The following is a 56,989-nucleotide window of genomic DNA, read 5'->3' on the forward strand; positions in this document are numbered from 1 at the left end:
CTAAGACCTACTTTCGTACCTGCTCGACGTGTCTGTCTCGCAGTCAAGCGCGCTTTTGCCTTTATACTCTACGACCGATTTCCGACCGGTCTGAGCGCACCTTCGTACTCCTCCGTTACTCTTTAGGAGGAGACCGCCCCAGTCAAACTACCCACCATACACTGTCCTCGATCCGGATAACGGACCTGAGTTAGAACCTCAAAGTTGCCAGGGTGGTATTTCAAGGATGGCTCCACGCGAACTGGCGTCCACGCTTCAAAGCCTCCCACCTATCCTACACAAGCAAATTCAAAGTCCAGTGCAAAGCTATAGTAAAGGTTCACGGGGTCTTTCCGTCTAGCCGCGGATACACTGCATCTTCACAGCGATTTCAATTTCACTGAGTCTCGGGTGGAGACAGCGCCGCCATCGTTACGCCATTCGTGCAGGTCGGAACTTACCCGACAAGGAATTTCGCTACCTTAGGACCGTTATAGTTACGGCCGCCGTTTACCGGGGCTTCGATCAAGAGCTTCGCGTTAGCTAACCCCATCAATTAACCTTCCGGCACCGGGCAGGCGTCACACCCTATACGTCCACTTTCGTGTTTGCAGAGTGCTGTGTTTTTAATAAACAGTCGCAGCGGCCTGGTATCTTCGACCGGCATGAGCTTACGGAGCAAGTCCTTCACCCTCACCGGCGCACCTTCTCCCGAAGTTACGGTGCCATTTTGCCTAGTTCCTTCACCCGAGTTCTCTCAAGCGCCTTGGTATTCTCTACCCAACCACCTGTGTCGGTTTGGGGTACGGTTCCTGGTTATCTGAAGCTTAGAAGCTTTTCTTGGAAGCATGGCATCAACCACTTCGTGTTCTAAAAGAACACTCGTCATCAGCTCTCGGCCTTAAGATCCCGGATTTACCTAAGATCTCAGCCTACCACCTTAAACTTGGACAACCAACGCCAAGCTGGCCTAGCCTTCTCCGTCCCTCCATCGCAATAACCAGAAGTACAGGAATATTAACCTGTTTTCCATCGACTACGCTTTTCAGCCTCGCCTTAGGGACCGACTAACCCTGCGTCGATTAACGTTGCGCAGGAAACCTTGGTCTTTCGGCGTGGGTGTTTTTCACACCCATTGTCGTTACTCATGTCAGCATTCGCACTTCTGATACCTCCAGCAAGCTTCTCAACTCACCTTCACAGGCTTACAGAACGCTCCTCTACCGCATCACTTACGTGATACCCGTAGCTTCGGTGTATGGTTTGAGCCCCGTTACATCTTCCGCGCAGGCCGACTCGACTAGTGAGCTATTACGCTTTCTTTAAAGGGTGGCTGCTTCTAAGCCAACCTCCTAGCTGTCTAAGCCTTCCCACATCGTTTCCCACTTAACCATAACTTTGGGACCTTAGCTGACGGTCTGGGTTGTTTCCCTTTTCACGACGGACGTTAGCACCCGCCGTGTGTCTCCCATGCTCGGCACTTGTAGGTATTCGGAGTTTGCATCGGTTTGGTAAGTCGGGATGACCCCTAGCCGAAACAGTGCTCTACCCCTACAGTGATACATGAGGCGCTACCTAAATAGCTTTCGAGGAGAACCAGCTATCTCCGAGCTTGATTAGCCTTTCACTCCGATCCACAGGTCATCCGCTAACTTTTCAACGGTAGTCGGTTCGGTCCTCCAGTCAGTGTTACCTAACCTTCAACCTGCCCATGGATAGATCGCCCGGTTTCGGGTCTATTCCCAGCGACTAGACGCCCTATTAAGACTCGCTTTCGCTACGCCTCCCCTATTCGGTTAAGCTCGCCACTGAAAATAAGTCGCTGACCCATTATACAAAAGGTACGCAGTCACAGAACAAAGTCTGCTCCCACTGCTTGTACGCATACGGTTTCAGGATCTATTTCACTCCCCTCTCCGGGGTTCTTTTCGCCTTTCCCTCACGGTACTAGTTCACTATCGGTCAGTCAGTAGTATTTAGCCTTGGAGGATGGTCCCCCCCATATTCAGACAAAGTTTCTCGTGCTCCGTCCTACTCGATTTCATGACCAAGAGATTTTCGCGTACAGGGCTATCACCCACTATGGCCGCACTTTCCAGAGCGTTCCGCTAATCTCAAAGCCACTTAAGGGCTAGTCCCCGTTCGCTCGCCACTACTAAGGGAATCTCGGTTGATTTCTTTTCCTCAGGGTACTTAGATGTTTCAGTTCCCCTGGTTCGCCTCTTGCACCTATGTATTCAGTACAAGATAACCATCTTGTGATGGCTGGGTTCCCCCATTCAGACATCTCCGGATCAAAGTCTGTTTGCCGACTCCCCGAAGCTTTTCGCAGGCTACCACGTCTTTCATCGCCTCTGACTGCCAAGGCATCCACCGTATGCGCTTCTTCACTTGACCATATAACCCCAAGCAATCTGGTTATACTGTGAAGACGACATTCGCCGAAAATTCGAACTTCTCAATTAAGAGAACTCACAAATTTTACCTTAGCCTGATCCGTTACCAGTGAAAGTAACGTTCAGTCTATCTTTCTATCACATACCCAAATTTTTAAAGAACGATCCAGTCAAAGACTAGAAATCAACATTCATCATCACACTGATGGAATGCTCATTTCTAAGCTTTCAAACTTCAGAAGCAGTAGTGGTGGAGCCAAGCGGGATCGAACCGCTGACCTCCTGCGTGCAAGGCAGGCGCTCTCCCAGCTGAGCTATGGCCCCGTATTTCTACAGGCGTTTCCCACACAAAATTGGTGGGTCTGGGCAGATTCGAACTGCCGACCTCACCCTTATCAGGGGTGCGCTCTAACCAACTGAGCTACAGACCCAATTTCGGGCTGCTTCTATCGTCTTCTTCAATGAATCAAGCAATTCGTGTGGGAGCTTATGGAGCAGCTGATGTCGTCGATTAAGGAGGTGATCCAGCCGCAGGTTCCCCTACGGCTACCTTGTTACGACTTCACCCCAGTCATGAATCACACCGTGGTAACCGTCCCCCCGAAGGTTAGACTAGCTACTTCTGGTGCAACCCACTCCCATGGTGTGACGGGCGGTGTGTACAAGGCCCGGGAACGTATTCACCGCGACATTCTGATTCGCGATTACTAGCGATTCCGACTTCACGCAGTCGAGTTGCAGACTGCGATCCGGACTACGATCGGTTTTATGGGATTAGCTCCACCTCGCGGCTTGGCAACCCTTTGTACCGACCATTGTAGCACGTGTGTAGCCCAGGCCGTAAGGGCCATGATGACTTGACGTCATCCCCACCTTCCTCCGGTTTGTCACCGGCAGTCTCCTTAGAGTGCCCACCATTACGTGCTGGTAACTAAGGACAAGGGTTGCGCTCGTTACGGGACTTAACCCAACATCTCACGACACGAGCTGACGACAGCCATGCAGCACCTGTCTCAATGTTCCCGAAGGCACCAATCCATCTCTGGAAAGTTCATTGGATGTCAAGGCCTGGTAAGGTTCTTCGCGTTGCTTCGAATTAAACCACATGCTCCACCGCTTGTGCGGGCCCCCGTCAATTCATTTGAGTTTTAACCTTGCGGCCGTACTCCCCAGGCGGTCAACTTAATGCGTTAGCTGCGCCACTAAGAGCTCAAGGCTCCCAACGGCTAGTTGACATCGTTTACGGCGTGGACTACCAGGGTATCTAATCCTGTTTGCTCCCCACGCTTTCGCACCTCAGTGTCAGTATCAGTCCGGTGGTCGCCTTCGCCACTGGTGTTCCTTCCTATATCTACGCATTTCACCGCTACACAGGAAATTCCACCACCCTCTACCATACTCTAGCTCGCCAGTTTTGGATGCAGTTCCCAGGTTGAGCCCGGGGATTTCACATCCAACTTAACGAACCACCTACGCGCGCTTTACGCCCAGTAATTCCGATTAACGCTTGCACCCTCTGTATTACCGCGGCTGCTGGCACAGAGTTAGCCGGTGCTTATTCTGTCGGTAACGTCAAAATTGCAGAGTATTAATCTACAACCCTTCCTCCCAACTTAAAGTGCTTTACAATCCGAAGACCTTCTTCACACACGCGGCATGGCTGGATCAGGCTTTCGCCCATTGTCCAATATTCCCCACTGCTGCCTCCCGTAGGAGTCTGGACCGTGTCTCAGTTCCAGTGTGACTGATCATCCTCTCAGACCAGTTACGGATCGTCGCCTTGGTGAGCCATTACCTCACCAACTAGCTAATCCGACCTAGGCTCATCTGATAGCGCAAGGCCCGAAGGTCCCCTGCTTTCTCCCGTAGGACGTATGCGGTATTAGCGTTCCTTTCGAAACGTTGTCCCCCACTACCAGGCAGATTCCTAGGCATTACTCACCCGTCCGCCGCTGAATCCAGGAGCAAGCTCCCTTCATCCGCTCGACTTGCATGTGTTAGGCCTGCCGCCAGCGTTCAATCTGAGCCATGATCAAACTCTTCAGTTCAAACATCTTTGGGTTTTTAAGAAACCCTAAACTTGGCTCAGCAATCGTTGGTTACATCTTTGATTTCTCGCGGAGTAACTTGTGATGCTGATAATCTTGCTGACTATCAGTCTGACTCCACAAGCACCCACACGAATTGCTTGATTCAGTTGTTAAAGAGCGGTTGGTTAAGAGCTTTCGTCTCAACCGAGGCGCGCATTCTACAGCAGCCTCATTTGCTGTCAAGTGATTATTTTCAGAAGTTTTCGAAGATTTCCTCAACAACTTCAACCACTTGCGCTTCCGATCTCTCGTCAGCGGGAGGCGAATTCTACAGCGTTACACGCTGCTGTCAACACCTCTTTTTCTCCGCTTTCGACCGAGAAGATCGAACCGTTGAAAGCGCCAGAAGAACCGGCATTTTCAACTCCCTCCAGGCTTCGATGATCTGAAGCAAACCGCTATCGAAAACCGTGTAACTCATTGAATCTCAAGGAGTTTTCCGTTTCGACTGCGCCGGAAGTGGGGCGAATTATAGACCTCCAGAATCTGCCGTCAACACTTAATTTCGTTTTTCTTGCAGAACCTGTCGTTTACCCAGCAAACGCGGGATTCGACGGCCTACCGGCGGGAGGCGCAACATGAGAAGCAGTCCACCTATAAAGGCATAGACCGCCCACTCCTTAAGATCAGCACGCACAATCCACAGCATATGCAGCAACCCAAGCCCCAGAATCAAATAAGCCAATCGATGCAACTTCTTCCAGCGAACACCCAAACGACGCTGGCTATAACGATTGGACGTCACCGCCAATGCCAGCAATCCCAGAAACCCGAGCGTACCCACGATAATGTAAGGGCGCTTGCGCAACTCCACACCCAATTGCGACCAGTCGAATCCAAGGATGAACGCCATATAGCTGCATAAATGCAAAACCACATACGCGAAACACCACAACCCCAGCTGTCGGCGCACAGCAATCCACCCCGCCCACCCGGTGAGCTTCTGCAAAGGCGTCATGCTCAACGTGATCAGCAACAATACCAAGGTCCCAAGCCCAAGCCGATCGACCAGAACCTTTCCCGGATCCGGCCCGAGCAGATCCTCAAAGGCCTGATAGAACCACCACAACGGCCAGATGGCCGTTGCAATAAAAACGCCCACACGCCAGAACGGATATCGCATCAGTAATTCTTCCGCAGATCGAGCCCTGTATATAAAGAAGCGACTTCATCCGAGTAGCCGTTGAACATTTGTGTATCACGCACATTCGGCTTGAACAGGCTATTAGGAAGACGTCGCTCCCGAGCCTGAGTCCAGCGAGGATGATCCACCGTCGGGTTCACATTCGCATAGAACCCGTACTCATTTGCCGCAATGCTTTGCCAGGTCGTCTTGGGCTGCTCACTCACCAGACTGATCCGTACGATGGATTTGACACTTTTGAAGCCATACTTCCACGGCACTACCAGACGCAAGGGCGCGCCGTTCTGATTCGGCAGTTCACGGCCATACATGCCCACAGCCAGGATCGCCAACGGATTCATCGCCTCATCCAGGCGCAAACCTTCTACATAGGGCCAGTCGATCAGAGCAAATCCTGAACGCTGTCCGGGCATACTCTTGGGATCCTGCAAGGTTTCAAAACGAATGTATTTGGCATTGGACGTTGGCTCCACCTGCTTGAGCAGCGCCGATATGGGAAAGCCGATCCAGGGGATGACCATCGACCAGGCCTCGACACAGCGCAGGCGATAGATACGCTCCTCCAACTGATAAGGCTTCATGAAGTCCTCCAGCGCATAGCGCCCCGGCTTCCCCACCTCCCCGTCCACCACCACACTCCAGGGTTCGGTTTTCAGCAATCCGGCATTAGCTGCCGGATCACCCTTGTCGGTACCGAACTCATAGAAGTTGTTGTAATGGGTGGCGTCCTTGAAGGGCGTGATGGCCTCATCCTTGACGTTCACGGCGCCCCATTTAATAGAAGGCAGCTTTTCGGAAAACCAGACAGGCATCTTTCCGGGCTCGACATCGGCATAACGGACGGCCTCTTCGGCACTGGCCCAACGCGGCAGGCTGCCCACAGCCAGGCCGGCCGCTGTAGCACCGAGCAATTGCCGCCGAGAGAGATAAATGGATTCAGGCGTGACGTCCGACTCATGGCAGTCGGACGCTTTGGGGATTTTGATCAGCATGACAACTCCGCAGTTTTGGAGGACAGATGCACCCATAGACTGCGGAGTATGAGGGAAATTACATCACTCGACGTTTTTGTGGCGACGAAGATGCAACAGGTACTGCACAGGCCCCGAAGCCGCATAGGCAAGGAACACCAGCAGCAGAATGCGCGGCGGATCGCTGAACACCACGGCGAACACCAGCACCACCGCCAGGATCGCAACGAATGGCACGCGTCCCTTCAGGTCCAGCTCCTTGAAGCTGTTGTACTTGATGTTGCTGACCATCAGCATGCCGGCAGCCGCGACCATCAACGCAACCAGGAACGACATCTTCGATCCCTGTATTCCGTAGTCGCTGAATGCCCAGACAATCCCCGCCACCACACCGGCAGCAGCCGGGCTGGCCAGTCCGATGAAGTAGCGTTTGTCAGCAGTGCCGACCTGAGTGTTGAAACGTGCCAGACGCAGCGCCGCACCCGCCACATAGATAAAGGCTACCATCCAGCCGACCTTGCCCATGTCACCCAGCGCCCAGCCGAATGCCAGCAATGCCGGCGCGACACCAAAGGCAACCATGTCCGACAGCGAGTCGTACTCGGCACCGAATGCACTTTGTGTATTGGTCATGCGCGCCACACGGCCGTCGAGACCGTCGAGCACCATGGCGACAAAAATCGCGATGGCTGCGAACGCGAAGTACTTGCTCGCATTCGCCGCGTCCCCGGCGCTCAAGGCCGCCTGGGCACTCATCGAGTTGATAATGGAATAAAACCCTGCGAACAGGTTCGCAGTGGTGAACAGATTCGGCAGAAGATAGATACCACGATGCCGGACTTTACGACCTTCTGCGTCATGCCCTTCTTCGACATGTTCATCGATGGGCAGCAGGCTTTCGGCGTCTGAAGCCTGGTTCGGCTCTTCGGGGCGTTCGCTCATGGACATTACCTTGCAACGGATTGGACATTTTCGACAGGTGTCTGGGACGACGGTTCGGCCACAAACGATGCAGCTTTATACCAGAACCGTCCGCCCATACGAAAAAACGCGGCCGAAGCCGCGTTTTTTTTCACACAAGGGTCGACGACTTAGTTTTTGGCTTTGTCGACGATCTTGTTGGCACCGATCCACGGCATCATGGAGCGCAGTTGCTCGCCGATGATTTCGATACCGTGAGCGGCGTTGTTACGACGCTTGGCGGTCATCGAAGGGTAGCCGGTTGCGCCTTCGCTGATGAACATTTTGGCGTATTCGCCGTCCTGAATACGTTTCAGGGCGTTGCGCATGGCCTGACGGGATTCGGCGTTGATCACTTCCGGACCGGTCACGTACTCGCCGTACTCAGCGTTGTTGGAGATCGAGTAGTTCATGTTGGCGATACCGCCTTCGTACATGAGGTCAACGATCAGTTTCAGTTCGTGCAGGCACTCGAAGTAAGCCATTTCCGGCGCGTAGCCAGCTTCTACCAGGGTTTCGAAACCGGCTTTAACCAGTTCAACGGTACCGCCGCACAGAACGGCTTGTTCGCCGAACAGGTCGGTTTCGGTCTCGTCCTTGAAAGTGGTTTCGATGATGCCGGTGCGGCCACCGCCAACGCCTGCAGCGTAGGACAGTGCAACGTTCTTGGCGTTGCCCGAGGCGTCCTGGTAGATCGCGATCAGGTCAGGGATGCCGCCGCCTTTCACGAACTCGGAACGTACGGTGTGACCCGGGGCTTTCGGCGCGATCATGATCACGTCAAGGTCGGCACGCGGAACAACCTGGTTGTAGTGGATCGCGAAGCCGTGGGAGAAGGCCAGGGTGGCGCCTTTCTTGATGTTCGGCTCGATTTCGTTCTTGTACAGCTGGGACTGGAACTCGTCCGGGGTCAGGATCATGACCAGGTCGGCGCCGGCAACAGCGGCAGCCACGTCGGTCACTTTCAGGCCGTGGGCTTCTGCCTTGGCAACGGTGGCCGAACCTTTACGCAGACCGACAGTAACGTCGACACCGGAGTCTTTCAGGTTGCATGCTTGAGCGTGGCCCTGGGAGCCGTAACCGATGATGGCAACTTTCTTGCCCTGGATGATCGACAGGTCGCAGTCTTTATCGTAGAAAACTTTCATGAATTTCCCCTTTATATCCAGGCCGTTCAGGCCATTCGCTAATTTGGTTTAGATGCTGAGTACTTTGTCGCCGCGGGCAATACCGGTGACGCCACTACGGACGGTTTCCAGAATCGATGCGGTGCCGATGGACTGAATGAAGCTGTCGAGCTTGTCGCTGGTACCGGTCAGTTGAACGGTATACACGCTGGCGCTGACGTCGACGATCTGTCCACGGTAGATATCGGTGGTGCGTTTGATCTCGGCGCGCTGGGCGCCAGTGGCCTTGACCTTGACCAGCATCAGTTCACGCTCGATATGAGCGCTTTCCGACAGGTCCACCAGCTTGACCACTTCGATCAGCTTGTTCAGGTTCTTGGTGATTTGCTCGATGATTTCATCGTGGCCAACAGTGGTCAGCGTCAGACGCGACAGGGTCGGGTCTTCGGTGGGCGCCACGGTCAGGCTTTCGATGTTGTAGTTGCGCTGCGAGAACAGGCCGACTACGCGAGACAAAGCACCAGGTTCGTTTTCCAGAAGCAAGGAAATAATGTGCCGCATGATTAGGTACGCTCCGTCTTGCTCAGCCACATATCGCGCATGGAGCCGTCTTTGATCTGCATCGGATAGACGTGCTCGCTGGTGTCGACCGAAATGTCGATCACCACCAGGCGATCTTTCATGGCGAACGCCTCTTCCATCTTCGATTTCAAATCTTTCGATTCGGTGATGCGCACGCCGACGTGGCCATAGGCCTCGGCCAGCTTGACGAAGTCAGGCAAGGATTCCATGTAGGAGTGCGAGTGACGGCTGCCGTAACTCATGTCCTGCCACTGACGAACCATGCCCAGAACACCGTTGTTCAGGATGACGATCTTGACCGGCAAACCATATTGCAGGCAGGTCGACAGCTCCTGGATGTTCATCTGGATACTGCCTTCACCGGTGACGCACGCAACATCGGTGTCAGGGAAGCTCAGCGCGATACCCATCGCGGCCGGCAGACCAAAGCCCATCGTGCCCAGACCACCGGAGTTGATCCAGCGGTTCGGCTTGTTGAACTTGTAGTACTGCGCAGCAAACATCTGGTGCTGGCCCACGTCGGAGGTCACAAAGGCGTCGCCCTTGGTCACTTCGCACAGGGTTTCGATCACGGTCTGTGGCTTGATCTTGCTGCCGTCACCCTTGTCGTAAGGGAACAGGCCGCGATCACCGCGCCACTCATCAACCTGCTTCCACCAACTGGTGATCGCTTCCTTGTTCGGGGTTTCGCCGATTTCCTTGAGGATCGCGACCATTTCGGTCAGGACGCTCTCCACCGGGCCAACGATTGGCACGTCAGCCTTGATGGTCTTGGAAATCGAAGCCGGGTCGATGTCGATGTGAATGATCTTGGCGTTCGGGCAGAACTTCGGCGCGCCGTTGATCACGCGATCGTCGAAACGCGCACCGACAGCCAGGATCACGTCGGCATGGTGCATCGCCAGGTTGGCGGTGTAGCTGCCGTGCATGCCGAGCATGCCGATGAACTGACGGTCAGTGCCAGGGTAGCCACCCAGGCCCATCAAGGTATTGGTCACTGGCAAGTTGAGCATTTGCGCCAGTTCGGTCAGCGGCGCGGAGCCGTTGCCGAGAATCACGCCACCGCCGGAGTACAGCACAGGACGCTTGGCCGCCAGGAGCATTTCTGCCGCCTTGCGGATTTGCCCGGAGTGACCGCGAACGGCCGGGCTGTAGGAACGCAGTTTGGCTTTCTTCGGGAAGATGTATTCGAACTTCTCGGCCGGGTTGGTCATGTCTTTCGGGATATCGACCACGACCGGGCCCGGACGACCGGATTGCGCCAGGTAGAAGGCTTTCTTCATGACTTCCGGGATTTCGGACGCGTGCTTGATCATGAAGCTGTGCTTCACGATCGGCCGGGAGATACCGATCATGTCGGTTTCCTGGAACGCGTCGGTGCCGACCATGGTGCTTGGCACCTGACCGGAAATGATCACCATCGGAATCGAGTCCATGTAGGCCGTGGCAATACCGGTGATGGCGTTTGTGGCGCCTGGACCGGAAGTCACCAATACCACGCCGGCCTTACCGGTGGCACGGGCGTAGCCGTCAGCCATATGGGTAGCCGCTTGTTCGTGACGAACCAGGATGTGGGTCACTTCCGGTTCTTTGAACAGGGCATCGTAAACATGAAGGAGAGCACCACCCGGGTACCCGTAGATATATTTGACGCCTTCGTCACGCAAGAAGCGGACGAGCATCTCACCGCCAGATAAAAGCTCCACGTTGTTCACCTCTAAAACGCCAGAATACCGTCCACAGAAAAGCGAACGGGTCTTAATAGGTTTACTTCTCGGCAGAGCATGAGCGACGGTGGTCGCCGACTACGTCAGCACTGACTGAGCAAGTATTGGGATCGTCCCAAGTGTTGCGGGCCTTTCCCACCCAGCGCGAGGTAACGCGTTGCGGGTGTAACAGGTCGACGCGGATATGCGCCTCATGATCTGCCGAGAGGGTCTGCTTCTGGCAGTCCCTGTACAGCGGACTTTGGATTCTTCTGTTTCGCCCTCTCCAAGTCAAGCCGTCTTTAGGCCTAATTGTGGGTAAGCACATGAGAACGCAAGAAAAAACCTGAAAAGCGCTACTCTGTTAGCGTCAATTGCGCAATTTTGCCAAGGAATCAGCATGCGAACGCTCCTCGTCACTCTGCTGATCGGCCTCAGCCCCTGGTGCATGGCCGGTCAGATCTACAAGTGGGTCGATGCCCAAGGTGTCACGCACTTCGATGCGCAACCACCACAAGGTCAGTCTGCAACGACAGTACAAACGCCGCCCTCGTCTTCCCCGCGTCCGGCAGCCATGCCAGGCAGCGGCCCGCTGGGGGATCAGAAAGCCATCGATGACAAGGTCAAAAAACAGGTCGCCGAGCAACAGGACCAGCTCAAGGTCTTTTGCGAACAGGCGCGTACGAACCTGGCGCAGTTGCAGAACAATCCGCGCCTGAGGGAGGAAACCGAGGGAGAGTTGCGTCGACTGAGCGATACGCAACGTCAGGAGCGAATCGCAGAGACGCAGAAACAGATTGCCGAAAACTGCCAGTGATCACTGGCAGCCGGCCGCTCAGCGTGAAGCAGTGATCAGCAGGTCGAACTCTTTGAGCAAGACCTGCAACTGCCGGTCCTTGCCCTGCAGATTACGCTGGGCGAAGACCATTTCGGCCATTTCCTGAATGCCCGAGGCATTGGGCAATGGCAGGTTCTGCTCGAGGATGATCTTCATCCGGGGCAGGAAGATCCATTGCAGCCACTGCTCGAAATCGAGCGTGTCGACCGAGAATGGCTCGACGCTGCTCAAGGCTTCGACCGAAGGCTGGACGTCATCCCACCAGCCCTGGGCGCGCAATTCACGCTCGATCAACAACAGTTGATCGGCGACTTTCGAGAAACGCGCGTCCATCACAGCGAAACCCTGGCCTTCTGACGGGCCAGAGCGGCGCCGGCGGAATCACCCTGTTTTTCGCGAGCTTGAGCAATAAGCTCCCACAGGCTGGCCTGCAAGTCCGGACGGCCGTTGGCCATGGTCAGCGCGCGGCGGGCGGTCTGCTCGGCTTGCGGAGCGTCGCCTTGGGCCATACGCACTTGCGCCAGGCGGTAGAGCACCTGCGGCTCACGCGGCGCAACGCGTTGAGCGCGCTCGAGGCTGGAGGATGCGCCATTCAAGTCGCCGCCGGCCTGCTGTTGCTGCGCAGTGGTCAGCAAAGCGAGTACCGGGCCGTCCAGTTGCTCATCGGCAGACAGACCGCCGCTGCTGCCGGCTGAAGGAATGCCACTCGGCGTCGAAGGCATGCTGTAGCTGCCGGAGCTGATCGGCGCAGACTCGACCGGCGAAGGATTGTATGGCCCCGGCGTGATACCTCCGGAGGCAGGGCCCGGAACGATCGGCGACGTGCTGATCGGCGCCGATGTCGTGGCGCCGCCGCCCGGCACCATCACCACCACGCCGGTATCGCCTTGCGGAATGGCCTGGGATTGCGCCTGACCTTGTACCGGGCGCTTGACCGTCGTCTTGCGGAAACCGCCGTTGGCCGACAGACGCTCACTGTTGGACACGGTCGTCCCCGCATCCACCACCGGGATCGAACCACGCTGTACGGTGGAGCAGCCGCTGAGCAAAGCCACGGCGGTCACCGCTGGAATCAACCACTTGTTCACTTGAAACCCTCTTCGCTTAATTCATCCAGCCCTTGACCCAATCCATCACCGACTCGCCCGACGCAGGGCTTTCGCCCGCACAGGAAGCGCCGGGTGGCGGTTCGCTGCCGCGAATATACGGCATCTGCACGGCGCCCGGACAGTTGGCATCAGAGCCCTGACCGGTACGCGAATCGACCCACGCCTGTACCACGTTGTCCGGCTGTGGCATGTCCAGCGGCAGCGGATCGGCCTTGCGCATGAAGCTGGTCCAGACCTGCAGGGCACCGGTAGCACCGGTGAACGGCGTCTTGCCGTTATCGTCACGTCCGAGCCAGACCACGGCCAGCAGATCCTGACTGAAACCGGCAAACCAGCTGTCGCGCGAATCGTTACTGGTACCGGTCTTGCCGGCCAGCGTCAGCGTCTTGGGCAACACGTTGTAGACCGAGCTGCCGGTACCTTCGCGCATCACACGCTGCATGGCGTTCTGAATCAGGTAGATCGACGCCGGATCGAAACGCTGTTCGATCTGGAACGGATAACGCTTGAGCGGCTCGCCCTCGGCGGTCAGCACACTGCGGATTCCGCGCATCGGCGTATTGAAGCCACCGTTGGCGAGGGTCTGGTACATGGTCGCCACTTCGATCGGCGTCATGCCCCCGGCACCCAGCAGCATCGACGGGAACGCCGGGAACTCGCGGGTCACACCCAGGCGCCCGATGGTCTTGAGGACATTCGGAACACCCACCGCCAGCCCTAGACGCGAAGTCGACAGGTTGTAGGAATGCGCCAGCCCTTGATAGAGGAACACCGTACCGTGTGAGCGACGATCATAGTTCTGCGGTTTCCAGACCTGGCCATCAGCACCCTTGATGGAAAGCGGGTCGTCCGACAGCCAACTGGTGAGCGTGTACTGACTCGGCTTTTCCAACGCCGTCAGATAAACCGCAGGTTTGACCAGAGAGCCAATCGGGCGCACTGCATCCAGGGCTCGGTTGAACCCGGCGTAACTGGCCTGGCGGCTGCCGATCATCGCCTGGACTTCGCCGGTTTCCGGGTTGGTCACGACCATCGCCGCTTCCACGTCATCGGCCCCCTTGCGGCCGGAAAGACGTTTGAACGTGTCATTGACCGAGGCTTCAGCCTTCATCTGCAGGATCGGGTCGAAACTGGTGAAGATCCGCAGGCCTTCTTCGGTCAAGTCCTCGTCACGGTAGTCTTCACGCAACTGGCGTTTGACCAGATCGATGAACCCCGGGAACGAGCTGTCGGCCAGCTTGCCGCGCGAGGTCACGCCCAGCGGCATTTTCTTTGCGGCCTCCACCTGTTCGGCAGACGCAACACCCTGCTGCTCAAGCACGTCGAGCACCAGGTTACGCCGCTCCAGCGCCCGCTCCGGGTTGCGCCGCGGGTTGTAATAGGACGGGCCCTTGACCATGCCGACCAACAGCGCGACCTGATGCAGTTTCAGCTCGGACAATGGCTGGCCGAAGAAGAACTGACTGGCCAGACCGAAACCGTGCACTGCACGCTGTCCGTCCTGACCGACGAAGACTTCATTGAGGTACGCCTCAAGAATTTCCTTCTTGTCGTAATGCAGCTCAAGCAGCATCGCCATCATCGCTTCGGTGAGCTTGCGGGTCAGGCTGCGTTCGTTGGTGAGGTAGAAGTTCTTGACCAGTTGCTGAGTCAGCGTACTGCCGCCCTGGGTCATCTTGCCGCCGGATGTGTTGACCCAGATCGCCCGGGCAATCGACTTCGGCGAGACGCCCCAGTGACTGTAGTAATCCCGGTCTTCCACGGCGACCAGGGTTTCCAGCAGGTACGGCGGCACCTGATCGAGCTTGATCAGAATCCGGTCTTCAAGGTTTTTCGGGTAGATCCCGCCGATCAGCAGCGGCTCCAGACGCACCACCGACAGCTTCGATCCGTTCGTCGCCGACAGTTCGGCCACGTAATCACCGGAAAAACGCACGCGCACCGGTTGCGGTTTCTCGAGGCCTTCGTAGAACTGGAAGCCACGGGTATTCAAATCGACGGTGTTGCCGTTGACCGCCGCAGCGCCGGGGCCATTGCTCACGGCTTCGCGGCGATAGCCCAGGGCATCGAGTTCGGTGAGGAAATCGTCCTTGCTCAACTTCTGTCCGACGAACAGCTCGAGCGGGCGCGCGTACACCTTGGCCGGGATGGTCCAGCGCTTGCCGGAGAACTTCTCCTGCACCACGGCATCGAGGTAAACGGCGAAGCCGGCCAGCACCACAAGGCCGACCAGACTGAGTTTAAGGGCCCAGCCCAACCATGGGCGCAGGCCCCGGGAAGGTGGTTTTTTAGGGGTACGGGGGGATCGAGTACGAGTCATGGCGGCGGATTATACGCACTTTATTCATACTCAACAGGAGCGCTCCGAGGTTTGCGTCGGGCGGGCGAGCGGCCATAATGGCGACCTCGAATTTCCCCAGTCTCTGAAGGATCGCCCGTGAGCCAGTCCCTGATCGCTGCCCTGCAAAACCCGGCCCTATACCCGCACCCTGTCGAAGGGTTTCAGGTCATCGAAACCCATATTTCGTGGGTTCTGCTCACCGGTCCTTACGCTTATAAAGTGAAGAAACCGGTGAATTTCGGTTTTCTCGATTTCACCAGCCTCGAATCACGCGAGCATTTCTGTGGCGAGGAGCTGCGACTGAATCAGCGCCTGACCGACGATTTGTATCTGGAAGTGTTGTCAGTGACCGGCAGTGCCGAAGCACCACAACTGGGCGGCGAAGGCCCGGCCATCGAATACGTGCTGAAAATGCGCCAGTTCCCGCAAACCGGCCTTTTGAGCACCCTGCAAGCCAATGGCGAACTGACCACCACACACATCGACGAAATGGCCGAGCAGATCGCTCGTTTCCACCTCAATGCGCCAAAGGTTCCGGCCGAGCATGAAGCCGGTACCCCGGATGCTGTCATGGCGCCGGTCTCGCAGAACTTCGAACAGATCCTGCCGTTCCTCAGCGACAAGAACGATCTGCTGCAACTCGAAGCGCTGAAAGCCTGGGCCGAAAGCAGCTTCGAACGCCTCAAGCCACTGTTCGCCCAGCGCAAGGCCGAGGGTTTCACCCGTGAATGCCACGGTGACATCCACTTGGGCAACGCCACCGTCATCGACGGCAAAGTGGTGATCTTCGACTGCATCGAGTTCAACGAACCGTTCCGCTTCACTGACGTCTGGGCCGACACTGGCTTCCTGGCGATGGACCTGGAAGACCGTGGCCTGAAATCCCTGGCCCGTCGTTTCATCAGCCAATACCTGGAGCTGACTGGCGACTATCAGGGTCTGGAAGTGTTGAACTTCTACAAGGCGTACCGAGCACTGGTTCGTGCGAAGGTTGCGCTGTTCAGCATGCCTGCCGACGCAACCCCGGTGCAGCGCGCAACGACCCTGCGCCAATATCGCAACTACGCCAACCTGGCGGAAAGCTATAGCACCATTCCTTCGCGCTTCATGGCGATCACCCACGGCGTATCCGCTGTGGGCAAAAGCCACGTTGCCATGCGTCTGGTCGAAGCGCTGGGCGCGATTCGCCTGCGTTCCGACGTTGAACGCAAGCGTCTGTTCGGCGAGCAAACCGTTGCCAACGATGTTCAGGCCGGAATCTACAGCGCCGATGCCAGCACCGCGACTTATGCTCGTCTGCATGAAATCGCCGAAGTCATCCTGCACGCCGGTTTCCCGGTGGTGATCGACGCCACGTACCTCAAGCGCGAACAACGCGACAACGCCGCCAAAGTCGCCGAAGCCACCGGCACGCCTTTCCTGATCCTCGATTGCAATGCTCCACAGGCAGTGATCGAGAGCTGGCTGGCGATTCGTCAGGCAGACAAGAAGGATCCGTCCGACGCGACCCTCGCCGTGATCGAAGCACAGCAGGCTAACCGCGAAGCCCTGACGCCGGATGAAATCCTGCGCAGCAAACGCGTGCAGACCAATGAATCCGGCACTCTGGACACCGTCGTGGCGCAGATCCGCCAGCGTCTGCCAGGTCTGTAAGAAACTATTTCGGCCGTGAAGCCCTCGCTCGCTTCACGGCCGTCAAATAGTGGCACTATACTGGCGTCATAAAACCAACAGGTGATACGACATGAGCCAGCCGAAACTTCTCGACACCCCGCTTTATGCCTTGCTGCACAAAGACGACATCACAGGTTTCAACAATGAACGTCCGAAAGACGGTCCGATCGACATGGTCGGCGGTGATTTTCGCGGCCTCGACCTGCGTGAACTGAACGCCGATGGCGTGGATTTCCGGGACGCCTACTTCCGTTCCGCCGACCTGCGCGGCATCGACTTTCGCAACGCTTCGCTGGAAGGCGCGAGCCTGGCGCATGCGCAGATTTCCGGTGCCTACTTTCCGCCGGAGCTAAGTGCAGACGAAATCCTGATGTCGATGAATTTCGGTACGCGCCTGCGTTATCGCACCCGCTGATCTTTTGGAAACCTGAACCGTCCAGCGCCCCCGCTTTGCGCTGGACTGCGTGCCATTGGTAATTCTCCCTCGCCCTCCCCATCCTGATTCATCCGCGGAAACTGACCTTTCTTAGAAGCGTTTGCGTTGAATCCGACCAAACAACCACGCTTTTCCTACTGATGGCTACACTCCTGAGAAGATCGCCCACGCACCATTCGGCCGTCGCAAGGAGGCTTGATGAATGATGAACTGCAACACCTGAAGAATCTTGGCAAGACGTCGGCGCAATGGCTGCATGCCGTGGGCATCCACAGCGCCTCGGATCTGCGTCGCCTGGGCGCCGTGGATGCCTATCGGGCCGTGCGCACACGCGGGTTCCGGGCGTCGAAGGTGTTGTTGTATGCGATCGAAGGGGCGTTGATGGATGTGCACTGGAACGACATTCCAGCCGAACGCAAGGACGCTCTGAACAAACAGCTGGAAGCCATTTCCTCTCGCCACAAGAACTGACGGGCACTGACCGCCATGTACCTGCTCGGGGAACAATCGGCCCAGGCCGATGCATTGATCAACCACTTGCAGAGCTTGCCTGCGCAATGGCTTGAAGGCCTGGAGCCGTGCGGGCCAGCGCTGGAACTTGAAGCCACGGATGATCTGTTGGCACGTTTGCCGGACGACCAGCTGTTTTTGCTGACGCAAGGTGTCATCAACGGGCGACTCTGCGGTCGCGGCTTGTTTTACTGGCACGAGGGAGATTTGATCGGCCTGCAACAGGGTCCGGGATGGGCGGATTGCAGCTTGTACGCCGATAACCCGCTGACTTTACGGCCTTATCATCGAAGCGATTTGTTTCAACATGTGTATGGCGACTTTTCGCGCTCGGAACAGTTTTTGCGCTATCTGCTCGGGCAAATGGCACTGCTGGCGCATGCAGTCGCCGAGTTCAAGCCGCGCGAGTTTCGCAGCACCAATGGTTTCAAGCGGGTCGAAGCCGGAGACGTTCTGATCCGCGAGGGCGATGTCGCCGACCATGTATTCGTGATTATCGAAGGACACGCCGAAGCGTTTGTTAACGGACACAAGGTAGGCGACGTGCCCAAGGATGAAATATTCGGCGCAATGGCCGTGTTCACCGGCGAACCGCGCAACGCAACAGTCATTGCCCGGCAAGCGAGCACCGTGATGCTGATCCCCGGCGATCAGTTTCTGAGCATGACCCGCAGCAATCCGAAAATCGCCCACAGCCTGATCGAAAGCATGGCGCGGCGCATCGACGAGCTCAACAAGCAGCTGACGGGATCGAACAGTCAGGTAACGCCCGTATACACAGGCCGTTGACGCCCTTGCCGGGACAAAACGACAGAAATGAAAAAACAGTAGTTGACTCGGTAATGAGAATCGCTATGATTATCACAACTGGTCGCGAGATCAGTCGATATTCTGAAAAGCCCTTGGTTCGGACTCTCAGATTATCTCCTCATCAGGCTAATCACGGTTATTTGACCCGGTTTTTACCGGGTCTTTTTTTGCCTGTGGAAAAGTCATTTTTTGCCGAACTGTTTACGCATTTCGGCGCAATAATCCGGTTTCGGTGTGGCGGGGGTGAACCAGACATAATCAGCCATCGCCGCCGTGATCTGACTGCCCTGCTCCGCCAGCATCAGCACCGTCGGCGCTTCGGGCGCGCCCAGATCCAGCACATGCAGCGGCACACCGACATCCTTGCGCGCGTGATACGCACCCGCCAATAACAAGGCAGGCGCGGGCGCCGCCAACAATCGCGAGGCCATGCGTCGATCCCGCTGTTGCTGAACCGCCAGCATCGCCGGCATCTGTGATGACGGCAGCAAGCCGCAGTGAGAATCGCCGATCTGCTCCAACAACGTTTCTTTCACAGATTTGGCGTTGCTGCGCTCGCCGCTCAGGACAGGAGGATCGCGATAGAACGCGCGAATTTCGATGTTATCAAGATTGGCCGCCAGCAAAGGCCAGGATTGCGTCAGGGCGAACCGAACAATCGGCCCGTAGAGATTCCAGTCCCAACCGTCCTGCCAGGCCAATGCAGCAGGAAGATCCGCCGGCGGCGTTGAGGCATGTCGTACGTCATCAACCCGCGACTGTTGATCGGGTGTCAGCATTTCCAGCAGGAGGCTGCCCTGAGGGCGCGAGTCTTCGAGGTTCTGTAACAACCACAATTGAATGGCATGGTGATCGGCGTTGTCATGCTGCTCGCCGATAACCACCCGCGATGGATTGCTCAGCTGAGTCAGTAATTGCTGCGCCGTCAGCCTCTCGCCACTGCGCAGATCCCGGATCTCGCCAACGACCGGCGGCGCCGCAACATGCTGGCAGCCTGCGAGCCACACCACCGCCAACAGCAAAATCCTGCGCATACCTTCACCTCGATGACAAAATCAGCGGGCGATGATCAGCGGATGCCCGCGCTCCGGGTGCGGTTGCACCAGCACTTCCAGACCGAAAACCGCCTTCAGCGATTCCGGACGCAATACCTGCTCAGGTGTATCCAGTGCGACCGGGCGCCCGCCTTCCAGCAGCAGGATGCGATCACAATAGCGCGCCGCCAGATTCAGATCATGCAGGATCACCAGCACCGCCGCGCCGCGATCGGCAAATTCGCGCACGGCTTGAAGGGTAGTGTGTTGATGCAACGGATCGAGCATCGAAGTCGGCTCATCCAGCAACAGGGTCTGCCCGGCCTGCCCCGGCCAGAGCTGCGCCAGCACCCGCGCCAGATGCACCCGCTGACGCTCACCGCCGGACAGTGCCAGATAACTGCGGCCTCTCAGGTGTCCGGCATCGGCCGCCCGTAATGCGGCAGCGACGATCTCGTCATCGCGCACCCGCCCGCTCTGATAAGGCAGACGCCCCATGCCGACCACTTCTTCAACACGAAAGGCAAAGTCCAGGGTCGACACCTGCGGCAACACCGCCAGCCGCTGGGCGCGCTGAGTGCCGCTCCAATGGCTCAAGGCCTCACCGTCCAGCAGCACTTCCCCGTCGCTGACGCTCAACTCGCCGCAAAGCGCACCGAGCAAGGTGCTTTTGCCGGCGCCATTCGGCCCCAGCACACCCAGCACTTCGCCCGGTTCGAGTTGCAGGCTGACGTCGGCCAGAACGGTCTTGCGGCCACGGCGGATGTGCAGATTGTGCGCACGCAGCATCAGGCACGCCCTCTCAGCAACAGATAAAGGAAGAACGGCGCACCGATGAACGCGGTGACGATGCCGATCGGCAGCTCCGCCGGTGCCAGCGCCAGACGCGCCACCAGATCCGCCAGCAACAACAGACTGGCACCGGCCAGCACCGATGCCGGCAGCAATACCCGGTGATCCGGCCCCGCGAGCATGCGCACCAGATGCGGCACCACCAATCCGACAAAGCCAATCATGCCCGCCGCGGCCACCGCTGCGCCGACGCCCAGCGCCGTGCAAAACACCAGTTCACGCTTGAGCCGCTCGACATCGATCCCCAGATGCCCGGCTTCCGACTCGCCAAGCAGCAATGCATTGAGTGCCTTCGCCCGACGCGGAAGCCAGAGTGCAACACCGGCAGTGATGATCAGCAGCGGCCACAACCGCGCATAACTCGCGCCGTTGAGGCTGCCCAGGTTCCAGAACGTCAATGTGCGCAATGTTGCGTCGTCGGCCAGATAGGTAAACAACCCCACCGCCGAACTGGCCAGAGCCGTCAGAGCAATACCCGCCAACAACATGGTCGCCACATGGGTCTGCCCGTTGCGGCGACCGAGGCGATAGACCAGCGCCGTCACGCCGAGCCCGCCAAGAAACGCGCAAACCGACAGCAGATAAGGCCCGAACCACTCGGGCAGACCGCCGAAAAACGAACCGCCGACGATCGCCACCGCAGCGCCCAACGCCGCGCCGCTCGAGACACCGACCAACCCCGGATCGGCCAGCGGATTGCGAAACAGCCCCTGCATCGCCACCCCGGACAGCGCCAGCACACCGCCCACTGCCAACCCGAGCAGCGTACGCGGCAAACGAATCTGCCCGAGAATCAGCTCAGCCTGCTCCAGCCCGTCCGGCGCCAGCGGTACACCGATCATGCGCAGGGCGGCGCGCAAGGTATCGAACAACGGCAGACTGACCGGCCCCAACGCCAGCGACAGCCAGATCGCCAGCAAACACAGCAGGATCAGGCCGATGAACAAGCCACGGGGTTTGACCAGCGTGGTCATTGGCCGCTCTTGGCCGGATAGAAACCGTCAGACAGGGTCTTCAGCGCAGCCGGCAAACGCGGTCCGAGCCCGCCCACCAGCAACGTCGGGTCCAGCTCAAGCACGCGCCCGGTCTTGGCCGCACGGCTGGAATTGAGGATCGGGTTTTCCTTGAACAGCGCCGCTTTCGCCGCCTCGCCGGTCAGCGCACGGTCAGCGAACACCAGCACTTCAGGATCGAGACTGGCCAGGGACTCCACGGAAAACGGCTTGTAACCAGTGTGCGTCGCAAGGTTATGCCCGCCAGCCTGTTGCAGCAGCCAGTCAGCGGCGGTGTCTTTGCCGGCGATCAGCGGTTTGCCGCCGGCATGGCCGAGCAGCAACAGCACGCCCGGCGCCTTCTGTTTAGTTTGCGCTTGGGCCACACGCGCCTTTTGCGCATCGAGTTGCTGTTGATAACGTTGCAGCAATTGCGCGGCCTGGCTTTCAGCGCCCAGTAACTGCCCCAGATGGGTGACGTTTTTTTCCAGCGTCGGCAGATCCGGCTGAGCCGAGAACAATTCCACCTGCACCTTGGCGCTGCGAACCTGCGAGATCACTGGCGGCGGGCCCATTTCTTCGGTACCGATCAGGATGTCCGGACGCAGGCTGAGGATGCCTTCGGCCGACAGGCTGCGCTGATAGCCGATGCTCGGCAGCGACTGAAGGGATTGCGGATGCTGGCTGGTGGTGTCGACGCCCACCAACCTGGACTCGCCACCCAACGCACTCACCCACTCCGACAAGGCGCCGCCGGCGCTGACCCAACGTTGCGGCAACTCGGCCGCTGCAGCCTGGTGGCTGACCAAAAGTCCGACACACAGCACAGCAACGCGGGTACTCAAGCGCATAGACAGCTTCCTTGAAAGGTTTTCCCGGGCATCGGGACGGCAGGCCAAGTATCCTCGGCAGCGGTCACCTCGCCACGGGCGAAGGCGGCCATTTGATAATTGTTTGCATTTGAACGTCAAGCTCGGACATATCCAGATACGAGCCGACACTGAGGATAGCCATGAAGTTTCTCTGCGCGGGTGCCGATCTGGTTGAAGGCGGCAGTCGCGGTTTCGATATCGACGGCAAAAAACTGTTTGCCGTGCGCCGCGCCGGGCAGGCTTACGTCTATCTCAATCGCTGCCCGCATCGGGGCGTCGGCCTGGAATGGCATCCCGACCAGTTTCTCGACCCGAGCAACAGCCTGATCCAGTGCGCCACCCACGGCGCACTGTTTCTGATCGAGGACGGAGAATGCGTGGCCGGCCCGTGCGCCGGGCAATCGCTGACGGCCATCCCTTGCCGTGAAGACGCGCAAGGGCTGTGGATCGATGTTTAACCGTTGAGCAGCACGTCCAGGCGCCGGTCGATCACCATCTCTTCATGGCTCAAACGCACGCCATACGCCAGTACTTCGACCCCACACGCCACCGCCTCGCGCAGCGCAGCGGCGTAGGTCGCGTCGATCTCCTCGGCCGGACGCACCGCTTCGACACCCGTGAGATTGACGCAGTACAACTGCACCGCGCGAATCCCGTCCCGGGCCAGATGCGCCAGCTCACGCAAATGCTTGGCGCCGCGCTCTGTCACCGCATCGGGAAATGCCGCGACCGCCGTGCCGTCGAAACCCAGCGTGACACTTTTCACTTCCACGTAGGCCGGGCCCGCCGGGTAATCGAGGCGAAAATCGATCCGGCTCTTTTCCTGTCCGTATGCCACTTCGCGCTTGAGCCCGGTAAACCCGTTCAATTCACTGATGACGCCGGTCTGCAAAGCTTCTTCGACCAGTGTGTTGGCGCGTCCGGTGTTCACGCAAAACAGCCGGCCCTGCGGGGTTTCGCCGACTTCCCAAGTACCGGGCAGCTTGCGTTTCGGATCATTGGAGCGGCTGAACCAGACCTGCCCGCCCTCGACCTGACAATTGAGCATCGAACCGGTGTTCGGGCAATGAATGGTCAGGAACTCGCCGCCAACGGTTTCGATATCGGCGAGAAAGCGTTTGTAACGGCGGATCAACCGTCCCTCTTCAAGAGGAGGATGAAAGCGCATCAGCCTTGCCAGCTCTTCAAGCCACGGGCGATGCGTTCCACCGCTTCCTGCAGGCGAGGGAGGTTTTGCGTGTAGGCAAAGCGCACATGATGGCCGGCCTGATAACGACCGAAATCCAGGCCCGGGGTGAATGCCACGTGCTCGGTTTCAAGGAAATGCCGGCAGAACGCGAAGGCATCGCCGCCGAACTGGCTGATATCGGCATACAAGTAGAACGCGCCTTCCGGCTCCACGGCGATGTTGAAACCCAGCTCCCGCAGTGCGGGAAGCAGGAAATCGCGGCGACGACCGAATTCGGCGCGGCGCTCTTCGAGGATCGCGATGGTCTCTGGCTCGAAACAGGCCAGCGCCGCATGCTGGGCCATGCTCGGCGCGCTGATGTAGAGGTTCTGCGCGAGCTTTTCCAGCTCACTGACGGCCGCATCCGGCGCCACCAGCCAGCCGAGGCGCCAACCCGTCATGCCGAAATACTTGGAAAAACTGTTGAGGACAAACGCACTGTCGTCGACTTCCAGAACACTGGCGGCATCGGTGCCGTAAGTCAGGCCGTGGTAGATCTCGTCCACCACCAGATGCCCGTGGCGCGCCTTGATGGCTGTGGATAACCCCGCCAGTTCGTCGCGCGTCAGGATCGTTCCGGTCGGGTTGGCGGGCGAAGCCACCAAGGCGCCGACACTGTCGTGATCCCAGTGGCGCTCCACCAGATCAGGCGTCAGTTGATACCTGACATCCGGGCCTACAGGAACCAGTTGCGCCGCGCCCTCGACCAGACGCAAAAAGTGCCGGTTGCACGGATAGCCGGGATCGGCCAGCAGCCAGTGCTTGCCCGGATCCACCAGCAATGCGCTGGCCAGCAGCAGTGCCCCGGAGCCGCCCGGAGTGATCAGAATGCGCCGCGGGTCGATATTCAGACCATAACGGGTCTGATAAAAACCGGAAATCGCCTCCCGCAGCTCGGGAATCCCGCGCGCTGCGGTGTAACGGGTCTTGCCCGCCGTCAGCGCAGCCTGGCCGGCGCGGATGATCGGCTCGGCCGTCGTGAAGTCCGGCTCACCGATTTCCAGGTGGATCACGTCGTGGCCGGCGGCCTGCAATTCATTGGCCCGCGCCAGCAACGCCATCACATGGAACGGTTCGATCGCACGACTGCGCGCACTGGAGGGCTGAGCCATTGGCCTTCCTTCAACGAGTGAAAAGAAACGATTCTACCCATCTGCCGGAACGAGCGAGAACCCGCAGTGGTCACAGCCTCAAGAACACTGGACTGTAACGACCCGAGCGTACGCTCCAGGATTGACTAAAATCAGTGATTGAGCAGGTCTGCAACATTGCCGGACATGGCTTGGCAAACATTTGCAAGCCCCAACGGCCACGCGCTCGACATCCGGGAGTAGCGCGGGCCGAATTGATCTGGTAAGTTCGCCCGCTTGCAGCCGCAGGGCCGGCAGGTGTCGGTGATGGAGCAATCCTGCGCAATGGATTACAAGAGTAGAGGCGGTCCATTTCATGCCCACCCAAGCAAAGCAACAGGCAAGTCAGACCCTCAGCGGTTTCGAACCCTACGTCCCGAAAGCGGGCGAAGAGTACATGGGCGCTCCAATGCGCGCGCACTTCACCAAGATCCTGTCCAAGTGGAAGCAGGAGTTGATGCAGGAAGTCGACCGCACTGTTGATCACATGAAAGACGAAGCGGCCAACTTTCCTGATCCGGCCGACCGTGCCAGCCAGGAAGAAGAGTTCGCCCTCGAGCTGCGCGCCCGCGACCGCGAGCGCAAACTGATCAAGAAGATCGACAAGACCCTGCAACTGATCGAAGACGAAGAGTACGGCTGGTGCGACTCTTGCGGCATCGAGATCGGCGTCAAGCGCCTCGAAGCCCGCCCGACTGCCGACATGTGCGTCGACTGCAAGAACCTGGCGGAAATCAAGGAAAAGCAGGTCGGCAAGTAATCCCGACCTGAACGAAAAACGGAGCGTGCGAACGCTCCGTTTTTGTTTCTGCCGTTTTTTACTCTTCAAGTAACATCGCCCTCATGACTGCCAACACTTCCCCCGCCTACATCGGCCGCTTCGCCCCCACGCCCAGTGGCCACCTGCACTTCGGTTCGCTGGTCGCCGCCCTCGCTTCCTATCTGGACGCCCGCTCGGTGAACGGCCGCTGGCTGGTGCGCATGGAAGACCTCGATCCGCCCCGTGAAGAGCCCGGCGCGCAAGCGGCGATTCTCAAGGCGCTGGAAAGCTATGGCTTCGAATGGGACGGCGAAATGGTCCGTCAGAGCGATCGGCATGAGGCTTACGCTCAGGTGCTCGACAGCTTGTTCAATCACGGCCTCGCCTACGCCTGCACCTGTTCGCGCAAACAGCTGGAGCCGTATCACGGCATTTATCCTGGGCTATGCCGCAACGCCGGCCATGACCAGGAAGATGCCGCAATTCGCCTGCGCGTACCGGAGCTGGAATATCACTTCATCGACCGGGTGCAGGGCCAATACCGCCAGCATCTGGGCCGCGACGTGGGTGATTTCGTGATCCGCCGCCGCGACGGTCTCTACGCCTACCAACTGGCGGTGGTGCTGGACGATGCCTGGCAGGGCATCACCGACATCGTGCGCGGTGCCGATCTGCTCGACTCGACGCCGCGCCAGCTGTACCTGCAAGAACTGCTGGGCCTGCGTCAGCCGCGTTATCTGCACTTGCCCCTGATCACCCAACCGGACGGCAACAAGCTCGGCAAGTCCTATCGCTCGCCACCGCTGGAAGCCGATCAGGCCACGCCATTGTTGCTGAGAGCCTTGCGTGCGCTGGGGCAAGAGCCGGGGCCCGAACTGACCCACGCCTCGCCGCAGGAGCTGCTGAAATGGGGCAGCACCCACTGGGATGCGACAAAGATCCCGCGCACACTGACCCTGCCCGAAGCGCGACTGCTGTGACGACACTTGCAGTGGCGCGCCCATCCGTTACCATCGCCGCACGTTTTCGGGCACGCGCATAAAAAAGAGAGGCCGGGATGTACATCTATCGCTTGGTCCTGCTTCTGGTCGTGGGGATCTACCTGTTTTCTCCTGCCATCATGGATTGGTGGATCGACGCTACGGGCGCCTGGTATCGCCCTTATCTGCTCTGGCTGATCCTGATTGTCGTGACCTTCATCCTGCAGAGCCAAAAAGATGCCGATGAGCTTTAGCCTGACCCAGATGCTGCTGATCAGCGCCGCCTACCTGGCCGCGTTGTTCGGCGTGGCCTGGATCAGTGAACGGGGCATGATCCCGCGGGCGATCATTCGCCATCCGTTGACCTACACCCTGTCGCTGGGGGTCTACGCCAGTGCGTGGGCGTTCTACGGCACGGTGGGTCTGGCTTATCAGTATGGCTACGGCTTTCTGTCCAGCTATCTCGGGGTGTCCGGCGCGTTCCTGCTGGCGCCGGTGCTGCTGTATCCGATCCTCAAGATCACCCGCACCTATCAGCTGTCGTCGCTGGCGGACCTGTTCGCCTTCCGCTTTCGCAGCACCTGGGCCGGTGCACTGACCACGATTTTCATGCTGATCGGCGTCCTGCCATTGCTGGCCCTGCAGATTCAGGCCGTAGCCGATTCCATCGGCATCCTCACCGGCGAACCGGTGCAGAATCGCGTAGCCCTGGCGTTCTGTGCGCTGATCATCCTGTTCACGATTTTCTTCGGCTCCCGTCACATCGCCACCCGTGAAAAGCACGAGGGGCTGGTCTTCGCGATTGCCTTCGAATCGGTGATCAAACTGGTGGCCCTCGGCGGCGTGGGCCTCTACGCGCTGTACGGCGTATTCGATGGCCCGCAACAGCTCGAACTGTGGCTGCTGCAGAACCAGACCGCCCTCGCCGCCCTGCACACCCCGTTGCAGGAAGGCCCGTGGCGCACGTTGCTGCTGGTGTTTTTCGCCTCGGCGATCGTGATGCCGCACATGTATCACATGACCTTCACCGAAAACCTCAATCCGCGCTCGCTGGTCAGCGCGAGCTGGGGTCTGCCGCTGTTCCTGCTGCTGATGAGCCTGGCCGTGCCGCTGATTCTCTGGGCCGGCCTGAAGCTCGGCGCCACCACCAATCCGGAATACTTCACCCTCGGCATCGGCATCGCCGCCAACAGCAAATCGCTGGCATTGCTGGCGTATGTCGGCGGTCTGTCGGCGGCCAGCGGCCTGATCATTGTCACCACACTGGCGCTGTCGGGCATGGCCCTGAACCACCTGGTGCTGCCGCTCTATCAGCCACCGGCCGAGGGCAATATCTATCGCTGGCTGAAATGGACCCGCCGGGCGCTGATCGTCGCGATCATCATGGCCGGCTTCTGCTTCTACCTGATGCTGGGCGCCGAGCAGGACCTGGCCAACCTCGGCATCGTCGCTTTCGTAGCCACCCTGCAGTTTCTGCCCGGTGTGCTGTCGGTGCTGTACTGGCCGACCGCCAATCGTCGCGGCTTTATCGCTGGTCTGCTGGCGGGGATCGTGGTGTGGGTCGTGACCATGCTGCTGCCGCTGGTCGGCAATCTGCAGGGTTTCTATATTCCGCTGCTGAACATGATCTATGTGCTGGACGACACCAGCTGGCACATGGCGGCCATCGCCTCGCTGGCGGCCAACGTCTTGATGTTCACGCTGATTTCGCTGTTCACCAATGCCAGCCCCGAAGAGGCCAGCGCTGCCGAAGCCTGCGCTGTGGATAACGTGCGCCGTCCGCAACGCCGCGAACTGCACGCCGCCTCGCCACAGGAATTCGCCACGCAACTGGCCAAGCCCCTGGGCGCCAAGGCTGCACAGAAGGAAGTCGAGCAGGCCCTGCGCGACCTTTATCTGCCTTTCGATGAACGCCGCCCTTATGCCTTGCGTCGCTTGCGTGACCGGATCGAAGCCAACCTCTCCGGCCTGATGGGCCCGAGCGTAGCCCAGGACATGGTGGAAACCTTCCTGCCGTACAAGGCCGGCGGCGAAAACTACGTCACCGAAGACATCCACTTCATCGAAAGCCGCCTCGAGGATTACCACTCGCGCCTCACCGGCCTGGCTGCCGAACTCGATGCCCTGCGCCGCTACCACCGCCAGACCTTGCAGGAACTGCCGATGGGCGTCTGCTCGCTGGCCAAGGATCAGGAGATCCTGATGTGGAACAAGGCCATGGAAGAGCTGACCGGGATTGCCGCGCAACGGGTCGTCGGCTCGCGCCTGAGTACCATTGCCAATCCGTGGAAAGAATTGCTGCAAGGTTTCATCAACCTGCCCGACGAACATTTGCACAAGCAGCATCTGGCGCTCGACGGCCAGACCCGCTGGCTGAACCTGCACAAAGCGGCCATCGACGAGCCGTTGGCACCGGGTAACAGCGGCCTCGTGCTGTTGGTGGAAGACCTGACCGAAACCCAGATGCTCGAAGACAAACTGGTGCACTCCGAACGCCTGGCCAGCATCGGTCGTCTCGCGGCCGGCGTGGCGCATGAAATCGGCAACCCGATCACCGGCATTGCCTGTCTTGCGCAAAATCTTCGGGAAGAACGCGAAGAAGACGGCGAACTGACGGAAATCAGCGGCCAGATCCTCGAGCAGACCAAACGCGTGTCACGCATCGTGCAGTCGTTGATGAGCTTCGCCCATGCCGGCAGCCATCAGCACAGCGACGAGCCCGTCTGTCTGGCGGAAGTGGCTCAGGACGCCATCGGTCTGCTGGCGTTGAACCGGCGCAACTTCGAAGTCCAGTTCTACAACCTGTGCGACCCGGATCACTGGGTTGAAGGCGACCCGCAACGTCTCGCCCAGGTGTTGATCAATCTGCTCTCCAACGCCCGTGACGCCTCGCCTGCCGGCAGTGCGGTGCGGGTCAAGAGCGAAGCCGGCGAACACACGGTCGATCTGATCGTCGAGGACGAAGGCAGCGGTATTCCATCGAGCATCATGGACCGATTGTTCGAACCCTTCTTCACCACCAAGGATCCTGGCGAAGGCACCGGTCTGGGCCTTGCACTGGTCTATTCCATCGTTGAAGAGCATTATGGACAAATCACCATCGACAGCCCGGCTGATGTTCAGAGCCAGCGCGGCACCCGTATCCGGGTGACTTTGCCGCGCCATGTCGAAGCGACGTCCGCTGTGAACTGAGACCGTCGAGAGTATCGAATCAATGCCGCACATTTTGATCGTCGAAGACGAAACCATTATCCGCTCCGCCTTGCGCCGCCTGCTGGAACGCAACCAGTACCAGGTCAGCGAAGCCGGTTCAGTGCAGGAAGCACAAGAACGCTTCAGTATTCCCACATTCGATCTGATCGTCAGCGACCTGCGTCTGCCGGGTGCTCCGGGCACCGAGCTGATCAAGCTCGGCCAGGGCACGCCGGTGCTGATCATGACCAGCTACGCCAGCCTGCGCTCGGCGGTCGACTCGATGAAGATGGGTGCGGTGGATTACATCGCCAAGCCTTTCGACCACGATGAAATGCTTCAGGCTGTCGCGCGGATCCTGCGTGATCGCCAGTCAGCGCCTGCCGCCGGTGAAGCAGCGCCTTCCAAATCGGCCAACGGCAACGGCAAATCCGCCATCGACAACAGCAATGGCGAGATCGGCATCATCGGCTCCTGCCCGCCGATGCAGGACCTTTACGGCAAGATCCGTAAAGTCGCCCCGACCGATTCCAATGTGCTGATCCAGGGCGAGTCCGGCACCGGTAAAGAGCTGGTGGCCCGCGCCCTGCACAACCTGTCGAAACGCGCCAAGGCACCGATGATCTCGGTGAACTGCGCCGCCATTCCGGAAAGCCTGATCGAGTCCGAACTGTTCGGTCACGAGAAAGGCGCGTTCACCGGAGCCAGCGCCGGTCGCGCCGGTCTGGTGGAAGCGGCAGACGGAGGCACGCTGTTCCTCGACGAGATTGGCGAACTGCCTCTGGAAGCTCAGGCCCGCCTGTTGCGCGTACTGCAGGAAGGCGAAATTCGCCGGGTTGGCTCGGTGCAGTCGCAGAAGGTCGATGTCCGGTTGATCGCTGCAACCCACCGGGACCTCAAGAGCCTGGCGAAAATCGGCCAGTTCCGTGAGGACTTGTACTACCGCCTCCACGTGATCGCGTTGAAACTGCCAGCCCTGCGCGAGCGCGGCGCCGACGTCAACGAAATCGCCAATGCGTTCCTCGCTCGCCAGAGCGCGCGCATTAACCGCACCGACCTGAAATTTGCCGCCGATGCCGAACAGGCGATCCGGCACTATTCCTGGCCGGGCAACGTGCGGGAACTGGAAAACGCCGTCGAGCGCGCCGTGATTCTGAGTGAAAGCCCGGAAATCTCCGCCGACCTGCTGGGCATCGACATCGAGCTGGGGGATCTGGAGGACGACGAGTTCATCGGTCTGCCGGCGCAACCGGCCGGTAACGCCAGCAACAGCAGCCACGAGCCGACCGAAGATCTGTCGCTGGAAGATTACTTTCAGCATTTCGTGCTCGAGCATCAGGACCACATGACCGAGACTGAACTGGCGCGCAAACTGGGCGTCAGCCGCAAATGCCTGTGGGAACGCCGTCAGCGTCTGGGCATTCCACGGCGCAAGACCGGGGTCGCCAGCGAGAGCTGAACGTTACCTGTCGAGCGTGCGGGTAACGGTTGAGGATGTGAAAAAACTGTTACCTCAGTCTTTTCACGTAACAGAAGCCGGGGTTATCGGTAACGAAACCCCGGCTTTTTTTCGCCCCGAGAAAACGGTTATATCGACCTAACCCCTTGTTTTATTGGGGTTCGCAAAAGTTGGCACGGCCCCTGCTATATCTTTGGTACAAGAACAATAACAAGCAATGCACAAGACAATAAAAATAAGACGAATCGACTCACGCAAAATAAAAACAAGACGGCGAGAGGCGCAGCTAACTGATTCTTTTGGAGAGGCGTTGTATTTGGGGCTTGCCCCACGACCAGGCCGAGAACAACAAAAACTGTCCTAAGACAGAGCCTGTACTGGTTGGATCGAGAGATCACTGCAATTCAGCGACCAAAGCAATCCGTTTGCTCTTGGCTCCCGATTGGGAGGGTCATGAAGGAAAAGCTTCATGGCGAGGGCACTCAACAAAAACAAGAAGCCCGAATCAATAATAAAAAGAGCACGCAACTACTTCTTGGGGAGCTTCGGCTCCCCTTGTAGTTTCTCCTTTCCGGGAAATTCTCCCTTTCTGACGCATCTCCACCCCTCTAGCCTGCGGCCTGCAGCGCAAAACGGCAGCGTCCTACACCATCCCTCGACTAAATGCTAGAATCCCGGCCCATCATGCGGTCATTCTCTGGTATGGCCGAACATTCCTTCAAACAGTGCATCCCATGCTGAAGAAGCTGTTCCAGTCATTCCGAACTCCCCTGCGTCGTACGCAACACATCCGTAGCACGCCTGAAGTCCTCAACAGCGGCCAACATTCGCTGCAAAAGGCGCAATTCAGCCGATACGCGGTCAACATCGTCGAACGTCTGCAGGGCGCCGGCTACCAGGCCTATCTGGTTGGCGGCTGCGTGCGAGACATGCTGCTGGGCATCACGCCCAAAGACTTTGACGTTGCCACCAGCGCCACCCCCGAGCAGGTCCGCGCCGAATTCCGCAATGCGCGGATCATCGGTCGCCGCTTCAAGCTGGTACACATCCATTTCGGTCGCGAAATCATCGAGGTCGCGACCTTCCGTGCCAATCACCCGCAAAACGAAGACGACGAAGACAGCAACCAGTCTTCGCGCAATGAAAGCGGGCGCATTCTGCGCGACAACGTCTACGGCACCCTGGAAGAAGACGCGCAACGCCGCGACTTCACTATCAATGCCCTGTATTACGATCCGGTCAGCGAGCGCATCCTCGACTACGCCAACGGCGTGCACGACATCCGCAATCACCTGATCCGCCTGATCGGCGACCCGAAACAGCGCTACCAGGAAGACCCGGTACGGATGCTGCGGGCCGTGCGTTTCGCCGCCAAGCTCAACTTCGGCATCGAAAAGCACACCGTGCAGCCGATCCGCGAACTGGCGCCGATGCTGCGCGAGATTCCGTCGGCCCGGCTGTTCGAGGAAGTGCTCAAGCTGTTCCTCTCCGGGCATGGCGCCATCACCTTCGAGATGCTGGTCGACCTGCAGTTGTTCGCGCCGTTGTTCCCGGCCAGCGACGATGCGCTGGAATACAACCCGGAATATACCCACACGCTGATCAGCGAAGCGCTGACCAACACCGACTTGCGGATCAAGCAGAACAAACCGGTGACCCCGGCGTTCCTGTTCGCCGCGTTGCTGTGGCCAGCCCTGCCGGCCCGCGTGTTGCGTCTGCAGGAACGTGGCATGCCGCCGATTCCGGCGATGCAGGAAGCTGCCCACGAGTTGATCGCCGAACAGTGCCAGCGCATTGCGATTCCAAAACGCTTCACCATGCCGATCCGCGAGATCTGGGACATGCAGGAACGTCTGCCACGCCGCAGCGGCAAACGCGCCGACCTGTTGCTGGACAATCCGCGCTTCCGCGCCGGCTATGACTTCCTGCTGTTGCGTGAAAGCGCCGGTGAGCAGACCGATGGCCTGGGCGAATGGTGGACCGACTATCAGGACGCCAACGACAGCGAGCGCCGCGACATGATCCGCGATCTCAGCGGCAAGGAAGACGGCGCCAGCGGTGCGCCACGCAAGCGTCGCCGCAGCGGCGGTTCCAAGCGCAAGCGCGCCGGCGCACCGAGCGCCACGGGCGAATAAGGCATGGAACGCATCTACATCGGCATGGGCAGCAACCTGGCTGACCCGGCCGAGCAACTGCGCAGTGCGGTCGACTCACTGGGGCAACTGCCGGATACGGTCCTGGCTGGCGTGTCTGCCTTTTACCAGAGCGACTCGCTGCTGCCGGGCCAGCCGCGTTATACCAACGCGGTCGCAGCGCTCGACAGCACACTCGCTCCGCTGCAACTGCTCGATGCCTTGCAAGCCATCGAAAACGGTCAGGGTCGCGAACGTCTGGAGCGCTGGGGTCCTCGCACCCTGGATCTGGACATCCTGCTGTTCGGTGACCGCCTGATCGATGAGCCGCGCCTGAAAGTCCCGCATTACCACATGCAGGAGCGTGCATTCGTCCTGTATCCCCTGGCCGAACTGGCCCCCGAAGATCTGCGCCTTGCCGATGGCCGCACCCTTGCCGATCTTCTCGCAGCCTGCCCGTTCGTCGGCCTCGAACGCCTTCCCCACCCCTGACATCTATCCCACATCGACTTATGCAAATCCCGGTTTTTGTCGGACAAAAACTACGCAAATCAGGCCCGCCGGCCCGCTGAATCGCATCAGTAACGCCGGTAACACTCCCGTCGTAACAATGCGGTAACACATGCAATTGACTTCCTGAGGCCTCATCACGACTATAGGCGTCCCGCTGCCGCCAACCCGGCATACAAGGGCGCAATCCAGGCCTTATAAGCACGACAAAAGAGCGTGCGCCTGAATAGATGACGAATCACGCGCGTTACTCGCAGTAGTTTCCAAAGCGCCTGAACGAGGATTTCTTACATGCCAGCCATCACTCTGACCACGCTCCAGAGCCTCAAGCAGAAAGGTGAAAAGATCACCATGCTGACCTGCTATGACGCGACCTTCGCCCACGCCTGCAACGAGGCTGGTGTTGAAGTGCTGCTGGTGGGCGACTCCCTCGGCATGGTCCTGCAAGGTCACGACAGCACCCTGCCGGTGACCATTGCGGAAATGGCCTACCACACCGCCTGCGTCAAGCGCGGCAACACCGACGCCCTGATCCTGGCCGACCTGCCGTTCATGGCCAACGCGACCCTCGAGCAAACCATGACCAACAGCGCCATGCTGATGCAGGCCGGCGCGCACATGGTCAAGGTCGAAGGTGCGCTGTGGCTGGCGGATTCGATCCGCCTGCTGGCCGAACGCGGCGTACCGGTCTGCGCCCACATGGGCCTGACCCCGCAAGCCGTGAACATTCTCGGTGGCTATAAAGTGCAGGGGCGCAACGAGAACCAGGCACGCCAGATGCGTGCCGACGCGATCTCCCTGGAGCAGGCCGGCGCGGCGATGCTGCTGCTCGAATGCGTGCCAAGCGAACTGGCTGCCGAAATCAGCCAGGCGGTGAAAATCCCGGTGATCGGCATCGGCGCCGGCACCGACACCGACGGTCAGGTACTGGTCCTGCACGATATGCTCGGCCTGTCGATCAGTGGCCGCGTGCCAAAGTTCGTGAAGAACTTCATGCAGGGTCAGGACAGCATCCAGTCCGCACTGAAGGCTTATGTGAACGAAGTCAAAGCCACCACTTTCCCTGGGATAGAACACGGATTCTCTGCATGAACACCGTCAAAACCGTACGTGAACTGCGCGCCGCCGTGGCTCGCGCCCGCAGTGAGGGCAAGCGCATCGGCTTCGTCCCGACCATGGGCAACCTGCACAGCGGCCACATCGCATTGATCACCAAGGCCAAACAGCGTGTGGATTTCGTGGTCGCGAGCATTTTCGTCAACCCGCTGCAGTTCGGCGCCGGCGAAGACCTCGACAAATACCCGCGTACGCTGGCCGCGGATCAGGAAAAACTGCTGGAAGCCGGTTGCTCCCTGTTGTTCGCCCCGACAGTCGAAGAAATGTACCCCGATGGCATGGCCGGTCAGACCCGGGTCAGCGTGCCACAGCTTTCCGAAGGCCTGTGCGGCGCCAGCCGTCCGGGACACTTCGAAGGCGTGGCGACCGTGGTCAGCAAGCTGTTCAACATGGTCCAGCCGGACCTGGCGATCTTCGGTCAGAAAGACTTCCAGCAACTGGCGGTGATCCGCGCGCTGGTGCATGACCTGAACATGCCGATCCAGATCATCGGCGAGCCAACCGTACGTGCTGCCGACGGTCTGGCGCTGTCGTCGCGCAACGGCTTTCTCAGCGAAGAACAGCGTGCCGTGGCACCGGTGGTCTATCGCACCCTGTGCGCCATTGCCGACTCGATCAAGCAAGGCGAGCGCGATTTCCCGGCGTTGATCCAGGCTCAGCGGCAACAGCTGGAAGTGGCCGGTCTGCGGCCGGACTACCTGGAAATCCGCCACGCCGTGACCCTGCGTCCGGCGACGGCAGAAGATCGTGATCTGGTGATTCTGGTGGCTGCGTTCCTCGGCACCACCCGATTGATCGACAACCTGCACCTGAATCTCGATACCCCCGCGTAAACACCGCCATCCCCCTGTGGGAGCCTGCCTGCAGGCGAAAGCGATCCATCGGTCAGAAATGATGCTGACTGCAGGGCCGTAATCGCCAGCAGACTGGCTCCCACATTGCTTTTTATCACCTGCGGCGTGTATTGCTGCCTACCTGCCCATCGGGCAAACTGCCCGCCGTTCTACTCGCGCGATGAGCAGGGACTTGCTTGCATTACCCGCCGTCTGTCGGCCTCTCCTGTTATCGATGTTAAAAAAGTACAGGTAACAGGTCAGAAGAAGCCAAGACAGATCGCAGCGCTGGGTTTACTGTATTCGCCCTGCGCCAAAGTAATCGTGTCGACGCAGTTGCCCCCTCGCCCAAACATGGCGGGGAGGTCTTTTCAGTGTTCAAAAGGCCGTTCAAGTAAAAAGGAAAACCGCAGCGATGGCGTACTACCGCACTCCTCATGACGTTACCGCTCTGCCTGCCTGGCAAGCGTTGAAAGATCACCGCCAAGCCATGCAGGATTTCAGCATGCGCGAAGCCTTCAACGCCGATCCGCAGCGCTTCAATCAGTTCACTCTCAGCAGCTGCGGACTGTTTCTCGACTATTCGAAGAATCTGATCAACGCCGAGACCCGCAACCTGCTGGTGGGTCTGGCCAATGAAGTCGATCTCAAGGGCGCGATCAAGGCCCTGTTCGACGGCGAAATCGTCAACTCCTCCGAAGGCCGCCCGGCGCTGCACACCGCCCTGCGTCGCCCGGTCGGCGACAAGCTGTCGGTCAACGGCGTCAACGTGATGCCTGAAGTACACAAGGTGCTGAACCAGATCACCGATCTCGTGGGCCGCATCCACGACGGTCTGTGGCGCGGTTACACCGAGAAGCCGATCACCGACGTGGTGAACATCGGCATCGGTGGCTCGTTCCTTGGCCCCGAGCTGGTCTCCGAAGCCCTGCTGTCCTATGCCCAGAAAGGCGTGCGTTGCCATTACCTGGCGAACATCGACGGCAGCGAATTCCACGAGCTGACGCAAAAACTGCGCGCCGAGACCACGCTGTTCATCGTTTCGTCGAAGTCGTTCAACACCCTCGAAACCCTGAAAAATGCCCAGGCCGCTCGCGCCTGGTACCTGGCCCAGGGTGGTTCGGAAGCCGAACTGTATCGCCACTTCATCGCCGTCTCGAGCAACAACGCGGCGGCCGTGGCCTTCGGTATCCGCGAAGAGAACATCTTCCCGATGTGGGACTGGGTCGGCGGTCGTTACTCGCTGTGGTCGGCCATCGGCCTGCCAATCGCGCTGGCCATCGGCATGTCCAACTTCAAGGAACTGCTGTCCGGTGCCTACACCATGGACCAGCACTTCCAGAGCGCGCCGTTCGAACAGAACATGCCGGTGCTGCTGGCCCTGCTCGGCGTGTGGTACGGCAACTTCTGGGGTGCGCAAAGCCACGCGATCCTGCCGTACGACCACTACCTGCGTAACATCACCAAGCACTTGCAACAGCTGGACATGGAATCCAACGGCAAGAGCGTGCGCCAGGACGGCACCGCAGTGTCGACCGATACCGGCCCGGTGATCTGGGGCGGCGTCGGCTGCAACGGTCAACACGCTTACCACCAGCTGCTGCACCAGGGCACCCAACTGATCCCGGCCGACTTCATCGTGCCAATCGTCAGCTTCAACCCGGTCTCCGACCACCACCAGTGGCTGTACGCCAACTGCCTGTCGCAGAGCCAGGCGCTGATGCTCGGCAAGACCCTGCCGGAAGCCGAAGCGGAACTGCGCGACAAGGGCATGAGCGAAGACCAGGTGCAGAAACTGGCACCGCACAAGGTGATCCCGGGCAATCGTCCGAGCAACACCCTGGTGGTCGAGCGCATCAGCCCGCGTCGTCTCGGCGCACTGGTGGCGATGTACGAACACAAAGTCTTCGTGCAAAGCGTGGTCTGGGGCATCAACGCCTTCGACCAGTGGGGCGTGGAACTGGGCAAGGAACTGGGCAAGGGCGTCTACAACCGTCTGGTCGGCAGCGAAGAAACCGCCGCTGAAGACGCGTCCACCCAAGGCCTGATCAACTACTTCCGCGGCCGTCACCGCGGCTGATCCAGCCCTGAACACACCCCCTCTCCATGAGGGGGTGTTTGTTTACAGGTATTGAACCCTCCCCGCTCTCGGCGCATCTTTATCCTTGTCGCACAACAAGAATAAGGAACCGTCATGTTCGATATCAGCACGTTCCCCAAAGCCGATGCCGTCCGCCGGGCAGCCCAGTTGAGTCAGGACGACTACCAGCGCCTGTACCGCGAATCCATTGAACACCCCAGCACCTTCTGGGCCGAACAGGCCACCCGCTTCCTCGACTGGAGCACACCGTGGCAGACCGTCCAGCGCTATGACCTGAAGACCGGCCAAGCCGCCTGGTTTGCCGGTGGCAAGCTGAACGTCAGCTACAACTGCATCGACCGTCATCTGGAAAAGCGTGGCGATCAGACCGCCATCCTCTGGGAAGGCGACGATCCCGCCGAATCCACGCAAATCACCTACAGCAAACTCCATCACCACGTCTGCCGCCTGGCCAACGTGCTGAAAAGCCGTGGCGTGAAGAAAGGCGACCGGGTGTGCATCTACATGCCGATGATTCCCGAAGCGGCCTACGCCATGCTGGCCTGCGCGCGGATCGGTGCGATTCACTCGGTGGTGTTTGGCGGTTTTTCACCGGACTCGTTACGCGACCGCATTCTCGACGCCGACTGCCGCACCGTGATCACCGCCGATGAAGGCGTGCGCGGTGGCAAATTCGTGCCGTTGAAACACAATGTCGACAAGGCCCTGCAGAGTTGCCCGAATGTCGGCACCGTCGTGGTGGTCGAGCGCACACAGAACAAAGTCAACTGGGTCGAAGGTCGCGACCTCTGGTATCACCAGGCCGTGCGTGACGTCAGCGACGATTGTCCGCCGGAACCGATGGACGCCGAAGATCCGCTGTTCATCCTCTACACCTCCGGCAGCACCGGCAAACCCAAGGGCGTGCTGCACACCACCGGCGGTTACCTGTTGCAGGCGGCGATGACCTTCAAGTACGTGCTCGACTACCGCGACGGCGAAGTGTTCTGGTGCACCGCCGACGTCGGCTGGGTCACCGGCCACAGTTACATCGTCTATGGCCCGCTGGCCAACGGCGCGACCACCCTGATCTTCGAAGGTGTGCCGAGTTACCCGAGCACATCGCGGTTCTGGCAGGTGATCGACAAGCACAAGGTCAACATCTTCTACACCGCTCCGACCGCGCTGCGCGCACTGATGCGCGAAGGTGCCGGTCCGTTGCAGGAAACGTCGCGGCAAAGCCTCAGATTGCTCGGCAGTGTCGGTGAGCCGATCAACCCGGAAGCGTGGGAATGGTATTTCAACGTGGTCGGCGAACAGCGCTGCCCGATCGTCGATACGTGGTGGCAGACCGAGACCGGCGGCATCATGCTCAGCCCGCTGGTCAGCGCCCAGCGAATCAAACCGGGCTGCGCCACCCAGCCGATGTTCGGCGTGCAACCGGTGCTGCTCGACGAGCACGGCAAGGAAATCAAGGGGGCCGGCAGCGGCGTGCTGGCGATCAAGTCGAGCTGGCCGGCGCAGATCCGCAGCGTCTACGGCGATCCGCAGCGCATGGTCGACACCTACTTCAAGCCCTACCCCGGCTACTACTTCACCGGCGACGGCGCCCGCCGCGACGAGGACGGCGACTACTGGATCACCGGGCGCATCGACGACGTGATCAATGTCTCCGGTCATCGCATTGGCACCGCCGAGGTCGAAAGCGCGCTGGTGCTGCACGACAGCATCGCCGAAGCCGCCGTGGTCGGTTATCCCCACGACGTCAAAGGCCAAGGGATTTATGCGTTCGTCACACCCATGAACGGCACCGAACCCAACGACGAACTGAAGAAAGAACTGCTGGCCCACGTCAGCAAGGAGATTGGCAGCTTCGCCAAACCGGACCTGATCCAGTGGGCCCCGGCCCTGCCGAAAACCCGCTCGGGCAAGATCATGCGGCGGATCCTGCGCAAGATCGCCTGCAACGAACTCGACAGTCTCGGCGATACCTCGACCCTGGCGGATCCGAGTGTGGTGCAGGGCTTGATCGATAAACGCTTGAACCAGTAAGCGCAGCGGCAAGCGGCGAGCCTCAAGCTTGAAGCTCGCCGCTTGCAGCCGAGTTGCTGCTAAACTCCCGCGCCCCGATTCCCTCCAGCAAGGCGCAAGCATGTCTTCCCTGAATCAGGCGCTGCGCGCCGCCCTCGATCAACGCCAGGATCTGCTCGCCGAGCTGCACAGCCAGGGCACGGATTGCTATCGCCTGTTCCATGGCAGCCAGGAAGGTGCCGGCGGCCTGACGGTCGACCGCTATGGCCCGCAACTGATGGTGCAGAGTTTCCACCAGACGCTGGAACTCACCGACCTGCTGCAACTGCACGCCACGGTGAATGAAACGCTGGGCTTGCAAACCTTGCTGGTCTACAACGACCGCTCCCGTGGCAACTCGCGCATCGACCGCGAAGACAGCGTCTACCGCGCCGAAGATGCAGCACTGGTTGATCTGGTCGGCCACGAATGGGGCCTGAACTACCGCGTGCGCGGACGCCATGCCGGGCAGGATCCGCTGCTGTTCCTCGACCTGCGCAACACCCGCGGCTGGGTCAAGGATCACGCCAGGGGCAAAAGCGTGCTCAACCTGTTCGCCTACACCTGTGGCGTCGGCCTCAGCGCGGCTGCCGGCGGTGCCCGCGAGGTATGCAATCTGGATTTCGCCGAAGGCAACCTGGCCGTCGGACGCGAGAACGGCTTGCTCAATCCGCAACTGCCGACCATGGAATTCATTCAGTCCGACTACTTCCCGGCGATCCGTCAGTTAGCCGGGCTGCCGATCAGTCAGCGTCGCGGGCAGAAACTGCCGAGCTATCAACGCCTCGAACAGCGCCAGTACGATCTGGTATTGCTTGATCCACCCGCGTGGGCCAAGAGCGCGTTCGGCACTGTCGACCTGCTTCGCGATTATCAGAGTCTGCTCAAGCCAGCCCTGCTGACCACCGCCGAAAACGGCGTGCTGATCTGCTGCAACAACCTGGCAAAAGTCAGCATGGACGACTGGCGCGAACAGGTGCTGCGTTGTGCCGAGAAGGCCGGGCGACCGGTGCGCGAGTGGAGCGTAATAACCCCGGGCCGGGACTTCCCCTCACTGGACGGGCAACCGCCGCTCAAGACCCTGATTCTCCAGCTCTGACTCCCCCCCGGCAGGAGCCCCCTTCGGCAGCGCCTACAGACATTGCAGAAAAATCTGAATAATCCTGTCGCGCGCGATGTACTTCGGAACCGGAATCGCGTGCCATACTCCAAGGCACTCCGATTCAGACAGATGAAGCCGCACATGCCCAAAGGATTGATTCGCGCGATTGGCGCCCTGTTGACCGCTCTGGCCCTCTACAGCCTGCTGGGGTTTCTGATTCTGCCGGGCATTGCGCTGCGCATAGCCAACCAGCAACTGGCCAACCATGCAACGCTGCCTGCGCACCTCCAGCGTATCGAACTCAATCCGTTCAGCCTCGAAGTCACGCTTTGGGGCCTGGTCATCGGCGAACCGGGCAAGGAGCAGGTCGGTTTCGAGCGCCTGTACGCCAACCTGCAACTCGACAGTCTGTGGACAAAAGCCCTGCACCTGTCCGACATCGAACTCGACAAACCCAAGACCGAAGTCCTGTTCGCCAAGGACGGCAAGCTCAATCTGCTGGGCCTGTTCAAACTGCCGGCCAGCGAACCGACGCCGACCGATCCGAATGCCAAGCCTTTTCCACTGCGCATCGACCGGATCAAACTGGCCGGCGGCAACGTGCATTTCGAGGATGCACGCCCGAGCGAGCCGATCGAATTCGTCTACGACAAGCTCGACTTCGAACTGAACAACCTCAGCACCCTGCCTGAAGACAACGCCGACATGACCCTGGTCGCCATCGGCCCGTCCGGTGGGCAGATCGACTGGAAAGGCAACTTCAGCCTGATCCCGATCGCCTCACAAGGAACGCTCAAGGTCACCGATGGCCAGATGAAAGCCTTCTGGCCCTACGTTCGCGACGCCGTACCGCTGGCGCTGGAAAACGGTGTGGTCAGCCTCAGTACCGACTACAAGCTCAACCTGTCCAAGGAAACCGAACTGCTGCTGAGCAACGTCTCGGTCAGCGTCGCGCCGTTTGCGATCAAGACCCCGGACGGACGTCCGCTGGCAAGACTCGACCGCCTCGACGTCAGCGAAACCACGGTGGACCTGGCCAAACAGCAAGTAGTGGTCGGCAAGATCCGCAGCCAGAAACTCGAAACCTGGGCCGCCCTTGAAGCGGACGGGCAACTGGACTGGCAGAAACTGTTCGCCAGTCAGCCGTCCAAACCGGCTGCCAAGGCTGCGGCGGAACCCAAGAGCACCCCGGCGGCCGCCGACTCTCCGAAAGCGGAACCGACCGCCCCCGGCAAGCCATGGCAAGTGCTGCTCAAGGACGTGCAACTGCGTGACTACAAAGTGCATCTGGCCGACCGCTCGGCGAAACCCGAAGTCACGCTGGACGTCACGCCGCTGAATGTCGACCTGCAGAATTTCGACAGTCTCAACGGCTCGCCCTTCAACCTCAAGCTCGATGCCGGCCTGGGCAAACAAGGCAAGATCAACGCCGACGGCGTGGTCAACCTGGCGCCGGTCACCGCCCAGCTCAACGTAAAAACCCAGGACATCGACCTGCGCGTCGCCCAGTCCTACATCAACCCGTTCATTCGTCTTGAACTGCGCAGCGGCATGCTCGGCAGCGACCTGAAAGTGAACCTGAAAAGCACCGAGCCGCTGGCATTCAGCGTCACCGGCCGCGCCCAGGTCGACCAACTGCACACTCTAGATACCCTGAAGACCCGCGACTTCCTCAAGTGGCAGCAAGTGGTGGTCGAAGGCCTGAACTATCAACATGGCGACAGCCTGTCGATCGACAGGATCAACCTGTTCCAGCCATATGCGCGTTTCATGATCAACGATGACCGCACCACCAACATCGATGATTTGCTGATCCCGCAACCTGCCGATTCCGGAGCGAAAACGGCAGCGGCCAAACCAGCCAACAACTCGAAACCGCTGGGCATTCACATCGGTGGTATCGCGATCAATGACGGCTCGGCCAACTTTGCCGACTTCAGTCTGACCCCGAACTTCGCCACGGCAATCCAGCAACTCAACGGCCAGATCGGCACCATCGACAGTCGTCAGGCGAAACCGGCCAGCGTTGACGTCAAGGGCAAGGTCGACCGCTATGCGCCGGTGACGATCAAAGGCGCGGTCAACCCGTTCGACCCCATGGCCAGCCTTGATATCGCCACCAGTTTCAAACGGGTCGAACTGACCACCCTGACCCCCTACTCCGGCAAGTTCGCCGGTTACCGGATCCGCAAGGGCCGGCTCAATCTCGACCTGCACTACCTGATCACCAAGGGCCAGCTCAAGGCCGAGAACAAAGTAGTGGTCGAGCAACTGCAACTGGGCGAGAAAGTCGACAGCCCGGATGCCGTGAGCCTGCCGCTGAAACTGGCGATTGCACTGCTCAAGGATGTGGACGGCAAGATTTCCATCGAGCTGCCGGTCACCGGCGACCTCAACAACCCGCAATTCAGCGTGATGCCGATTATCTGGCAGACCCTGCGCAACCTGATCGTCAAGGCGGCGGCCGCGCCGTTCAAGTTGATTGGCGGACTGGTCAGCGGTGGCGGTTCAGAAGATCTGGGTACCGTGTCCTTCGCGCCAGGCTCCAGTGAACTGAACAAGGATGCCGAAGCGGCGCTGGTCAAATTGTCCCAGGCCTTGAAAGAGCGCCCGGCCCTGCGCCTGGAAATCGAAGGCACCGCAGCACAAAGCAGCGACGGCCCACTGATCGCCGAGCAACGTCTGGAACGCGAATACCAGTACAACTACTACAAGATGCTCCAGCGCCGTGGCGACAAAGTGCCGGCTCAGGCTTCGCTGATTCAGGTGCCGGATAACGAAAAAGGCCCGCTGCTCGAAGGCATCTACCGCACCCGTCTGAAAACCCAGCCACCAGCCGAATGGAAGGATCTGGGCAAGGAAGAACGCACGGCGAAAATGCGTGCCGACGTGATCAAGTTCTGGAGTAGCAGCGACGTGCTGTTGCGCCAGCTCGGTCAGGAACGAGCCAGCAGCATCAAGGATTATCTGGTGGATAAGGGCCAGTTGGCCGATGACCGCGTGTACTTCATCGACGCCAATCTTGGCGAAGCGCAAAGCGACGGCCGCGTGGTGACGCAAATGCATCTGGACGCCGAGTGATGAACAATCAATGGCTGGCTGCAATGGCGTTGGCGCTCGTCGCCAGCCAGGCTTCGGCATCCGATACCCTGCGCTGCGGCAGCCAGTTGGTGAGCCTCGGCGACCGCGCCAGCGAAGTGTTGCAAAAGTGCGGCGAGCCGATCAGTCGCGATGTGCTGGGCTACAAGCGCAGCGCCAATCGCCGTGAAGAGTTTCAGGTCGAGGAGTGGACCTACGGCCCGAGCAATGGCATGTACCAATACCTGCGCTTCGAGGGCAATCGCCTGCGGCAGATCAACAGCAAGCGCGGTAACTGACTCCACCACTTTCCTATCCCTGAAATAGAACAGGCCCCGACACGAATGCCGGGGCCTGTAATGGCCACAATCCGTGTGGCCGTTCGCATGAACTCTAAAGTGCGGCAGACGTATTGCTCGGCCCGCCTGTCGCGTCTTCTCCCGGTCCAGGCGAGAAGTCTTGCCTTACTCGGCTTTCAGGCCGTCAGCGGAGACCGCTTTCACACCTTTGATTTTCTTGGTGATGTCTACGGCCATTTTTTTCTGTGCTTCTGTCACTGCAACAGTGGAGGACAGAGACACGACGCCTTTGTTGGTTTCTACTTTGATGTCAGTGCCTGGAATGCCTTTTTCAGTGACCAGGTCGCTTTTGACTTTGGTGGTGATCCAGGTGTCGGAAGTAGCTTCTTTGGCCTTGGTCATTTCACCGGCAGCCAGAGTCATTGGAGCCTGGGTCGCCTGGGTGGATTGTGCGAATGCGCCGGTGGCCATGGTCAGGGTCAGCGCGGTAGCAGCAGCGGCAGTGATAGCGAACTTCTTCATACGAGTAACTCCTGTTTTTCTGGAAAGTCTGCTGGGTGTCTTGTCAGCAGGGTTACTGGAAGTATTGCGAACGCTGTGCCAACTTTTGAAAATACAATAAACTCTTATAAATCAATAATTTAGTGAAATTAAAAATTTTCGGAATCATGCAAATTGCATGACCCTTGAATTATCTACATGCAAGTTGCGGTTTTTGGGAAAGTTCCTAACACGCTGAAAAGATTGAAGCTTTTTTGTGAAGCACCGCAAAAGAAAATGCCCCGCAAAGCGGGGCATTTGGTGAGCAGAGGTCAAGCAATCAAGTACCGCTGCCAGGGCAACCTTTAGGGGCGTAGTCAGGGTTGACTGTCGAGGCGCAGCTCCAGACGCCCGCGGTGTTACCCGTCGCACCGCCAGAACGGGTCAGCGTGATGGTCTTGCCCAGTACCGGAGCCGGTGCGTTGGCCAGAGTGCAGACTATGGTGCCAGCTCCAGAAGACGCAGTACCCGAGGCAGTGACTGTGCCGCAGTTGGTTGTCGAATAGGATGCGTTACCGGTCACCAGCGTCAGCGTCGGGTCTGTACCTTGATTGATGGTGTCCTCGAACGGCACTTTCAGCGCGCTGATTTCCGCCAGACCTGCCGTCACTTTCGACCGTGCCTGGTACTTGGTGTATTGCGGCAGGGCAATGGTCGCCAGGATGCCGATGATCGCCACGACGATCAGCAGCTCGATGAGAGTGAAACCTTGTTGTTTTTTCATAGACACGCTCCATGCATGAGTCGGAATCTCATGATCTGAACAGGACTCAGCACAGCCCGTGCCAAGGCGCCCGCAGCCGCGCAGGCTGGGCGCGATCACGCTATCGCGGGGTTTCCTACAACGTGTAACCGCACTATCTGACACTTTTTGTCACCTGCACCGGAGAGGTTTGGCGCTGTCACTTGACTAGGCTATAAGTCATGAACTGTCTGCATCCGGGATTCCCATGAATGACATCGCTCTGAGCGGCCTGGCCAAACAGCTGGTCCAGGCCGAACTGCTCACGGAAAAAGTCGCCCAGCAAGCCTGGCAGCAGGCCCAGCGCAATCGCCTGTCGCTGGTCAGCTATCTGGTACAGAACAAACTGGTGAAGAGCTGGCAGGTCGTCGAAATTGCCTCGGAGCATTTCGGCATGGCATTCCTCGACCTCAACTGCCTGGACAAGGAAACCCAGCCCAAGGGCCTGGTCAGTGAAAAACTGGTGCGCCAGCATCACGCCCTGCCCCTGTGGCGGCGAGGCAACAAGCTGTTCGTGGGCATTTCCGACCCGAGCAATCACCAGGCGATCAACGACATTCAATTCAGCACCGGGCTGAGCACCGAAGCCATTCTGGTGGAGGACGACAAGCTCACCGACGCCATCGAAAAGTTCTTCGACACCCACGCTTCCGGTCTGGAAGACATGGCCGATGTCGACCTTGAAGGACTGGACGTCGAGTCAGTCGATGACAGCAAACAGGACGCCATCGGTGGGATGGACGCCGACGATGCTCCGGTGGTGCGCTTCGTCCACAAGATGCTGCTGGACGCGATCAAAAGCGGCTCTTCCGACCTGCACTTCGAGCCCTACGAAAAGAACTACCGGGTGCGCGTACGTACCGACGGCATCCTGCGTGAAGTGGCCAGGCCACCGATCCAGCTGGCCGGGCGTATCGCTGCACGCCTGAAGGTCATGGCCAGCCTCGACATCTCCGAACGTCGCAAGCCCCAGGACGGGCGTTTGAAGATGCGTCTGTCAAAAACCAAGTCGATCGATTTCCGGGTCAATACCCTGCCGACCCTGTGGGGCGAAAAAGTGGTGATTCGGATCCTCGACCCCTCCAGCGCCCAGATCGGCATCGACGCCCTCGGTTATGAGCCGGAGCAGAAAGAGTTGTACCTCGCCGCCCTGAAGCAGCCACAGGGCATGATTCTGGTTACCGGCCCTACCGGTTCAGGCAAGACCGTGTCGCTGTACACCGGGCTCAACATCCTCAATACCGTCGACATCAACATTTCCACCGCCGAAGACCCGGTGGAGATCAACATGGAAGGCATCAACCAGGTCAACGTCAATCCGAAGCAGGGCCTGGATTTCGCCCAGGCGCTGCGCTCGTTCCTGCGCCAGGACCCGGACGTGATCATGGTCGGCGAGATTCGCGATCTGGAGACCGCGGAAATCGCCATCAAGGCGGCGCAGACCGGTCACCTGGTCCTCTCCACACTGCACACCAACAGCGCCGCCGAAACGCTCACGCGTTTGCACAACATGGGCATCCCCGGCTTCAACATCGCTACATCGGTCAGCCTGATCATCGCCCAGCGTCTGGCACGCAAGCTGTGCAGCCATTGCCGAAAACCCATCGAGATTCCCCGCGAAACCTTGCTCAAGGAAGGCTTCCCCGAGGAACGCATCGGCAGTTTCACGATCTATGAGCCCGTCGGTTGCGATCAATGCAACGGCGGCTACAAGGGCCGCACCGGCATCTATGAAGTGGTCAGGAATACTCCCGAACTGCAGCGGCTGATCATGGCCGAAGGCAACTCACTGGAAATCGACAGCCAGATGCGCCTGGACGGCTTCAACGACCTGCGCACCTCGGGACTGATCAAGGCCATGCAGGGCATCACCAGCCTTGAAGAAATCAACCGGGTCACCAAGGACTGAACATGGCCGTCAAGGCAGCGAAAATCAGCGTCTACGCCTGGGAAGGCACGGACAGGAAAGGCAGCCGGATCACTGGCGAACTGAGCGGACAAAGCCCCGCGCTGATCAAGGCACAGTTGCGCAAGCAGGGCATCAACCCCGGTAAGGTGCGCAAGAAATCCGCGTCGTTGATGAACTTCGGCAAGCGCATCAAGCCTCTGGATATCGCCCTCTTCACCCGGCAAATGGCGACCATGATGAAGGCCGGCGTGCCATTGCTGCAGTCGTTCGACATCATTGGCGAGGGCTTTGACAATCCGGCCATGCGCAAGCTGGTGGACGAGGTCAAACAGGAAGTCGCCGCCGGTAACAGCTTCGCCGCGGCCCTGCGCAAGAAGCCGCAATACTTCGACGAGTTGTACTGCAACCTGGTGGATGCCGGCGAGCAGTCCGGTGCCCTAGACACCCTGCTCGAACGTGTGGCGACCTACAAGGAAAAGAGCGAAAGCCTCAAGGCCAAGATCAAGAAGGCCATGACCTACCCCACCGCCGTGGTTCTGGTAGCCGCGGTCGTCACCGCAATTCTGCTGGTGAAAGTGGTGCCGCAGTTCCAGTCGGTGTTTTCCGGCTTCGGTGCCGAACTGCCGGCGTTCACCCTGATGGTGATCGGCCTGTCGGAATTCATGCAGCAATGGTGGTGGGCGATTCTCGGCGTGCTGGTCGCAGCTTTTTTCGGCACCCGCCATGCTCTGAAGAAATCCCAGGCCTTGCGCGATCGCCGTGACGCCTGGCTGCTCAAGCTGCCGCTGGTGGGCACCATGATGTACAAGTCTGCTGTGGCCCGTTTCGCCCGGACCCTGTCGACCACCTTTGCCGCCGGCGTGCCGCTGGTCGAAGCGCTGGACTCGGTTGCCGGAGCCACCGGCAACGTGGTGTTCAAACGCGCGGTGCTGCGCATCCGCCAGGACGTGGCCACCGGTATGCAGCTGAATTTCTCGATGCGCACCACCGGCATGTTTCCCAACATGGCGGTCCAGATGACCGCCATCGGCGAGGAGTCCGGTGCTCTGGACGACATGCTCGACAAGGTTGCCGGGTTCTACGAGGAAGAAGTGGATAACATGGTCGACAACCTCACAAGCCTCATGGAGCCTTTCGTCATGGTGGTACTCGGGGTGATCGTCGGCGGACTGGTGGTGGCCATGTACCTGCCGATCTTCCAACTCGGCTCAGCGATCTGACATGCCCATCGACGAACTCTTCGCTCTCTATCCGCTGGCCTTTGTCTTCACCGCTCTGATACTCGGACTGGTGGTCGGCAGCTTCCTCAATGTGGTGATCTGGCGTCTGCCAAAAATGCTCGAGCGCGAATGGCGCCAGCAGGCTCACGATGTGCTTGGGCTGCCTGTCGAAACACCGCTGCCGGTTTACAACCTGATGTTGCCGCATTCGCAGTGCCCGCATTGCGCCCACCGCATTCGTGCGTGGGAAAACATCCCGCTGCTCAGCTACGTGTTTTTGCGCGGGCGCTGCTCGTCATGTGCGGCGCCGATCAGCAAGCGTTATCCACTGACCGAACTGGCCTGCGGTCTGCTCTCGGCGTTCATCGCCTGGCATCTGGGCTTTGGCTGGCCGGCATGCCTGCTGATCGTGCTGACCTGGGGCCTGCTGACGATGAGCCTGATCGATATCGAACATCAGCTGTTGCCCGACGTGCTGGTGCTGCCGCTGCTGTGGCTGGGGTTGATCGTCAACAGCTTCGGCCTGTTCGTCTCGCTGCACGACGCGCTGTGGGGGGCAGTAGCTGGCTACATGGCGTTGTGGTCGGTGTTCTGGCTGTTCAAGCTGTTCACCGGCAAGGATGGCATCGGTCACGGTGATTTCAAGCTGCTGGCACTGCTTGGGGCCTGGGGCGGCTGGCAGATTCTGCCGCTGACCGTCCTGTTGTCCTCGCTGGTGGGAGCGGTGCTGGGGGTGATTTTGCTCAAGTTGCGCGACCGGAATACCTCGACGCCGATCCCCTTCGGCCCCTATCTGGCAATTGCCGGCTGGATTGCCTTGCTCTGGGGTGGTCAAATAACCGACTTCTATTGGCAGTTTGTCGGTTTGAAATGAATACCCCTGTGGAAAAACCCTGGATTCTCGGCCTGACCGGCGGCATCGGCAGTGGCAAAAGCGCGGCGGCCCAGCACTTCATCGACCTCGGTATCCATGTCGTGGACGCCGATCATGCAGCACGCTGGGTGGTTGAACCGGGTCGTCCGGCGCTGGCGAAAATTGCCGAGCACTTCGGCCCGGATGTCCTGCAGGCCGACGGCACACTGGATCGCGCCGCATTGCGCAAGCTGATCTTCGAAGTGCCGGAGCAACGCCGCTGGCTAGAAGCGCTGTTGCATCCGCTGATCGCCGAGGAAATCGCCCATCACCTGGCGCTGGCAAAATCTCCTTATGCGATTCTGGTGTCGCCGCTGCTGATCGAGTCCGGACAATACGCGATGACCCAACGGATCCTGGTGATCGACGCGCCGCAACAACTGCAGATCGAACGCACCTTGCAGCGTGACCAGACCAGCGAAGAGCAGGTCCAGGCGATCCTCAAGGCCCAGTCCAGCCGCGAAGACCGCGTGAGCCGTGCCGACGATGTGGTGGTCAACGACCGCGACCTCGCCTGGCTGCACAGCGAGGTCGAGCGCCTGCATCACTTTTACCTGACTTTATCCGGAGGCCAGTCATGAGCCAGACCCCAACCGTAAATTGCCCGACCTGCGGCGCCCCGGTGGAATTCACCCCCGAGAACAAATTCCGGCCGTTCTGCTCGGACCGCTGCAAACTGATCGACCTCGGCGCCTGGGCGTCGGAAGAACACAAGATTCCGGTGGCCCCGGATGCCGAGGACGAACTGTTTTCCGGCGATTTCGACCCGCGCCACTGATCCTCTGATCAGGGCCGCATGAAGCCGTAGTCCTGATCGTCGTCGAGGTTTTCCGCCAGAAAGCGCAACTCGTCGGCCAGGTCTTCGGCATTGCGTACGGCCTTGCTCTGTTGCACCACCGCACTGAGCAGGGCCCGCAGGCTCAGGCCCGGATCGAACCCCACCTCCTGCGCCATCTCCAGACTCTGCCGGGTTTCCTGCCTCGCCCACTCGTACACGCTCATGCCGCTGCTCCTGAAGGGATTTTGCCGAGCATGAAATGCTGCGCATCAAGTGGATTTGATGTGGATCAAGACTTGGGATCGTCGTCCTTCCAGGGCGCCGAAAGGTAGCGCGTGCGGTTGAAGGTCTCCAGCCATTCCGGGCTGAACACCACCAACGCGCTGATCACCATGCCGTTGATGAACGCTTCGGGAAAAATCAGCAGCCACAGGTAACCGATGAAATCTTCCAGCCATTCCGGCATGGCGAAGAGGCCGTCGTACCAGAGCAAGGTCAGGCTCAGCGTCAAACACAACAACGCCGACAGCGCTGCGGCGAAAAAGCCGGAACAGAAGATGTACACGAACGGATTGCGCGGTTGGGCGCGCTCGACCAGGATCGCCACGCATTCGGTGATCAACACCGGCAACAGGATCAGCAAGGCGCCGTTGACCCCGACAGCCACCAGATCCTGACGTCCCAACAACACCAGTCCCAACTGCGCCACCAGTCCGCCGACGATTGCCAGCGGCCAATCCAGCAGCAGTGTCACCGCTGTCATGCCGATGAAGTGGTAGGACACGCCGCTATCGAAATCCCTGCGCACCAGCCACAGCAGAAACAACGCGAACACCGTGCCGAACAGCAAATGCTGACGGCGGTTGTCGCTGAACAGCTCGACCCACGGTACGCGGACAATCGCCCAGAGCAGCACCGGCAGGTAAATCAGCCAGCCCAGCAGCAGGCTCGCAGACGACAGCAGCTCGGCGCCGATCATGGTTGCGCCTGCTCCAGCGCCTCGCGCAGTTCCGCAGCCTGGGTGTATTCATGCCGGGCCAGCAAACGCCCGTCCTTGAGTTGCAGCCAGAGCACCGTGCCTTCGGCCCCGGGATAGCGCGAGGCCACACGGCCTTCGCGATCAAGCAACACTCGATAGCCATAGTCACGCATGGCCGGAATAGCGAACATCTTTGCAATCAACGCCGGCATGCGCTGGATATCGGCGACAAACACCGCATGCCGCGCCTCCAGATAGCCCTTGGGCTGATCGGCCATGGCTTGCTTGAGCAGTTTCGCACCGTCCATGTCACGCGCCACCAACAGCGTCGTGGTGCGGTTATCGAGAGTAAACGGCTGATCGTACTGATCCAGCAGCGTCCAGGATGCCAACCGCTCACCGACCTCCAGCGCATGGGCCCATAGCGGAACCACAGCGAACAACAACAGCCAGCGAAATTTCACATTCAGCCCCTTTCATTCGACGTTGATACACGGTGCCATCAGTCTACACCGACCCTCCCGACTGCCCACTGATGCACTTTGCCGCGCGAACGCTTTCAGCTTGTCGCAATTGAACGCTAAGCTTGGGCCTATGGATGACTCGGATTATTTACGCCTGCTGACCATCGCCGCCGAGCAGGCCAACGCGTTCCTGTCCAATGCCCGCAAATGGGAGCGTGAGCGTTGGGTCTGCCAGCGCCTGCTGCAAGGCTTGAATATTCCCTATCGCGCCGACGAATTCGCCCCGGCTGGCGAGCCCCCGGACGTGTTGTTTCGAGACGCCAACTTCGAGGTGTTTTTCGTCCTCGACGAAGGTCGCCGGCTCAACGACGAATGGCGCGATGAGCTGCAACGCCGGCGCAGTGCCTTTTCCCTGAGCCAACTGGTACGCCGCGAAGCCAAGCCGCGACGAATTCCGGCCAATGAATTTCTGCTCAGACTGGCGCCGACCCTGCGCAAGAAGGCGCACAACTACAAGGAACGGGGCATGGACCTGGGCGAGCTGGACATCATTGCCTTCGCCAGCCTGAAACGCGAAGTGCTGGACCTCAACAGCCACTTTCCACCGCCCACCGAATATCTGCGTCAGGGCTGGCGCTCGCTGTCGCTGGTCGGGCCGACCTTCGCCCGGGTGTTGTTCGCCCACCCCGATGCGCCAGACTTTCTGCGCAGCAATCTGGGTCGCAGCATCGTGTTCGATGTCGGGATCAGCCTGTGACGCCTCTTCAACAATTGATTGCCGATGTCCCGCAGTCCGGGCGTGTGCGCTGGATTGGCGTGCGCCCCGAATCCCGGGGTCCGATGCTCGCGCTCGATGCGGTTGAGGCGCGGCTCGAGGCCGGGCTCACCGGCGATCACGCTCGGCCCGGTGTGCGCAATGCGCGGCAGGTGACGCTGATTCAGTGGGAACATCTGGCTGTCATCAACGCCCTGATGGGCCGGTCGGCCGAACAACCGGTCACGCCTGAAGATCTGCGGCGCAATCTCGTCATCAGCGGGATCAACCTGTTCAGCCTCAAGGGGCGGCGCTTTCGCATTGGTCAGGCGATTTTCGAAACCACGGGCTGGTGCCAGCCGTGCGCGCGCCTGCAGAGCAACCTCGGCCCCGGAACGTTCCAGGCGGTGCGCGGGCATGGCGGAATCACCGCGCGAGTGTTACAAAGCGGGATCATTCGCCTCGGGGACAGTGTGTCTGTCGAACCGGTCCCGGACAGTGGCTATGCTGCGTTCAATCCCGGATAAAAAATCCGCTGTAGCTTGTTCACATTCAGCAACGTCTACCCCTGACGAGGCCTCATATGACCAGCCGCCTGAACCCCGAAGACCAGAAGCATGTCGAAGAGTACCTGCAACTGTCCCAACACCGTGTCGAGCGCCGGCCATTCCGGCCGTGGATGCTCCTGGTGCTGGTGCTGGCAGTGACCATTGGTCTGGGCCTGTTGAGCCGACTTATCAGTTACCTGACGCTATGAGCAGCATCGCGCTCGCTTGGGTAACCGCACCGATTTCCTTTAAAAACCTTGCGAGCTATCCCTATGTCCCATCGTATTGTCATTGTCGGCGGCGGCGCCGGCGGTCTGGAGTTGGCTACCCGTCTGGGTAAGACTCTGGGCAAACGCGGCACTGCCAGCATCCTGCTGGTCGACGCGAACCTGACGCACATCTGGAAACCGCTGTTGCACGAAGTGGCCGCCGGATCGCTGAACTCCTCCGAAGACGAACTCAACTATGTCGCCCAGGCCAAATGGAACCACTTCGAGTTCCAGCTGGGGCGTATGAGCGGGCTCGACCGTGAGCAGAAAAAGATCCAGTTGGCCGCCACCTACGACGAAAACGGCGTGGAACTGGTCCCGGCGCGGGAAGTGCCGTATGACTCGCTGGTGATCGCGGTCGGCAGCACCACCAACGATTTCGGCACTCAGGGTGCAGCGCAGCATTGCCTGTTCCTCGACACCCGCAAACAGGCCGAGCGTTTCCACCAGCAACTGCTCAACCACTACCTGCGAGCTCACGCCGGACAATCCGATGGGGTCCAGCAGATCAGCGTGGCCATCGTCGGCGCCGGCGCCACGGGCGTCGAGCTGGCAGCAGAGTTGCACAACGCGGCCCATGAACTGGCGGCGTATGGTCTGGACCGGATCAAGCCGGAAAACATGCACATCACCCTGATCGAAGCCGGGCCACGGGTGCTGCCAGCGCTGCCGGAGCGAATCAGTGGGCCGGTGCACAAGACGCTGGAAAAGCTCGGGGTCAATGTGTTGACCAACGCGTCGGTCAGCCAGGTCACCGCCGACAGCCTGATCACAGCCGATGGCAACGAGATCAAGGCCAGCCTGAAAGTCTGGGCCGCCGGGATCCGCGCACCAGGTTTCCTCAAGGACATCGATGGCCTGGAAACCAACCGCATCAACCAGCTGCAAGTGCTGCCGACGTTGCAGACCACCCGTGACGAAAACATCTTCGCCTTCGGTGACTGCGCCGCGTGCCCGCAACCGGGCTCCGATCGCAACGTTCCACCACGGGCCCAGGCTGCGCACCAACAGGCCTCGTTGCTGGCCAAGTCGCTGAAACTGCGGATCGAGGGCAAGACCCTGCCGGAGTACAAGTACACCGACTACGGCTCGCTGATTTCGCTGTCGCGCTTCTCGGCGGTGGGTAACCTGATGGGCAACCTGACCGGCAGCGTGATGCTCGAAGGCTGGCTGGCGCGGATGTTTTACGTGTCGCTGTACCGCATGCACCAGATGGCGCTGTACGGGCCGTTCCGCACGGCGATGCTGATGCTGGGCAGCAAAATCGGACGCGGTACCGAGCCGCGCCTGAAGCTGCACTGATGTAAAAACACCGTGGGGGCGGGCTCGCCCTCACGGTGTTTTGTTTTCTACTGTATCTGCCCGCAGCTTTCCCCACCTTCGCTTACAAACGCCCCGCTCCTCGACACAGACGCGATACACCGCCACCGCTTAATGGCCACACCCGAGCACACCTGCTCCGGCTTGATCGCCCTTAACGTGTGGTTGCGCTGTGCAACCGAAGGAGAATGCAATGTCCCGTACTTCGAAAATCGGCAAAAACTCCCTTGGCCTGGTCGGTGCCGTACTGGCCGGTGGCCTGATGCTGTCCGGCTCGGTGTTCGCCGCACAACCTCTGGCTCAGGGTTATATGGTCGCTTCGGCCGAGACCTCGGTGAAAACCCCGGAAGGCAAATGCGGTGAAGGTAAATGCGGCGATGCGTCGATGGCCAAGACCGACACCGATGGCGACGGCAAGGTCTCGCGCGCCGAATTTCTGAAGGTCGCGCCGAAGTCCGACTTCGACAAGATCGACACCAACCACGACGGCTTCATCGACGAGCAAGAGGCGTACAACAACGTCAAAGCCAACTTCGAAGCCAATGGCAAGAAAATGCCGAAAGGTCTGTTCGAACACCTGAAAGACCAGGACGGTGCCTGACTTTTCAGCCTGCCCGATAACACAAAGCCGCGCTTTCTCTGACGAGAAGCGCGGCTTTTTCACGCCTGCATGATTACAGCTGGAAGCGCCGCACCATGCCCTGCAGGGCATTGGCCAGTTGCGACAGTTCATGGCTCGACGCATTGGTTTGATCGGCACCCGCCGCCGAACGCACCGACAGATCGCGTATGTTCACCAGATTGCGATCCACTTCCCGTGCCACTTGCGCCTGCTCTTCGGCGGCACTGGCGATCACCAGATTGCGCTCGTGGATTTCGTGTACCGAGGCCGTGATCGTCTGCAACGCCTCACCGGCCCGCTCGGCCAGCACCAGCGTGGTGGCCGCCCGCGAGGCACTGGCCTGCATCGACTCCAGCGCCAGGCTCGAACCATTGCGCATGCCCTGCACCATCTGCTCGATTTCCTGGGTCGATTGCTGAGTGCGATAAGCCAGCGCCCGGACTTCATCGGCGACCACGGCAAACCCGCGTCCACTCTCCCCGGCCCGTGCCGCTTCGATGGCGGCATTGAGTGCCAGCAGGTTGGTTTGTTCGGCGATCGCTCGAATCACGTCCAGCACTTTGCCGATGTCTTGTGACTGATTGGCCAGCGATTGCACCAGCTCGCCGGTGTGTTCGACTTCGCTGGCCAAGGCGTTGATGGCGCCGGCGGTTTCGCTGACCCGTTCCTGACCCAATTGCGCCGACTCGCTGGACTGGCGCGTGGCGTCGGACGTCGACACCGCGTTACGGGCGACTTCCTCGACCGCCGTGGTCATCTCGTTGACCGCGGTGGCGGCTTGTTCGATTTCGTTGTTCTGTTGTTGCAGCCCTTGCGTGCTGTCGTGGGTGACCGCGCTCAGTTCATCGGAAGCGGTCGCCAGTTGCGTGGCCGATCCGCTGATGCCCTGCAGGGTTTCGCGCAGGTTCTGCTGCATGGTCGCCAACGCCTTAAGCAACCGGCTGACTTCATCGTTACCGTGGGTTTCGATCGGGCGGGTCAGATCGCCTCTGGCGACGTGTTCAGCCGCGTCGACGGCGGCGCTCAGGGGGCGAACGATGCTGCGGGTCAGCAACATGGCCAGGGCCACGGTGGCCAGCGCCGCCAAAGCGATGAACAAGGTCACGATGGTGCGCGAAGTTTCGTAGTGGGCGGCAGAGTTCTGACTTTCGGCGGCGACCTGGCGGGTAAACAGATCGGCCAGATCGTTGAGTTGTTTGCCGGAGCCGTCGACCACGGTTTTCATGTCGACCAGCAGCAGTTTGGTCAGCTCGTCACGCTTGCCTTGCTCGGCAAGGGTGAACGACTGGGCGATCCCGGAGCGGTAGGCAGCAAAGGTCTTCTTGAACTGATCGTACAACTGCTGACCTTCCGGGGTGGTCACCAGCCGGTCGTAAGCGGCGATTTTCTCGCTCAGCTCCTTGTCGCGGGTATCCATCTGGCTGCGGTACGTGGCGATGTTGGCCGGATCCTGATCCAGCGCCATGCGCAGGGAGATGGTGCGAATGCGCAACATGATCTCGCGAATCTCGTCACCGCCGCGAATGCTCGGCAGCCACT

At 59.6% G+C, this 56,989-nt stretch carries 51 protein-coding genes, 2 tRNA genes and 2 rRNA genes (2 of these 55 only partly in view); 30 read left to right on the top strand and 25 right to left on the bottom strand.

Annotated elements, in window-relative coordinates; all coding sequences use genetic code 11:
- The 10 genes from ACSPX5_RS19065 to ACSPX5_RS19110 form a co-directional block, all read right to left on the bottom strand.
- Positions 1-2,376, bottom strand: a 23S ribosomal RNA gene (locus tag ACSPX5_RS19065) (it extends 515 nt beyond the left edge of the window).
- A gap of 247 nt (positions 2,377-2,623) precedes the next feature.
- A tRNA-Ala gene (locus tag ACSPX5_RS19070) sits at positions 2,624-2,699 on the bottom strand.
- Between the two features lie 30 nt (positions 2,700-2,729).
- Positions 2,730-2,806, bottom strand: a tRNA-Ile gene (locus ACSPX5_RS19075).
- Positions 2,807-2,887: 81 nt separating this feature from the next.
- Positions 2,888-4,423: ribosomal RNA gene (locus tag ACSPX5_RS19080) — 16S ribosomal RNA — on the bottom strand.
- The 16S and 23S rRNA genes sit together here with 2 tRNA genes alongside, the layout of an rRNA operon.
- Before the next feature lie 541 nt (positions 4,424-4,964).
- Positions 4,965-5,588 (bottom strand): protein-methionine-sulfoxide reductase heme-binding subunit MsrQ, encoded by a 624-nt coding sequence (gene msrQ, locus ACSPX5_RS19085; RefSeq protein WP_169431931.1) that lies wholly within the window; start codon positions 5,586-5,588, stop codon positions 4,965-4,967.
- Positions 5,588-6,601 (bottom strand): protein-methionine-sulfoxide reductase catalytic subunit MsrP, encoded by a 1,014-nt coding sequence (gene msrP, locus ACSPX5_RS19090; protein WP_169431932.1) that lies wholly within the window; start codon positions 6,599-6,601, stop codon positions 5,588-5,590. The genes msrQ and msrP overlap by 1 nt, the downstream gene beginning before the upstream one ends.
- Positions 6,602-6,664: 63 nt before the next feature.
- Positions 6,665-7,522, bottom strand: coding sequence for a CDP-diacylglycerol--serine O-phosphatidyltransferase (pssA, locus tag ACSPX5_RS19095; RefSeq protein ID WP_065261609.1), 858 nt, complete (start codon positions 7,520-7,522; stop codon positions 6,665-6,667).
- Between the two features lie 149 nt (positions 7,523-7,671).
- Positions 7,672-8,688 (bottom strand): ketol-acid reductoisomerase, encoded by a 1,017-nt coding sequence (gene ilvC / locus ACSPX5_RS19100; RefSeq protein ID WP_007959661.1) that lies wholly within the window; start codon positions 8,686-8,688, stop codon positions 7,672-7,674.
- 48 nt (positions 8,689-8,736) lie between these two features.
- Positions 8,737-9,228, bottom strand: a complete 492-nt coding sequence (gene ilvN / locus ACSPX5_RS19105; RefSeq protein WP_003205610.1) for an acetolactate synthase small subunit — start codon at positions 9,226-9,228, stop codon at positions 8,737-8,739.
- A gap of 2 nt (positions 9,229-9,230) precedes the next feature.
- A complete protein-coding gene (locus ACSPX5_RS19110; protein WP_439820083.1) occupies positions 9,231-10,955 on the bottom strand; it encodes an acetolactate synthase 3 large subunit in 1,725 nt (574 codons plus the stop codon).
- Between the two features lie 400 nt (positions 10,956-11,355).
- Here ACSPX5_RS19110 and ACSPX5_RS19115 point away from each other — a divergent pair, with 400 nt between their 5' ends.
- Positions 11,356-11,772 carry a DUF4124 domain-containing protein gene (locus ACSPX5_RS19115; RefSeq protein WP_439820084.1) on the top strand — a complete coding sequence of 139 codons (417 nt, stop codon included), beginning with the start codon at positions 11,356-11,358 and terminating at the stop codon, positions 11,770-11,772.
- An 18-nt stretch (positions 11,773-11,790) separates the two neighbouring features.
- Here ACSPX5_RS19115 and ACSPX5_RS19120 read toward each other — a convergent pair whose 3' ends face one another.
- From ACSPX5_RS19120 to mrcB, 3 genes are read right to left on the bottom strand one after another with little or no spacing between them, the layout of a single operon-like run.
- Complete coding sequence (locus ACSPX5_RS19120) at positions 11,791-12,126, bottom strand: YqcC family protein (RefSeq protein WP_085712134.1); 336 nt, start codon at positions 12,124-12,126, stop codon at positions 11,791-11,793.
- Entirely contained in the window at positions 12,126-12,881 is a 756-nt protein-coding gene (locus ACSPX5_RS19125) for a tetratricopeptide repeat protein (RefSeq protein WP_207864800.1), read from the bottom strand. Before ACSPX5_RS19125 ends, ACSPX5_RS19120 begins: the two co-directional genes overlap by 1 nt.
- 16 nt (positions 12,882-12,897) lie before the next feature.
- The gene (mrcB, locus tag ACSPX5_RS19130; RefSeq protein WP_207864799.1) at positions 12,898-15,222 is read right to left on the bottom strand and encodes a penicillin-binding protein 1B; all 2,325 of its coding nucleotides are present in this window, start codon (positions 15,220-15,222) and stop codon (positions 12,898-12,900) included.
- Between the two features lie 117 nt (positions 15,223-15,339).
- Here mrcB and ACSPX5_RS19135 point away from each other — a divergent pair, with 117 nt between their 5' ends.
- From ACSPX5_RS19135 to ACSPX5_RS19150, 4 genes are all read left to right on the top strand, one after another.
- On the top strand, positions 15,340-16,896 hold the full coding sequence (locus ACSPX5_RS19135) for an AAA family ATPase (RefSeq protein WP_439820085.1): 1,557 nt from the start codon (positions 15,340-15,342) through the stop codon (positions 16,894-16,896).
- 91 nt (positions 16,897-16,987) lie between these two features.
- Positions 16,988-17,332 (top strand): pentapeptide repeat-containing protein, encoded by a 345-nt coding sequence (locus tag ACSPX5_RS19140; protein WP_007959639.1) that lies wholly within the window; start codon positions 16,988-16,990, stop codon positions 17,330-17,332.
- Between the two features lie 219 nt (positions 17,333-17,551).
- Positions 17,552-17,824, top strand: a complete 273-nt coding sequence (locus ACSPX5_RS19145) for a TfoX/Sxy family protein (RefSeq protein WP_003228231.1) — start codon at positions 17,552-17,554, stop codon at positions 17,822-17,824.
- Positions 17,825-17,839: 15 nt separating this feature from the next.
- Positions 17,840-18,652, top strand: a complete 813-nt coding sequence (locus ACSPX5_RS19150; protein WP_439820086.1) for a Crp/Fnr family transcriptional regulator — start codon at positions 17,840-17,842, stop codon at positions 18,650-18,652.
- Between the two features lie 203 nt (positions 18,653-18,855).
- Here the strand turns inward: ACSPX5_RS19150 and ACSPX5_RS19155 are convergent, their stop codons facing one another.
- From ACSPX5_RS19155 to ACSPX5_RS19170, 4 genes are read right to left on the bottom strand one after another with little or no spacing between them, the layout of a single operon-like run.
- Positions 18,856-19,707 carry a ChaN family lipoprotein gene (locus tag ACSPX5_RS19155; RefSeq protein ID WP_439820087.1) on the bottom strand — a complete coding sequence of 284 codons (852 nt, stop codon included), beginning with the start codon at positions 19,705-19,707 and terminating at the stop codon, positions 18,856-18,858.
- Positions 19,708-19,728: 21 nt separating this feature from the next.
- Positions 19,729-20,496: a heme ABC transporter ATP-binding protein gene (locus tag ACSPX5_RS19160; protein WP_439820088.1), complete on the bottom strand. Its 768-nt coding sequence runs from the start codon at positions 20,494-20,496 to the stop codon at positions 19,729-19,731.
- Complete coding sequence (locus ACSPX5_RS19165) at positions 20,496-21,479, bottom strand: FecCD family ABC transporter permease (protein WP_439822047.1); 984 nt, start codon at positions 21,477-21,479, stop codon at positions 20,496-20,498. Before ACSPX5_RS19165 ends, ACSPX5_RS19160 begins: the two co-directional genes overlap by 1 nt.
- A gap of 50 nt (positions 21,480-21,529) precedes the next feature.
- On the bottom strand, positions 21,530-22,402 hold the full coding sequence (locus tag ACSPX5_RS19170; protein ID WP_439820089.1) for a heme/hemin ABC transporter substrate-binding protein: 873 nt from the start codon (positions 22,400-22,402) through the stop codon (positions 21,530-21,532).
- Between the two features lie 161 nt (positions 22,403-22,563).
- Here ACSPX5_RS19170 and ACSPX5_RS19175 point away from each other — a divergent pair, with 161 nt between their 5' ends.
- Positions 22,564-22,881 (top strand): Rieske (2Fe-2S) protein, encoded by a 318-nt coding sequence (locus tag ACSPX5_RS19175; protein ID WP_085689800.1) that lies wholly within the window; start codon positions 22,564-22,566, stop codon positions 22,879-22,881.
- Here the strand turns inward: ACSPX5_RS19175 and sfsA are convergent.
- Positions 22,878-23,591, bottom strand: coding sequence for a DNA/RNA nuclease SfsA (gene sfsA / locus ACSPX5_RS19180; protein ID WP_169431942.1), 714 nt, complete (start codon positions 23,589-23,591; stop codon positions 22,878-22,880). The two genes, ACSPX5_RS19175 and sfsA, sit on opposite strands and share 4 nt — an antisense overlap.
- Positions 23,591-24,763, bottom strand: coding sequence for a pyridoxal phosphate-dependent aminotransferase (locus ACSPX5_RS19185; protein WP_439820090.1), 1,173 nt, complete (start codon positions 24,761-24,763; stop codon positions 23,591-23,593). The genes sfsA and ACSPX5_RS19185 overlap by 1 nt, the downstream gene beginning before the upstream one ends.
- A 334-nt stretch (positions 24,764-25,097) precedes the next feature.
- Here ACSPX5_RS19185 and dksA point away from each other — a divergent pair, with 334 nt between their 5' ends.
- The 14 genes from dksA to ACSPX5_RS19255 all read left to right on the top strand — a co-directional run bounded on the left by dksA (position 25,098) and on the right by ACSPX5_RS19255 (position 44,392).
- Positions 25,098-25,541, top strand: a complete 444-nt coding sequence (gene dksA, locus ACSPX5_RS19190) for an RNA polymerase-binding protein DksA (RefSeq protein ID WP_169431944.1) — start codon at positions 25,098-25,100, stop codon at positions 25,539-25,541.
- Between the two features lie 83 nt (positions 25,542-25,624).
- Positions 25,625-26,521 (top strand): tRNA glutamyl-Q(34) synthetase GluQRS, encoded by an 897-nt coding sequence (gene gluQRS, locus ACSPX5_RS19195; RefSeq protein ID WP_439820091.1) that lies wholly within the window; start codon positions 25,625-25,627, stop codon positions 26,519-26,521.
- Between the two features lie 77 nt (positions 26,522-26,598).
- Complete coding sequence (locus ACSPX5_RS19200; RefSeq protein ID WP_003176118.1) at positions 26,599-26,775, top strand: hypothetical protein; 177 nt, start codon at positions 26,599-26,601, stop codon at positions 26,773-26,775.
- A complete protein-coding gene (locus tag ACSPX5_RS19205) occupies positions 26,759-29,713 on the top strand; it encodes a sensor histidine kinase (RefSeq protein ID WP_207864787.1) in 2,955 nt (984 codons plus the stop codon). Before ACSPX5_RS19200 ends, ACSPX5_RS19205 begins: the two co-directional genes overlap by 17 nt.
- 22 nt (positions 29,714-29,735) lie before the next feature.
- A complete protein-coding gene (locus tag ACSPX5_RS19210) occupies positions 29,736-31,172 on the top strand; it encodes a sigma-54-dependent transcriptional regulator (RefSeq protein WP_169431947.1) in 1,437 nt (478 codons plus the stop codon).
- A 734-nt stretch (positions 31,173-31,906) separates the two neighbouring features.
- On the top strand, positions 31,907-33,307 hold the full coding sequence (locus ACSPX5_RS19215) for a polynucleotide adenylyltransferase PcnB (RefSeq protein WP_439820092.1): 1,401 nt from the start codon (positions 31,907-31,909) through the stop codon (positions 33,305-33,307).
- Between the two features lie 3 nt (positions 33,308-33,310).
- Positions 33,311-33,796 (top strand): 2-amino-4-hydroxy-6-hydroxymethyldihydropteridine diphosphokinase, encoded by a 486-nt coding sequence (gene folK, locus ACSPX5_RS19220; protein WP_169431949.1) that lies wholly within the window; start codon positions 33,311-33,313, stop codon positions 33,794-33,796.
- 309 nt (positions 33,797-34,105) lie between these two features.
- Positions 34,106-34,906 carry a 3-methyl-2-oxobutanoate hydroxymethyltransferase gene (panB, locus tag ACSPX5_RS19225; protein ID WP_169431950.1) on the top strand — a complete coding sequence of 267 codons (801 nt, stop codon included), beginning with the start codon at positions 34,106-34,108 and terminating at the stop codon, positions 34,904-34,906.
- Positions 34,903-35,763: a pantoate--beta-alanine ligase gene (panC, locus tag ACSPX5_RS19230; protein ID WP_169431951.1), complete on the top strand. Its 861-nt coding sequence runs from the start codon at positions 34,903-34,905 to the stop codon at positions 35,761-35,763. The genes panB and panC overlap by 4 nt, the downstream gene beginning before the upstream one ends.
- A gap of 415 nt (positions 35,764-36,178) precedes the next feature.
- On the top strand, positions 36,179-37,843 hold the full coding sequence (gene pgi, locus ACSPX5_RS19235; protein WP_085612637.1) for a glucose-6-phosphate isomerase: 1,665 nt from the start codon (positions 36,179-36,181) through the stop codon (positions 37,841-37,843).
- A 114-nt stretch (positions 37,844-37,957) separates the two neighbouring features.
- Positions 37,958-39,895, top strand: coding sequence for an acetate--CoA ligase (gene acs / locus ACSPX5_RS19240; protein WP_169431952.1), 1,938 nt, complete (start codon positions 37,958-37,960; stop codon positions 39,893-39,895).
- 100 nt (positions 39,896-39,995) lie between these two features.
- Positions 39,996-41,012: a class I SAM-dependent rRNA methyltransferase gene (locus tag ACSPX5_RS19245; RefSeq protein WP_439820093.1), complete on the top strand. Its 1,017-nt coding sequence runs from the start codon at positions 39,996-39,998 to the stop codon at positions 41,010-41,012.
- A 132-nt stretch (positions 41,013-41,144) separates the two neighbouring features.
- On the top strand, positions 41,145-44,096 hold the full coding sequence (locus tag ACSPX5_RS19250; RefSeq protein WP_439820094.1) for a DUF748 domain-containing protein: 2,952 nt from the start codon (positions 41,145-41,147) through the stop codon (positions 44,094-44,096).
- Positions 44,096-44,392: a DUF2845 domain-containing protein gene (locus ACSPX5_RS19255; RefSeq protein WP_169431955.1), complete on the top strand. Its 297-nt coding sequence runs from the start codon at positions 44,096-44,098 to the stop codon at positions 44,390-44,392. Before ACSPX5_RS19250 ends, ACSPX5_RS19255 begins: the two co-directional genes overlap by 1 nt.
- Positions 44,393-44,557: 165 nt before the next feature.
- Here the strand turns inward: ACSPX5_RS19255 and ACSPX5_RS19260 are convergent, their stop codons facing one another.
- Both ACSPX5_RS19260 and ACSPX5_RS19265 read right to left on the bottom strand, forming a co-directional pair.
- Positions 44,558-44,914, bottom strand: coding sequence for a BON domain-containing protein (locus ACSPX5_RS19260; protein WP_065261581.1), 357 nt, complete (start codon positions 44,912-44,914; stop codon positions 44,558-44,560).
- Positions 44,915-45,212: 298 nt separating this feature from the next.
- Positions 45,213-45,656, bottom strand: a complete 444-nt coding sequence (locus ACSPX5_RS19265; protein ID WP_085732829.1) for a pilin — start codon at positions 45,654-45,656, stop codon at positions 45,213-45,215.
- A gap of 226 nt (positions 45,657-45,882) precedes the next feature.
- Between ACSPX5_RS19265 and pilB the strand changes: the two genes are divergently transcribed.
- The 5 genes from pilB to yacG are packed head-to-tail and all read left to right on the top strand — an operon-like array spanning position 45,883 to position 50,494.
- Positions 45,883-47,583, top strand: coding sequence for a type IV-A pilus assembly ATPase PilB (pilB, locus tag ACSPX5_RS19270; protein ID WP_169431956.1), 1,701 nt, complete (start codon positions 45,883-45,885; stop codon positions 47,581-47,583).
- A gap of 2 nt (positions 47,584-47,585) precedes the next feature.
- Positions 47,586-48,803 carry a type II secretion system F family protein gene (locus tag ACSPX5_RS19275; RefSeq protein ID WP_169431957.1) on the top strand — a complete coding sequence of 406 codons (1,218 nt, stop codon included), beginning with the start codon at positions 47,586-47,588 and terminating at the stop codon, positions 48,801-48,803.
- Between the two features lies 1 nt (position 48,804).
- Positions 48,805-49,677: a prepilin peptidase gene (locus tag ACSPX5_RS19280; RefSeq protein ID WP_207864776.1), complete on the top strand. Its 873-nt coding sequence runs from the start codon at positions 48,805-48,807 to the stop codon at positions 49,675-49,677.
- On the top strand, positions 49,674-50,297 hold the full coding sequence (coaE, locus tag ACSPX5_RS19285) for a dephospho-CoA kinase (protein ID WP_169431959.1): 624 nt from the start codon (positions 49,674-49,676) through the stop codon (positions 50,295-50,297). Before ACSPX5_RS19280 ends, coaE begins: the two co-directional genes overlap by 4 nt.
- Positions 50,294-50,494 (top strand): DNA gyrase inhibitor YacG, encoded by a 201-nt coding sequence (yacG, locus tag ACSPX5_RS19290; protein ID WP_039771664.1) that lies wholly within the window; start codon positions 50,294-50,296, stop codon positions 50,492-50,494. The genes coaE and yacG overlap by 4 nt, the downstream gene beginning before the upstream one ends.
- Before the next feature lie 8 nt (positions 50,495-50,502).
- On the opposite strand, the gene ACSPX5_RS19295 is transcribed toward yacG, so the two are convergent.
- The 3 genes from ACSPX5_RS19295 to ACSPX5_RS19305 form a co-directional block, all read right to left on the bottom strand.
- Entirely contained in the window at positions 50,503-50,718 is a 216-nt protein-coding gene (locus ACSPX5_RS19295; RefSeq protein WP_007959584.1) for a hypothetical protein, read from the bottom strand.
- 65 nt (positions 50,719-50,783) lie between these two features.
- Positions 50,784-51,473 carry an energy-coupling factor ABC transporter permease gene (locus tag ACSPX5_RS19300; protein ID WP_439820095.1) on the bottom strand — a complete coding sequence of 230 codons (690 nt, stop codon included), beginning with the start codon at positions 51,471-51,473 and terminating at the stop codon, positions 50,784-50,786.
- Positions 51,470-51,937, bottom strand: a complete 468-nt coding sequence (locus tag ACSPX5_RS19305) for an FAD/FMN-containing dehydrogenase (protein ID WP_439820096.1) — start codon at positions 51,935-51,937, stop codon at positions 51,470-51,472. The genes ACSPX5_RS19300 and ACSPX5_RS19305 overlap by 4 nt, the downstream gene beginning before the upstream one ends.
- A gap of 130 nt (positions 51,938-52,067) precedes the next feature.
- Between ACSPX5_RS19305 and ACSPX5_RS19310 the strand changes: the two genes are divergently transcribed.
- The 5 genes from ACSPX5_RS19310 (at position 52,068) to ACSPX5_RS19330 (ending at position 55,429) form a co-directional block, all read left to right on the top strand.
- Positions 52,068-52,694: a DUF1780 domain-containing protein gene (locus ACSPX5_RS19310; protein ID WP_003228301.1), complete on the top strand. Its 627-nt coding sequence runs from the start codon at positions 52,068-52,070 to the stop codon at positions 52,692-52,694.
- On the top strand, positions 52,691-53,218 hold the full coding sequence (locus ACSPX5_RS19315; RefSeq protein WP_323161218.1) for an MOSC domain-containing protein: 528 nt from the start codon (positions 52,691-52,693) through the stop codon (positions 53,216-53,218). The genes ACSPX5_RS19310 and ACSPX5_RS19315 overlap by 4 nt, the downstream gene beginning before the upstream one ends.
- 56 nt (positions 53,219-53,274) lie before the next feature.
- On the top strand, positions 53,275-53,448 hold the full coding sequence (locus tag ACSPX5_RS19320) for a DUF3094 family protein (protein ID WP_003228304.1): 174 nt from the start codon (positions 53,275-53,277) through the stop codon (positions 53,446-53,448).
- 63 nt (positions 53,449-53,511) lie between these two features.
- Positions 53,512-54,810, top strand: a complete 1,299-nt coding sequence (locus ACSPX5_RS19325) for an NAD(P)/FAD-dependent oxidoreductase (protein ID WP_169431963.1) — start codon at positions 53,512-53,514, stop codon at positions 54,808-54,810.
- 211 nt (positions 54,811-55,021) lie between these two features.
- Positions 55,022-55,429 carry an HvfA family oxazolone/thioamide-modified RiPP metallophore gene (locus ACSPX5_RS19330; protein WP_007959573.1) on the top strand — a complete coding sequence of 136 codons (408 nt, stop codon included), beginning with the start codon at positions 55,022-55,024 and terminating at the stop codon, positions 55,427-55,429.
- A gap of 73 nt (positions 55,430-55,502) precedes the next feature.
- Here ACSPX5_RS19330 and ACSPX5_RS19335 read toward each other — a convergent pair whose 3' ends face one another.
- On the bottom strand, positions 55,503-56,989 hold the 3' portion of the coding sequence (locus ACSPX5_RS19335) for a methyl-accepting chemotaxis protein (RefSeq protein WP_169431964.1). It continues 139 nt past the right edge of the window; only the last 1,487 of its 1,626 coding nucleotides appear in the window; its start codon lies off the right edge, out of view — the gene reads right to left on this strand; it ends in the stop codon at positions 55,503-55,505.

Origin of the sequence: Pseudomonas sp. HLG18 (assembly GCF_051903985.1) — a bacterium.
GTDB classification, from domain to species: domain Bacteria; phylum Pseudomonadota; class Gammaproteobacteria; order Pseudomonadales; family Pseudomonadaceae; genus Aquipseudomonas; species Aquipseudomonas fluorescens_BT.

Coding starts and splice junctions, on each gene's coding strand:
- msrQ (WP_169431931.1), bottom strand. CDS start 5,588: ATGCGATATCCGTTCTGGCGTGTGGGCGTTTTTATTGCAACGGCCATC.
- msrP (WP_169431932.1), bottom strand. CDS start 6,601: ATGCTGATCAAAATCCCCAAAGCGTCCGACTGCCATGAGTCGGACGTC.
- pssA (WP_065261609.1), bottom strand. CDS start 7,522: ATGAGCGAACGCCCCGAAGAGCCGAACCAGGCTTCAGACGCCGAAAGC.
- ilvC (WP_007959661.1), bottom strand. CDS start 8,688: ATGAAAGTTTTCTACGATAAAGACTGCGACCTGTCGATCATCCAGGGC.
- ilvN (WP_003205610.1), bottom strand. CDS start 9,228: ATGCGGCACATTATTTCCTTGCTTCTGGAAAACGAACCTGGTGCTTTG.
- ACSPX5_RS19115 (WP_439820084.1), top strand. CDS start 11,356: ATGCGAACGCTCCTCGTCACTCTGCTGATCGGCCTCAGCCCCTGGTGC.
- ACSPX5_RS19120 (WP_085712134.1), bottom strand. CDS start 12,126: ATGGACGCGCGTTTCTCGAAAGTCGCCGATCAACTGTTGTTGATCGAG.
- mrcB (WP_207864799.1), bottom strand. CDS start 15,222: ATGACTCGTACTCGATCCCCCCGTACCCCTAAAAAACCACCTTCCCGG.
- ACSPX5_RS19140 (WP_007959639.1), top strand. CDS start 16,988: ATGAGCCAGCCGAAACTTCTCGACACCCCGCTTTATGCCTTGCTGCAC.
- ACSPX5_RS19145 (WP_003228231.1), top strand. CDS start 17,552: ATGAATGATGAACTGCAACACCTGAAGAATCTTGGCAAGACGTCGGCG.
- ACSPX5_RS19150 (WP_439820086.1), top strand. CDS start 17,840: ATGTACCTGCTCGGGGAACAATCGGCCCAGGCCGATGCATTGATCAAC.
- ACSPX5_RS19155 (WP_439820087.1), bottom strand. CDS start 19,707: ATGCGCAGGATTTTGCTGTTGGCGGTGGTGTGGCTCGCAGGCTGCCAG.
- ACSPX5_RS19160 (WP_439820088.1), bottom strand. CDS start 20,496: ATGCTGCGTGCGCACAATCTGCACATCCGCCGTGGCCGCAAGACCGTT.
- ACSPX5_RS19170 (WP_439820089.1), bottom strand. CDS start 22,402: ATGCGCTTGAGTACCCGCGTTGCTGTGCTGTGTGTCGGACTTTTGGTC.
- ACSPX5_RS19175 (WP_085689800.1), top strand. CDS start 22,564: ATGAAGTTTCTCTGCGCGGGTGCCGATCTGGTTGAAGGCGGCAGTCGC.
- sfsA (WP_169431942.1), bottom strand. CDS start 23,591: ATGCGCTTTCATCCTCCTCTTGAAGAGGGACGGTTGATCCGCCGTTAC.
- ACSPX5_RS19185 (WP_439820090.1), bottom strand. CDS start 24,763: ATGGCTCAGCCCTCCAGTGCGCGCAGTCGTGCGATCGAACCGTTCCAT.
- dksA (WP_169431944.1), top strand. CDS start 25,098: ATGCCCACCCAAGCAAAGCAACAGGCAAGTCAGACCCTCAGCGGTTTC.
- gluQRS (WP_439820091.1), top strand. CDS start 25,625: ATGACTGCCAACACTTCCCCCGCCTACATCGGCCGCTTCGCCCCCACG.
- ACSPX5_RS19200 (WP_003176118.1), top strand. CDS start 26,599: ATGTACATCTATCGCTTGGTCCTGCTTCTGGTCGTGGGGATCTACCTG.
- ACSPX5_RS19205 (WP_207864787.1), top strand. CDS start 26,759: ATGCCGATGAGCTTTAGCCTGACCCAGATGCTGCTGATCAGCGCCGCC.
- ACSPX5_RS19210 (WP_169431947.1), top strand. CDS start 29,736: ATGCCGCACATTTTGATCGTCGAAGACGAAACCATTATCCGCTCCGCC.
- ACSPX5_RS19215 (WP_439820092.1), top strand. CDS start 31,907: ATGCTGAAGAAGCTGTTCCAGTCATTCCGAACTCCCCTGCGTCGTACG.
- folK (WP_169431949.1), top strand. CDS start 33,311: ATGGAACGCATCTACATCGGCATGGGCAGCAACCTGGCTGACCCGGCC.
- panB (WP_169431950.1), top strand. CDS start 34,106: ATGCCAGCCATCACTCTGACCACGCTCCAGAGCCTCAAGCAGAAAGGT.
- panC (WP_169431951.1), top strand. CDS start 34,903: ATGAACACCGTCAAAACCGTACGTGAACTGCGCGCCGCCGTGGCTCGC.
- pgi (WP_085612637.1), top strand. CDS start 36,179: ATGGCGTACTACCGCACTCCTCATGACGTTACCGCTCTGCCTGCCTGG.
- acs (WP_169431952.1), top strand. CDS start 37,958: ATGTTCGATATCAGCACGTTCCCCAAAGCCGATGCCGTCCGCCGGGCA.
- ACSPX5_RS19245 (WP_439820093.1), top strand. CDS start 39,996: ATGTCTTCCCTGAATCAGGCGCTGCGCGCCGCCCTCGATCAACGCCAG.
- ACSPX5_RS19250 (WP_439820094.1), top strand. CDS start 41,145: ATGAAGCCGCACATGCCCAAAGGATTGATTCGCGCGATTGGCGCCCTG.
- ACSPX5_RS19255 (WP_169431955.1), top strand. CDS start 44,096: ATGAACAATCAATGGCTGGCTGCAATGGCGTTGGCGCTCGTCGCCAGC.
- ACSPX5_RS19260 (WP_065261581.1), bottom strand. CDS start 44,914: ATGAAGAAGTTCGCTATCACTGCCGCTGCTGCTACCGCGCTGACCCTG.
- ACSPX5_RS19265 (WP_085732829.1), bottom strand. CDS start 45,656: ATGAAAAAACAACAAGGTTTCACTCTCATCGAGCTGCTGATCGTCGTG.
- pilB (WP_169431956.1), top strand. CDS start 45,883: ATGAATGACATCGCTCTGAGCGGCCTGGCCAAACAGCTGGTCCAGGCC.
- ACSPX5_RS19275 (WP_169431957.1), top strand. CDS start 47,586: ATGGCCGTCAAGGCAGCGAAAATCAGCGTCTACGCCTGGGAAGGCACG.
- ACSPX5_RS19280 (WP_207864776.1), top strand. CDS start 48,805: ATGCCCATCGACGAACTCTTCGCTCTCTATCCGCTGGCCTTTGTCTTC.
- coaE (WP_169431959.1), top strand. CDS start 49,674: ATGAATACCCCTGTGGAAAAACCCTGGATTCTCGGCCTGACCGGCGGC.
- yacG (WP_039771664.1), top strand. CDS start 50,294: ATGAGCCAGACCCCAACCGTAAATTGCCCGACCTGCGGCGCCCCGGTG.
- ACSPX5_RS19295 (WP_007959584.1), bottom strand. CDS start 50,718: ATGAGCGTGTACGAGTGGGCGAGGCAGGAAACCCGGCAGAGTCTGGAG.
- ACSPX5_RS19300 (WP_439820095.1), bottom strand. CDS start 51,473: ATGATCGGCGCCGAGCTGCTGTCGTCTGCGAGCCTGCTGCTGGGCTGG.
- ACSPX5_RS19310 (WP_003228301.1), top strand. CDS start 52,068: ATGGATGACTCGGATTATTTACGCCTGCTGACCATCGCCGCCGAGCAG.
- ACSPX5_RS19320 (WP_003228304.1), top strand. CDS start 53,275: ATGACCAGCCGCCTGAACCCCGAAGACCAGAAGCATGTCGAAGAGTAC.
- ACSPX5_RS19325 (WP_169431963.1), top strand. CDS start 53,512: ATGTCCCATCGTATTGTCATTGTCGGCGGCGGCGCCGGCGGTCTGGAG.
- ACSPX5_RS19330 (WP_007959573.1), top strand. CDS start 55,022: ATGTCCCGTACTTCGAAAATCGGCAAAAACTCCCTTGGCCTGGTCGGT.